At 70.1% G+C, this 42,942-nt stretch carries 30 protein-coding genes and 2 rRNA genes (2 of these 32 cut by a window edge); 17 read left to right on the top strand and 15 right to left on the bottom strand.

Features of this window, described 5'->3' with window-relative positions; translation table 11 throughout:
* Together ACZ7M7_RS07925 and rrf are read left to right on the top strand one after the other, a co-directional pair.
* A 23S ribosomal RNA gene (locus tag ACZ7M7_RS07925) occupies window positions 1-1,176 on the top strand (it extends 1,634 nt beyond the left edge of the window).
* Window positions 1,177-1,261: 85 nt separating this feature from the next.
* Window positions 1,262-1,378, top strand: a 5S ribosomal RNA gene (gene rrf, locus ACZ7M7_RS07920).
* A 123-nt stretch (window positions 1,379-1,501) separates the two neighbouring features.
* Here the strand turns inward: rrf and ACZ7M7_RS07915 are convergent.
* Genes ACZ7M7_RS07915 through ACZ7M7_RS07895 form a run of 5 tightly spaced genes read right to left on the bottom strand, consistent with a single transcriptional unit; the run spans window position 1,502 to window position 7,073 of the window.
* Window positions 1,502-2,812: a DUF58 domain-containing protein gene (locus ACZ7M7_RS07915; protein ID WP_472113834.1), complete on the bottom strand. Its 1,311-nt coding sequence runs from the start codon at window positions 2,810-2,812 to the stop codon at window positions 1,502-1,504.
* The gene (locus ACZ7M7_RS07910; protein WP_383616717.1) at window positions 2,812-3,801 is read right to left on the bottom strand and encodes an AAA family ATPase; all 990 of its coding nucleotides are present in this window, start codon (window positions 3,799-3,801) and stop codon (window positions 2,812-2,814) included. The genes ACZ7M7_RS07915 and ACZ7M7_RS07910 overlap by 1 nt, the downstream gene beginning before the upstream one ends.
* On the bottom strand, window positions 3,801-5,009 hold the full coding sequence (locus ACZ7M7_RS07905) for a DUF4350 domain-containing protein (protein ID WP_472113831.1): 1,209 nt from the start codon (window positions 5,007-5,009) through the stop codon (window positions 3,801-3,803). The genes ACZ7M7_RS07910 and ACZ7M7_RS07905 overlap by 1 nt, the downstream gene beginning before the upstream one ends.
* Window positions 5,006-5,731: a DUF4129 domain-containing protein gene (locus ACZ7M7_RS07900; protein ID WP_472113828.1), complete on the bottom strand. Its 726-nt coding sequence runs from the start codon at window positions 5,729-5,731 to the stop codon at window positions 5,006-5,008. Before ACZ7M7_RS07900 ends, ACZ7M7_RS07905 begins: the two co-directional genes overlap by 4 nt.
* A gap of 4 nt (window positions 5,732-5,735) precedes the next feature.
* On the bottom strand, window positions 5,736-7,073 hold the full coding sequence (locus ACZ7M7_RS07895) for a DUF7847 domain-containing protein (RefSeq protein WP_472113825.1): 1,338 nt from the start codon (window positions 7,071-7,073) through the stop codon (window positions 5,736-5,738).
* Window positions 7,074-7,213: 140 nt separating this feature from the next.
* Here ACZ7M7_RS07895 and mtnA point away from each other — a divergent pair, with 140 nt between their 5' ends.
* The 7 genes from mtnA (at window position 7,214) to ACZ7M7_RS07860 (ending at window position 16,348) form a co-directional block, all read left to right on the top strand.
* Complete coding sequence (mtnA, locus tag ACZ7M7_RS07890; RefSeq protein WP_383616698.1) at window positions 7,214-8,365, top strand: S-methyl-5-thioribose-1-phosphate isomerase; 1,152 nt, start codon at window positions 7,214-7,216, stop codon at window positions 8,363-8,365.
* Window positions 8,366-8,525: 160 nt separating this feature from the next.
* Entirely contained in the window at window positions 8,526-9,215 is a 690-nt protein-coding gene (mtrA, locus tag ACZ7M7_RS07885; protein WP_015659998.1) for a two-component system response regulator MtrA, read from the top strand.
* 1 nt (window position 9,216) lies between these two features.
* Entirely contained in the window at window positions 9,217-11,292 is a 2,076-nt protein-coding gene (gene mtrB, locus ACZ7M7_RS07880; protein ID WP_472113822.1) for an MtrAB system histidine kinase MtrB, read from the top strand.
* On the top strand, window positions 11,282-13,126 hold the full coding sequence (locus ACZ7M7_RS07875; protein WP_472113819.1) for an LpqB family beta-propeller domain-containing protein: 1,845 nt from the start codon (window positions 11,282-11,284) through the stop codon (window positions 13,124-13,126). The genes mtrB and ACZ7M7_RS07875 overlap by 11 nt, the downstream gene beginning before the upstream one ends.
* Before the next feature lie 263 nt (window positions 13,127-13,389).
* Entirely contained in the window at window positions 13,390-14,391 is a 1,002-nt protein-coding gene (locus tag ACZ7M7_RS07870) for a ComF family protein (RefSeq protein WP_472113816.1), read from the top strand.
* A 315-nt stretch (window positions 14,392-14,706) separates the two neighbouring features.
* A complete protein-coding gene (hpf, locus tag ACZ7M7_RS07865; RefSeq protein ID WP_383616714.1) occupies window positions 14,707-15,399 on the top strand; it encodes a ribosome hibernation-promoting factor, HPF/YfiA family in 693 nt (230 codons plus the stop codon).
* 202 nt (window positions 15,400-15,601) lie between these two features.
* Window positions 15,602-16,348: a response regulator gene (locus ACZ7M7_RS07860; protein WP_369271448.1), complete on the top strand. Its 747-nt coding sequence runs from the start codon at window positions 15,602-15,604 to the stop codon at window positions 16,346-16,348.
* Between the two features lie 22 nt (window positions 16,349-16,370).
* Here ACZ7M7_RS07860 and ACZ7M7_RS07855 read toward each other — a convergent pair whose 3' ends face one another.
* Entirely contained in the window at window positions 16,371-17,570 is a 1,200-nt protein-coding gene (locus ACZ7M7_RS07855) for a winged helix-turn-helix domain-containing protein (RefSeq protein ID WP_472113812.1), read from the bottom strand.
* 91 nt (window positions 17,571-17,661) lie between these two features.
* Window positions 17,662-18,243: a GNAT family N-acetyltransferase gene (locus tag ACZ7M7_RS07850; protein ID WP_427844710.1), complete on the bottom strand. Its 582-nt coding sequence runs from the start codon at window positions 18,241-18,243 to the stop codon at window positions 17,662-17,664.
* 270 nt (window positions 18,244-18,513) lie between these two features.
* Here ACZ7M7_RS07850 and secA point away from each other — a divergent pair, with 270 nt between their 5' ends.
* Window positions 18,514-21,363, top strand: a complete 2,850-nt coding sequence (gene secA, locus ACZ7M7_RS07845; protein ID WP_383616677.1) for a preprotein translocase subunit SecA — start codon at window positions 18,514-18,516, stop codon at window positions 21,361-21,363.
* A gap of 109 nt (window positions 21,364-21,472) precedes the next feature.
* Here the strand turns inward: secA and ACZ7M7_RS07840 are convergent, their stop codons facing one another.
* The gene (locus ACZ7M7_RS07840; RefSeq protein WP_472113808.1) at window positions 21,473-22,096 is read right to left on the bottom strand and encodes an Rv3235 family protein; all 624 of its coding nucleotides are present in this window, start codon (window positions 22,094-22,096) and stop codon (window positions 21,473-21,475) included.
* Between the two features lie 351 nt (window positions 22,097-22,447).
* On the opposite strand from ACZ7M7_RS07840, the gene ACZ7M7_RS07835 reads away from it, so the two are divergent.
* Together ACZ7M7_RS07835 and ACZ7M7_RS07830 are read left to right on the top strand one after the other, a co-directional pair.
* Entirely contained in the window at window positions 22,448-22,963 is a 516-nt protein-coding gene (locus ACZ7M7_RS07835; protein WP_472113805.1) for a DUF6912 family protein, read from the top strand.
* Between the two features lie 78 nt (window positions 22,964-23,041).
* Complete coding sequence (locus tag ACZ7M7_RS07830) at window positions 23,042-23,707, top strand: HAD family hydrolase (protein ID WP_383616668.1); 666 nt, start codon at window positions 23,042-23,044, stop codon at window positions 23,705-23,707.
* Between the two features lie 91 nt (window positions 23,708-23,798).
* Here the strand turns inward: ACZ7M7_RS07830 and ACZ7M7_RS07825 are convergent, their stop codons facing one another.
* Window positions 23,799-24,365, bottom strand: a complete 567-nt coding sequence (locus ACZ7M7_RS07825; RefSeq protein ID WP_383616665.1) for a DJ-1/PfpI family protein — start codon at window positions 24,363-24,365, stop codon at window positions 23,799-23,801.
* Window positions 24,366-25,142: 777 nt separating this feature from the next.
* Between ACZ7M7_RS07825 and ACZ7M7_RS07820 the strand changes: the two genes are divergently transcribed.
* Together ACZ7M7_RS07820 and ACZ7M7_RS07815 are read left to right on the top strand one after the other, a co-directional pair.
* The gene (locus ACZ7M7_RS07820) at window positions 25,143-30,080 is read left to right on the top strand and encodes an NAD-glutamate dehydrogenase (RefSeq protein WP_472113800.1); all 4,938 of its coding nucleotides are present in this window, start codon (window positions 25,143-25,145) and stop codon (window positions 30,078-30,080) included.
* Window positions 30,081-30,209: 129 nt separating this feature from the next.
* The gene (locus ACZ7M7_RS07815) at window positions 30,210-31,709 is read left to right on the top strand and encodes a hypothetical protein (RefSeq protein ID WP_472114007.1); all 1,500 of its coding nucleotides are present in this window, start codon (window positions 30,210-30,212) and stop codon (window positions 31,707-31,709) included.
* A gap of 157 nt (window positions 31,710-31,866) precedes the next feature.
* Here the strand turns inward: ACZ7M7_RS07815 and ACZ7M7_RS07810 are convergent, their stop codons facing one another.
* The 4 genes from ACZ7M7_RS07810 to ACZ7M7_RS07795 form a co-directional block, all read right to left on the bottom strand.
* Window positions 31,867-33,543: a glycosyltransferase family 2 protein gene (locus tag ACZ7M7_RS07810; RefSeq protein ID WP_472113797.1), complete on the bottom strand. Its 1,677-nt coding sequence runs from the start codon at window positions 33,541-33,543 to the stop codon at window positions 31,867-31,869.
* On the bottom strand, window positions 33,540-35,768 hold the full coding sequence (locus ACZ7M7_RS07805; protein ID WP_472113794.1) for a CDP-glycerol glycerophosphotransferase family protein: 2,229 nt from the start codon (window positions 35,766-35,768) through the stop codon (window positions 33,540-33,542). Before ACZ7M7_RS07805 ends, ACZ7M7_RS07810 begins: the two co-directional genes overlap by 4 nt.
* Before the next feature lie 148 nt (window positions 35,769-35,916).
* Window positions 35,917-36,792, bottom strand: a complete 876-nt coding sequence (locus tag ACZ7M7_RS07800; protein WP_472114004.1) for an ABC transporter ATP-binding protein — start codon at window positions 36,790-36,792, stop codon at window positions 35,917-35,919.
* 25 nt (window positions 36,793-36,817) lie between these two features.
* Window positions 36,818-37,741 (bottom strand): ABC transporter permease, encoded by a 924-nt coding sequence (locus tag ACZ7M7_RS07795; RefSeq protein WP_472113791.1) that lies wholly within the window; start codon window positions 37,739-37,741, stop codon window positions 36,818-36,820.
* Between the two features lie 315 nt (window positions 37,742-38,056).
* On the opposite strand from ACZ7M7_RS07795, the gene ACZ7M7_RS07790 reads away from it, so the two are divergent.
* Window positions 38,057-38,695 carry a TetR/AcrR family transcriptional regulator gene (locus ACZ7M7_RS07790; protein ID WP_472113788.1) on the top strand — a complete coding sequence of 213 codons (639 nt, stop codon included), beginning with the start codon at window positions 38,057-38,059 and terminating at the stop codon, window positions 38,693-38,695.
* An 80-nt stretch (window positions 38,696-38,775) separates the two neighbouring features.
* On the top strand, window positions 38,776-39,420 hold the full coding sequence (locus tag ACZ7M7_RS07785) for a response regulator (protein WP_472113785.1): 645 nt from the start codon (window positions 38,776-38,778) through the stop codon (window positions 39,418-39,420).
* Window positions 39,421-39,465: 45 nt separating this feature from the next.
* On the opposite strand, the gene galE is transcribed toward ACZ7M7_RS07785, so the two are convergent.
* A complete protein-coding gene (galE, locus tag ACZ7M7_RS07780; protein ID WP_472113781.1) occupies window positions 39,466-40,446 on the bottom strand; it encodes a UDP-glucose 4-epimerase GalE in 981 nt (326 codons plus the stop codon).
* Window positions 40,447-40,522: 76 nt separating this feature from the next.
* Window positions 40,523-42,208, bottom strand: a complete 1,686-nt coding sequence (locus tag ACZ7M7_RS07775) for a glycosyltransferase family 2 protein (protein WP_472113778.1) — start codon at window positions 42,206-42,208, stop codon at window positions 40,523-40,525.
* A gap of 300 nt (window positions 42,209-42,508) precedes the next feature.
* On the opposite strand from ACZ7M7_RS07775, the gene ACZ7M7_RS07770 reads away from it, so the two are divergent.
* Window positions 42,509-42,942, top strand: partial view of a glycosyltransferase family 39 protein gene (locus ACZ7M7_RS07770; RefSeq protein WP_472114001.1) — the 5' end (the start) only. It continues 1,117 nt past the right edge of the window; only the first 434 of its 1,551 coding nucleotides appear in the window; the start codon lies at window positions 42,509-42,511; the stop codon falls past the right edge of the window.

The following is a 42,942-nucleotide window of genomic DNA, read 5'->3' as shown; positions in this document are numbered from 1 at the left end:
TCCTGAGCTGGGGGTGGCCGCAGAGACCAGCGAGAAGCGACTGTTTACTAAAAACACAGGTCCGTGCGAAGCCGTAAGGCGATGTATACGGACTGACGCCTGCCCGGTGCTGGAACGTTAAGGGGACCGGTTAGTCACATTTCGGTGTGGCGAAGCTGAGAACTTAAGCGCCAGTAAACGGCGGTGGTAACTATAACCATCCTAAGGTAGCGAAATTCCTTGTCGGGTAAGTTCCGACCTGCACGAATGGCGTAACGACTTCTCGACTGTCTCAACCATAGGCCCGGTGAAATTGCACTACGAGTAAAGATGCTCGTTTCGCGCAGCAGGACGGAAAGACCCCGGGACCTTTACTACAGTTTGATATTGGTGTTCGGTTCGGCTTGTGTAGGATAGGTGGGAGACTTTGAACTCTGGACGCCAGTTCAGGGGGAGTCGTCGTTGAAATACCACTCTGGTCGTGCTGGATGTCTAACCTGGGTCCGTGATCCGGATCAGGGACAGTGTCTGATGGGTAGTTTAACTGGGGCGGTTGCCTCCTAAAGAGTAACGGAGGCGCCCAAAGGTTCCCTCAGCCTGGTTGGCAATCAGGTGTTGAGTGTAAGTGCACAAGGGAGCTTGACTGTGAGACCGACGGGTCGAGCAGGGACGAAAGTCGGGACTAGTGATCCGGCGGTGGCTTGTGGAAGCGCCGTCGCTCAACGGATAAAAGGTACCCCGGGGATAACAGGCTGATCTTCCCCAAGAGTCCATATCGACGGGATGGTTTGGCACCTCGATGTCGGCTCGTCGCATCCTGGGGCTGGAGTCGGTCCCAAGGGTTGGGCTGTTCGCCCATTAAAGCGGTACGCGAGCTGGGTTTAGAACGTCGTGAGACAGTTCGGTCCCTATCCGCTGCGCGCGTAGGAATATTGAGAAGGGCTGTCCCTAGTACGAGAGGACCGGGACGGACGAACCTCTGGTGTGCCAGTTGTTCTGCCAAGGGCATGGCTGGTTGGCTACGTTCGGGAGGGATAACCGCTGAAAGCATCTAAGCGGGAAGCCTGCTTCGAGATGAGTATTCCCACCCACTTGATGGGGTAAGGCTCCCAGTAGACGACTGGGTTGATAGGCCGGATCTGGAAGCACGGTAACGTGTGGAGGTGACCGGTACTAATAGGCCGAGGGCTTGTCCTCAGATGCTCGCGTCCACTGTGTTGGTTCTGAAACCACGAACAGCCCCGTATGGCCACATGCGGTGCGGCTGACAGTTTCATAGTGTTTCGGTGGTTATAGCGTGAGGGAAACGCCCGGTTACATTCCGAACCCGGAAGCTAAGCCTTACAGCGCCGATGGTACTGCAGGGGGGACCCTGTGGGAGAGTAGGACGCCGCCGAACAAATTGTGAGAAAGGCCCACACCTTATGGTGTGGGCCTTTCTGCGTTTCTGATGGTTTGCGCTATGCGTGGTTTCGGGGCTCTCTGAGGGGAGAGCCCCTTCGAATCTCCGTCGGCCCGCCGGTTAGAGGCGTCCCGCTGTTTTGAGGGCCAGGTATGCGTCTGCCAGTGCTGGCGCGAGTTCTTCTGGCGTCGCGTCGACGACCGTGACGCCGTGACGGCGGAGTTGTTCTGCTGTGCGGTGGCGTTCGCTTTGGGCCTGGGCGGCGGATGCGGCCTCGTATACGGCGTCCGTGTTTCCGCGTGCTGTTGCCATGTGTGCGATTTGGGGGTCCGCTACTGATGCCAGCAGAACTGTGTGGCGCTGGGTGAGTTGGGACAGCACCGGGAGCAGGGCCTCCTCGATGGGGGCCGCGTCGAGGGTCGTGAGCAGCACGATCAGGGAGTGGCGGGGCGCCGTACGGAGAGCCGTGGCCGTCAGGCCTCGGGCGTCCGTTTCGATCAGCTCGGGTTCCAGTGTGGCCATCGCGTTGACCAGGGAGGGGAGGACGTCTCCTGCTGTGCGGCCCTGGACGAGGGCTCGTACTCGGCGGTCGTAGGCGAGGAGGTCCACGCGGTCGCCGGCGCGAGAGGCGAGGGCGGCCAGGAGCAGTGCCGCGTCCATGGAGGCGTCCAGGCGGGGAGCGTCGCCGACGCGGCCTGCTGAGGTTCGGCCGGTGTCCAGGACGAGGAGGATGTGGCGGTCCCGTTCGGGGCGCCAGGTGCGTACGGCGACCGTGGATTGGCGGGCTGTGGCACGCCAGTCGATGGAGCGGGTGTCGTCGCCGGGGACGTATTCGCGAAGGCTGTCGAATTCTGTGCCTTCGCCGCGGGTGAGCACGCTGGTGCGGCCGTCGAGTTCGCGTAGGCGGGCCAGTTTGGAGGGGAGGTGCTTGCGGCTTGTGAACGGGGGGAGGACTCGTACCGTCCAGGGGACGTTGTGGGTGCCCTGGCGGGAGAAGAGGCGTAGGGGGCCGTAGGAGCGGATCGTCACGCGGTCGGTCCGGCGGTCGCCGCGGCGGGTGGGGCGTAGGCGGGTGGTGATGCGGCGGCGTTCGCCTGCGGGGACCGTCACGCGGTGGCGGGAGGCTGCTACCTCTGTGCCCGGCTGCCAGCTGCTGGGGGGCCAGGCGTCGCGGAGGTGGGCGCGGAGGGGGCGGTTGGACGGGTTGGTGATCGTCAGGGTGACGTCGGCCGTTTCACCCAGGCGTACGGAGGTGTCGCCGGAGCGGGTCAGGCCCAGGCGGCGTACGGGTGCGGCCAGCGCGAAGTCGCAGGCGCAGGCCGCCACCAGGGGGGCGTTGACCGCGAGGATACCCGTCCAGCTGGGGTCCCAGATGCCTACGGGGAGGGAGCCCAGGGCCGCGAGGAGCGCGGCTCGTCCGGTGAGTGCCATCAGCGCGGGACGGGGACGTGGGTGAGGATCGCGTTGATCACCGAGTCGGCTGTGACGCCTTCCATCTCGGCCTCAGGGCGGAGCTGTACGCGGTGGCGGAGGGTGGGGAGGGCCAGGGCCTTCACATCGTCGGGGATGACGTAGTCGCGGCCTGTGAGCCATGCCCACGCGCGGGCGGTGGCCAGGAGGGCCGTGGCGCCGCGTGGGGAGACTCCGAGGGTGAGGGAGGGGGATTCGCGGGTGGCTCGGCAGATGTCGACCACGTAGGCCGTGATCTCGGGGGAGACCGTCGTCTTGGCCACGGCCGCGCGTGCAGCTTCCAGGTCTGCGGGGCCCGCTACGGGGCGTACGCCGGCGCCGCGCAGGTCGCGAGGGTTGAAACCCTCGGCGTGGCGGGTGAGGACGTCGATCTCGTCCTGGCGGGAGGGGAGCGGGATCGTGAGCTTGAGGAGGAAACGGTCCAGCTGCGCTTCGGGGAGGGGGTATGTGCCCTCGTACTCCACCGGGTTCTGTGTGGCTGCGACGAGGAACGGGTCGGGGAGCGGGCGGGGGGTGCCGTCGACGGTGACCTGGCGTTCCTCCATGGCCTCCAGCAGGGACGACTGGGTCTTCGGCGGGGTGCGGTTGATCTCGTCGGCGAGGAGCAGGTTGGTGAAGACCGGGCCGGGCTGGAAGGAGAACTCGGCGGAGCGGGTGTCATAGACGAGGGAGCCGGTCACGTCGCTCGGCATGAGGTCGGGGGTGAACTGGACGCGCTTGGTGTCGAGTTCGAGTGCGGAGGCGAGGGTGCGTACGAGGAGGGTCTTGGCGACGCCGGGGACGCCTTCGAGGAGGACGTGGCCGCGGCACAGGAGTGCGACGACGAGGCCGGTCACGGCGGGGTCCTGGCCGACCACGGCTTTGGCGATCTCGGCGCGCAGGGCTTCCAGGGAGGCGCGGGCGGTGCCCGCATCCCCGGTGTTCCCGGCGTTGTCAGTGGTCGGGTCCATCATGGACGGCGTACCTCTCTTTCGAGGGCGTCGAGTTGGTCGGCGAGGGCGATGAGCGCTGCGTCGTCGCTGGGTGGCGGGCCGAAGAGGAGGGTGTGCAGGGTCTGCCCGTCTCCGTAGTGGTGGCGGTGGGCGGACAGGGCGGGGAGCAGGGCCTCGGGCGTGTGCGCCTGAGCGACGGGGACACCTACGAGGGGGGCGAGGCGCGTGCGGGTGGTGGAGCGAAGAGCGGCGGCCGCGCGGTCGCGGGCGTTCGCCTTGCGGTAGAGGCGGGCGCGGCCTTCGACGGTTTCGGAGGCGCGGATCGCCACGGGGAGTTTTTCGGGCACGAGGGGGCCGAGCCGGCGTGCCCGCCAGAGGGCCGCCAGGGCTGCGGCGATGAAGAGCTGCAGTGTGCCCCAGAGCCAGCCCGCGGGGAGCAGGTCGAGGAAGCTGCGTTCGTCGTCCGTTTCGGCGGCCGACGTGTCGGAGAGTGAGGGGAGGTACCAGACCAAATGGGGGCGGGAGCCGAGGAGTTGGAGGGCGAGCGAGGCGTTGCCCTGCTCGTCGAGGCGGTCGTTGTTGAGGATGTCGGGCGCGCCGAGGACGATCGTGTCGCCGGTGCCGTCCCCGGTGGAGTCCGGGACCCGCAGGAGGGTGGCGAGGCGTTCGCTCGGGTAGCACTCGTCGGCGTTGAGGTGGGTGGTGGTGTAGCGGACGCCGCCCAGGTCGGCGGTGCCCGCGCGCTGGGCGGCGGGCAGGGAGCAGTCGGGGGAGAGCTCCGAGTCGAGGCTGGTGGCGGGGTCGGCGGTGACACCGGGGGCCAGGCGTTCGACGGACCAGCTGCCGGGGGCGACGAGTACGGTGCGGCCGCCGGAGCCGGCGGTCGACGAGCGCAGCCAGGTCTGTTGACGGTGCGTCAGCAGGTCGGGGGAGGCGACCAGGAGGGTGGTGTCCGGGGCGGCCGCGGCGCGTGCGTCGTCCAGGGTGGTGACCACGCGCGTGTCCACACCGCGGTCGGCGAGGAGTTCGGCGACGGCGCGGCTGCCTTTGGGGTCGGCGGAGCGTGGGTCGAGGGTGCCGTGCCGGGAGTCCGAGCGGATCGTGGCGATCACGACGGCTGCCACGAGCAGGAGTACGACGGCGAGGGCGATGCCTCGCGCGCGGGTCCACACCTGGCGTGGGGTGGGCGAGGCCGAGGTGGACGGGAGCGTGGCCTCGGTGGTCATTCGGCGGCTCCCTGGCGGGCGTTGGGGGCCGTACTGGGGGCGCTGGCGGCGAGTTGGGGCTTGCTGCTCTCCAGGTCGCGGTCGAGTTCCGCGATGCGCTGGTACGCCTGCTGGGTCGCGGTCCTGCCGCCGTACGTCACGTCGTCGAAGTCCCGTGCGGCGGTGCGCAGCCGGTCCTTGTGGGCGGGCAGTGAGCGGCCTGCTTCGGCGGCGGCCTCGTCCGCGGTGCGGCCGGGGCGTACGTCGAGAAGTGCGCGCTCCTCGAGGGAGCGGACGATGGCGCGCATGCGTTCCTGGACGGCCTGGTTCCAGTGGCCCTGGGCTGCGTGTGCGTCGGCGGTTGCCCGGTGTTCGGCGGCGCTGCGGGGGCGGTCGTCGAACAGGGCTGCGGAGGAGGTGGGTTGGCGGCGCGGGGTGCCCAGGCGCCACCACAGGGCGCCGAGGGCCGCGACGACGACCAGGATGACGACGACCAGGCCGAGCGGTCCCCCGGGCGTCACGGTCGCGGCGCTGTCGAACAGGTCCGCGACCCATTCCCAGAAGGCGTCCAGGGCCCGCTGGAACCAGCTGGGTTCGTTCTCGTGGTACATCTGCTTGGACAGCTCGCGACGGGCCGCCTCCCGCGCGGGGTCGCGCGGGATCGTCAGTGGTGGCTCGTCGTCCGAGCGTGCCGTCAGCGACAGTGCCGACGCAGTTGTGAGAACTCCCCCCGCCAGGCTCACCGATTCAGCTCCCCGGAGTGCCGGTGCCGTGGCCCTGGACGCCGGCTGCTCGGGCCAGTTCGAGGTCGAGGGCCTCGCGGCGGATGCGCTGGTCGATGTAGAGCAGCACGGTGACGCCGGCCGTGATCGGGAAGGTGATCATGGAGCCGATCACCGAGCCGATGCCGCTGATGATGAGGAACGTCCAGCCGAAGTCGCCGGCGCCGTCGAGGAATGCGGTGGCGCCGTCGCCGCTGAAGGCGGCGGCGAGGAAGGTGAAGGGGATGACGACGATCGCCGCGACGATGTTCGCGATGAGTGTGGCCAGCAGCTGGATGCCGAAGACGCGCCACCAGGAGCCGCGGACGAGCTTCGTGGAGCGGCTCAGCGCCTTCATGATGCCCTGCTTCTCCAGCATCAGCGCGGGCGAGGCGAGGGAGAAGCGGAACCACAGCCACATCGCGACGATGCCCGCGCCGAGGATGCCCAGGACCGCGAGCGCCCCACCCGCCGCGCCGGAGCCCGAGGCGACCACGAGGATGCCGGGCAGGGCACCCACGAGCACCAGGCCGAAGGTCATCAGCAGCAGCAGGAGGAGCAGGCCGAACAGCGGCAGCACCTGAGGACGGGCGTCGCGCCAAGCCTCGCCGGTGGTCACGGACTTGCCGAGTACCGCGCGGCTGGTGACCGTCGTCAGCAGGGCGGTCGCGATGATCGCGCCGATCACCGAGATCAGGAAGATCACGCTGGAGCTGAGCAGCGCGTCGCCCGTGGCCCGGGTGACCTCGCTGAGGGTGGCGTCCGGGTCGTTGAGGGCCTCACTGCCGGCGAGGTCGTTCAGGACGAAGCCCTGGAGGAGGATGACGAGGATTTCCGTCACGATCGCGACGGTCAGGGAGATGCCCAGGACCGTGCGCCAGTAGGTGCGCATGGTGGAGACCGCGCCGTCGAGGATCTCGCCGACACCGAGTGGGCGCAGCGGGATCACGCCGGGCTTGGCAGCGGGCGGCGGGCCGCCCCAGCCGCTGCCCCAGGCGCCGTATCCGCCCGGGGCGCCGTAGCCCTGGGGGCCACCGCCGGGTCCGCCGTAGCCGCCGGTGCCGGCGGGAGGGGGAGTGCCCCAGCCCTGGCCGGGCGGTGGGGGTGGCGGGGTCTGGCCGGGGGCCTCGGGTCCCGTCGGGGCGGACCACTGGGCGGCCGGCGGCTGCTCCTTGGACCACTTCGAGCCGGGGCCCTGTGGGTCGGGTGCCGGCTGCTGCGCGGGATCGGGACGGTCTGCGGGCTCGGCAGGGCCGGACGCACCGGGTTCCTGGCCGTCGGACGGGGCGGATCCGGGCGAGGCCCAGCCCGGAGTGTCTTTCATCGTCGCTCCTTCACGGTGCCCGTCCGCGGTCGCGGCGGCAGGTTGGCAGCCATCGTGCCATGGGGTGGCTGCAGAGGTACCGGCCGCGGTATGGGCTGCACACCTTCAATTGTCCGCCGGACAAGGGGCAGACTGACCGCATGGCTGATCAGCACGCGCAATTCGGCGAGGACAGCAAGCAGCACGAGATCCCGGCGATTCGATGGGACGAACCACCCGAAGGTCCCGTACTGGTCCTTCTCGACCAGACAAGGCTGCCGGCCGAGGAGGTCGAGCTGGTCTGTACGGACGCGCCCGCGCTGGTGGAGGCGATCCGTTCGCTCGCGGTGCGCGGGGCGCCGCTGCTCGGGATCGCCGGGGCGTACGGCGTCGCGCTGGCTGCCGTGCGTGGCTTCGACGTGGACGATGCCGCCGAGTCGCTCGCGGGCGCCCGGCCCACCGCCGTGAACCTTGCCCTCGGCGTGCGCAGGGCTCAAGCGGCGTACCGGCACGAGCTCGCCGGGAGCGGGGACGTCGAGCAGGCCGCTGCTGCGGCACTGGGTGCGGCGAGGGCGTTGCACAGGGAGGACGCCGAGGCCAGCGCGCGCATGGCCGAGCGGGGGCTGGCACTGCTGGACGAGCTGCTGCCCGGCGGTGGGCACCGGATCCTCACGCACTGCAACACCGGGGCGCTGGTGTCGGGCGGGGAGGGCACGGCGTTCGCGGTGGCGCTCGCGGCGCACCGGGCCGGGCGGCTCCGGAGGCTGTGGGTGGACGAGACGCGGCCGTTGCTGCAGGGCGCTCGCCTGACGGCGTACGAGGCGGCGCGCAACGGGATGGCGTACACGCTGCTCACGGACAACGCGGCGGGGTCCCTGTTTGCCGCCGGTGAGGTGGACGCGGTGCTGATCGGGGCCGATCGCATCGCGGCCGACGGGTCGGTGGCGAACAAGGTGGGGAGCTACCCGCTCGCCGTGCTCGCGCGCTACCACCATGTGCCGTTCATCGTGGTGGCGCCCTTGACGACAGTGGATCCGGAGACACCGGACGGGGCGTCCATCGAGGTCGAGCAGCGTCCTGGGTTCGAGGTGACCGAGATCGCGGCGCCTCAGGTGCCGGTGGCGGGAGGGGAGCCGGGAGGCGGGATCCCCGTGGCGCCTCTGGGGACCCAGGCGTACAACCCGGCGTTCGATGTGACTCCGCCCGAGCTGGTGACGGCGATCGTCACCGAGGAGGGAGCCGCGTCGCCCGTGACGGCCGAGGCACTGGCCGAGCTGTGCGCCAGGTCACGGCAGGTGACGCCGACTTTGTGAGGAAGAGGTTGGCGTCATCAGTCGGGCAGAGCGGGGCGAACCCCCTTATTTGTCACTCGCTGTGATCTGAGCCAGGGCAGACAGTGGCGACGGCGTACGACTAAGGTCACTGGCCGGTGACCTATCTCACCTGAGCCTTCGCCACTGTTATGAGAATGGGATGATGTCGTTTATGAAGGGACGAGTCCTTGTCGTCGACGACGACACCGCACTGGCCGAGATGCTCGGCATCGTGCTGCGTGGTGAAGGTTTTGAGCCGTCTTTCGTAGCCGACGGCGACAAGGCGCTGGCCGCATTCCGTGAGACCAAACCTGACCTGGTGCTGCTCGACCTGATGCTGCCCGGGCGGGACGGCATCGAGGTGTGCCGTCTGATCAGGGCGGAGTCGGGCGTGCCGATCGTGATGCTGACGGCGAAGAGCGACACCGTCGATGTCGTCGTGGGCCTGGAGTCCGGCGCCGACGACTACATCGTGAAGCCGTTCAAGCCGAAGGAGCTCGTCGCCCGGATCCGGGCGAGGCTGCGGAGGTCCGAGGAGCCGGCGCCCGAGCAGCTCGCCATCGGTGACCTGGTCATCGACGTGGCCGGGCACTCCGTGAAGCGGGACGGGCAGTCGATCGCGCTGACGCCGCTGGAGTTCGACCTGCTGGTCGCGCTGGCCCGCAAGCCGTGGCAGGTGTTCACGCGTGAGGTGCTCCTCGAGCAGGTATGGGGCTACCGGCACGCCGCCGACACGCGTCTGGTCAATGTGCATGTGCAGCGGCTGCGTTCCAAGGTCGAGAAGGACCCGGAGCGGCCGGAAATCGTCGTGACCGTACGTGGCGTCGGCTACAAGGCAGGGCCGAGCTGACATGTCCGGGGACAGTGCCGCTTCGGCCCCCGGTCGGACCGGGGCCCGCCCGGAGCGGCCTGTCGGCCGGAAGAAGGCGGGCTCCCGCTGGGGACGGTTTCTCGAAGGCGGGCTGCTGCAAGGCGGAGTACAGGGCAGTCCGGTCCTCCGGCTCCTGCTGCGCTGGGTGCGTCGGCCGCTGCTGCCCGTCATGCGGCTGTGGCGGCGCAACATCCAGCTCAAGGTCGTCGCCACGACCCTGCTGATGTCGCTCGGCGTCGTCCTGCTGCTGGGCTTCGTCGTCATCGGGCAGGTGCGCAACGGCCTGCTGGACGCCAAGGTGAAGGCCTCCCAGAGCCAGGCCACCGGCGGGTTCGCCGCGGCCAAGAAGAGCGCCGACGAAGCCGCGGCCGGTGCCGCCGACGAGGGCGCGACGGTCGACGGGCGTTCCGAGCAGAACGTCATCCAGTGGATGAGCGACCTCGTCTCCTCGCTCTCCAGCGGCGGCCAGGGCGCCTTCGACGTGGTGACCCTTCCGGCCTCCGCGGCAGGGGACAGCGGTGGACGCGGGCCGCGAGCCTCCGGCGGCGTGGACCCGACGGCCAGCGTGCCCGAGGACCTGCGCGAGCGGATCGACAGCAACATGGGGGCGTTCCAGAGCTACACCCGCATCGTCTACAACCGCACCGCCGACAAGGAGCCCCAGCCGGCCCTGGTCATCGGCAAGCAGGTCAACGACCCCAACAGCGACCCGTACCAGCTCTACTACTTCTTCCCGCTCACCCAGGAGGAGAAGTCGCTGAGCCTGGTCAAGGGGACGCTGGCCACCGCCGGGCTCTTCGTCGTCGTACTCCTCGGAGCCATCGCCTGGCTCGTCGTGCGCCAGGTCGTCACGCCGGTGCGGATGGCGGCCGGTATCGCCGAACGGCTGTCCGCCGGGCGGCTGCAGGAGCGGATGAAGGTCACCGGCGAGGACGACATCGCGCGGCTCGGCGAGGCCTTCAACAAGATGGCGCAAAACCTTCAGCTGAAGATCCAGCAGCTGGAGGACCTCTCGCGGATGCAGCGGCGGTTCGTGTCCGACGTCTCCCATGAGCTGCGGACGCCGCTGACGACCGTACGGATGGCCGCCGATGTCATCCACGAGGCTCGGGAGGACTTCGACCCGGTGACCGCGCGGTCGGCGGAGCTGCTGGCCGACCAGCTGGACCGGTTCGAGTCGCTGCTCGCCGACCTGCTGGAGATCAGCCGTTTCGACGCGGGCGCTGCGGCACTGGAGGCCGAGCCGATCGACCTCAGGGAGGTCGTGCGGCGTGTCGTCAGCGGGGCCGAGCCGCTCGCCGAGCGCAAAGGCACACAGATACGCATCGTCGGCGACCAGCAGCCCATCGTCGCCGAGGCCGACGCCCGCCGCGTCGAACGAGTGCTGCGCAACCTCGTCGTCAACGCCGTCGAACACGGCGAGGGCAGGGACGTCGTCGTCAAGCTCGCCTCGGCGGGCGGGGCGGTCGCGGTCGCGGTGCGCGACTACGGCGTCGGGCTCAAGCCCGGCGAGGCGACCCGCGTCTTCAGCCGCTTCTGGCGGGCCGACCCGGCACGCGCGCGTACGACGGGCGGTACGGGGCTGGGGCTGTCGATCGCGCTGGAGGACGCGCGGCTGCACGGCGGCTGGCTCCAGGCGTGGGGCGAGCCCGGCGGAGGTTCGCAGTTCCGGCTGACCCTGCCGCGGACCGCGGACGAGCCGCTGCGAGGCTCGCCGATACCCCTGGAACCCAAGGACTCGCGGCGTAATCGCGGCCTCGATGACGCAGGACTGCCCAGCGGCGACGGTGAGAAGGCGGCTACGGTGCCGGTCCAGCCCAACGGGGACCAGGCGCCCCCGATGCCGTCCAGGGACCCCATCGTCACGCGGATGGGCGGGGCGGCCCCCAAAGCCGACCCGACGGCGCTGCCCGGCAACGGCGCACGCGTGGTGCCCCGGCCCGCTTCGGGCGCACGGCGGCAGGAGGAGACGCCCGGTGCGCAAGAGCCGGCGAGCGAGGAAGCCGGACAGGACGGGGAGTCGAGCAAGCATGGGGAGGCATCTCGTGGCCGCTGACCGCGAGAGGGGCGCCACCCGGCGCGGGGCGGGGCGCGCGGTGGCGTACGCCGCCTGTGGCGCCGTACTGCTGTCGGGGTGCGCCTCGATGCCCGACAGCGGCGATCTGCGGGGCGTCGAGTCCACGCCGCGACAGGAAACGCAGGTGCGGGTCTTCGCCATGCCACCGCACGAGGACGCCTCGTCCTCGGAGATCGTGTCGGGCTTCCTGGAGGCACTGACCAGCGACGATCCGGACTACGAGATCGCGCGCAAGTACCTGACCGAGGAAGCGTCGGAGAAGTGGCAGCCCCAGCTGTCCACGACGGTGCTCGCCGACGGACCGGGCGCCGATGCCGAGCGCGTGGGGGGCCGGGAGGAGACCGACAGCCTCTCCTACACGCTGACCGGCACCAAGGTCGCCCTGGTCGACGCGCAGCAGTCGTACGCGCCCGCCGACGGGGACTACAGCGAGCCGATGCACCTCACCCGGGACAAGAAGACCAAGCAGTGGCGCATCGACATCCCGCCGCGCGGCGTCGTCATGGGCAAGTCGGACTTCCAGCGCAACTACATGTCCGTCGACAAGTACTACTTCGCCTCGAACACCACCCTCGGGACCTCACCGCACACGGCGGCCGTCGCCGATCCCGTCTACGTCCGCAGGAACGTGGACCCCATGACGCAGATGGTCCGCTCCCTGCTCACAGGGCCCACCAGCTGGCTCAACCCGGTGGTCAGGTCGAGCTTCCCCACCGGCACGGCACTGAGGAAGGGCGTCACCGCGCTGACGCCCGACGATCAGAACAGGCTGACCGTGCAGCTGAACGACAAGGCGGCCCGGGTCGGGCTGACCCAGTGCAAGGAGATGGCGGCCCAGCTCCTGTTCACCCTGCAGAACCTCACCCCGACCGTGGACGAGGTCGACCTGCGGTCCGCCGGCAGGCAGCTGTGCTCGCTCACCGAGCAGGATGCGGAGGCCGTCGCCGCGCGCGGGTCGGTGGAGCGCGCCGACTACCTGTACTTCCTCAACGCCGAACACCGGCTCGTACGGCTGCCCGCCGCCACCAGCGACACGGAGCCCGACCCTGTGCCGGGCGCCCTGGGCGACGGCGATGTGCAGCTGAAGTCCGTGGCGGTGTCGCGCGACGAGGATATGGCGGCCGGGGTCGGCCTCGACGGCAAGAACCTGTACGTCGGCGCGCTGGTGTCGGGTGGTCCGCTCGGGGAGCCGGAGCTGAGCAGCGCGGGCCCCTCGGCGGAGGAGCGGCTCTCGGCGCCCAGCTGGGACGCCCAGGGCGACCTGTGGGTGGCCGACCGCGATCCGGACAACCCCCGGCTGCTCCTGCTGGAGGAAGGCGTCGGCAAGCCCCTGGTGGTGAAGACGCCGCCGGGCCTCGAGGGGCGCATCGAATCGGTCAAGGTGGCCGCCGACGGTGTGCGCATCGCGCTCGTGGTGAAGCAGGGCGAGAAGTCGTCGCTGCTCATCGGGCGGATCGAACGGAGCCAGGACGACAAGGCGGACGAGTCCTCGACCGTCTCGGTGCACGAACTGCGCTCCGCGACGCCCGAGTTGGAGGAAGTCTCGGCCATGTCGTGGGCCGGTGACAGCCGGCTCGTCGTGGTCGGGCGCGAGAAGGGCGGTGTGCAGACCATGCGCTACGTGCAGGTCGACGGCTCCACACCGGAGGGGCCGGCGCCCGCGGCCCTCAGCGGCGTGAAGGAGATCACCGCGTCCGAGGACGCACGGCTGCCGCTGGTCGGTTACTCGGAGGACGGGATCGTGCGGCTGCCGTCGGGGGCGCAGTGGCAGAAGGTCGTGACGGACGGGGCGGCTCCGGTCTATCCGGGGTGAGGCTTTGCCCGGACCGTCGTGGGATGCGGGACGGGGAGTGTGGTGGCCGCTTCCGGCCGGGGTGAGTCTCCGGCTGGGGGCGGCCGCTTCGTTTTTTGGTGTGTGGGTGGCGCCGCGGTGAGCAGGTGGTGCCGTGGTGCGTGGGTGGGAGCGCGACTCGGTTCCAGGGCGGCAGAGGGGCAGGCCGCAACGGGCGCAGGTTATCCACAGGCAGTTATCCACAGGGGTGGTCGGCCGGGGCGGGCGTTGGCACAGTGGTGGCCATGCGGGGGTGGTGGCAGGACTTGACCGACCTGGTGCTCCCGGCCGAGTGCGGAGGCTGTGGACGGCCTCGCACGGTGCTCTGCCCGGAGTGCCGTGCCGTCCTGAACGGGGCCGTACCGAGCCGGGTGCGACCGGTGCCGGAGCCGCCCGGGCTGCCGGTCGTGCACGCGGCGGCCCGGTACGCGGACGAGACGCGGGCAGCGCTGCTCGCCCACAAGGAACGCGGCGCGCTGGCGCTCACGGCACCGCTCGGGGCGGCGCTGGCGGGGGCTGTGCGGGCTGGGCTTCGGGAGGCCTGTGCGTCTCGGGACAGCGGGGCGTCGGGGCGGGATGTGCGGCTCCGGGGCTCGCAGGTGCGCGGCGACGGGGTGCGGCGGTTGGAGGGCGCCGAGGCGGCTGTGCTGCTCGTCCCAGTTCCGTCCGCGCGTGGGTCGGTGCGGGCGCGAGGACATGATCCGGCGCGGCGGATCGCGCTCGCGGCGGCGGGTGAGCTGCGGCGGGCCGGGACGCCGGCACGCGTACTTGCTGTGCTGCGGCAAGCGCGCGGGGTGGCCGATCAGTCGGGGCTCAACTCGCGGCAGCGGGCGGACAATCTCGCCGGCGCGCTGGTGGTGGCGTCGGGGTGTGGTCGGCTGCTTGCCGGGGGTGGTCCCGTCGTGCTCGTCGACGACCTGATGACGACGGGTGCGTCGCTGGCGGAGGCGGCGAGGGCTGTGCGGGTGGTGTTGGCGGCGGCGGAGGGGGTGGGCTCCGGTGGTCGGGGGAGGGTGGGCCCCAGCCGTCGTACAGCGGAGCCCGGCGCCCGCGTTGGCCGGACAACAGCCGTGTACCGGCCGGGAACTCGGGAAAGCACATGGGAACGGAGAGCCGGATCGACTGAGGGCAGTGTGCGGCAGTTGCGTGAGAGGCCGGGAATCATGGGCCCAGGACTGACCTCTGACCTGATCTGCGCGGCTGTGGTCGCGGCGTCGCCGGATTCCTTCGAAATAAACCGGAACTGACTGAGAACTTGCATCGTTGCAGGTAACGAGAGAGTCAATTCACCTGAACGGAGGTACGCCGCAGTAGAGGGTGACGACATCCGTCCGGGCGAGATATGTTCGGTTGTGAGGGAAAGGCGCAGGCCATCCCCGTCATATCCGAATGCCGTGCCGTGGGTTTTGCGCAATCACCCGCGGCCATGGGGTGGAGATCTTGCCCATGGGGGAGGAGGAGGTGGAAGTCACCAAGTCCGAGGTTCCGGGGTTCCCCGGAGCCTGGTGCAAAAGGGAGATGCTCCGCCGATGGAGCGGGGCGATCCGGGAACGGAGTTCTGCGTGGACATCGTCGTCAAGGGCCGCAAGACCGAGGTGCCCGAGCGGTTCCGCAAGCACGTGGCCGAGAAGCTGAAGCTGGAGAAGATCCAGAGGCTCGATGCCAAGGTGATCAGCCTCGACGTCGAGGTGTCCAAGGAGCCCAACCCGCGACAGGCCGACCGCTGTGACCGAGTGGAGATCACGCTCCGCTCCCGCGGTCCGGTGATCCGGGCGGAGGCAGCGGCCAGCGATCCGTACGCGGCGCTCGACCTCGCGGCGGAAAAGCTGGATGCCCGGCTGCGCAAGCAGCACGACAAGCGTTTCTCGCGCCGAGGCGCACGCCGACTCACGGCGGCCGAGGTCCCCGACCACGTACCGGGCGCGGCGACGCTCAACGGCAATGGCCGCACGTTCCAGGAAGAAGAGCCGGACGGAATTCCCACCAAGAAGATCGGCTCGCTGGAAGTAAAGGGCGAAGGCCCCCTCGTTGTACGCGAGAAGACGCACGTCGCCTCCCCGATGACCCTCGACCAGGCCCTCTACGAGATGGAGCTGGTCGGGCACGACTTCTACCTGTTCGTCGACTCGGAGACGAAGGAACCAAGCGTCGTCTACCGGCGTCACGCCTACGACTACGGCGTCATTCACCTCAGCACGGACCCGATGGTCACCCAGGCGCAGGCCCCCGCGGCAGGCGGCACGCTGGGCGGCTGACCCACCCGGCTGACAGCTGAGCCGGTGCCCCTGGAGCGCGGCGTGCGCCCCCAGGGGCATCGGTGTGCGACCTCTTCGCGCCCCGCTCGTCACCGTAGTGTCGGCCAAGCATGGAATCATGGCCGCACCGGCCCAACCGTTGGGCCGCTGCCTTGGGTTGGCGATGGCAGACGACCAGCCACAGCCTTCAGGGGGAGGAACGATGGCGGACAGCTTCGGACCGATGCGGGATGAGGATGCCGACAGCGATGTCGTCGGCATGGGCCCGGACGCGGGCTCTCCACGCAAGGAGCCGATCAGAGTCCTCGTCGTCGACGACCACGCCCTGTTCCGCCGTGGACTGGAGATCGTGCTCGCGGCCGAGGAGGACATCCAGGTCGTCGGGGAGGCGGGCGACGGCGCGGAAGCCGTGGACAAGGCCGCTGACCTGCTGCCGGACATTGTCCTGATGGACGTGCGGATGCCCAAGCGGGGCGGGATCGAGGCCTGCACCTCCATCAAGGAGGTCGCCCCCAGCGCGAAGATCATCATGCTGACGATCAGCGACGAGGAGGCCGACCTCTACGACGCGATCAAGGCGGGCGCGACCGGTTATCTCCTGAAGGAGATCTCCACCGACGAGGTGGCCACGGCCATTCGCGCCGTGGCCGACGGGCAGTCGCAGATCAGCCCGTCCATGGCGTCGAAGCTGCTCACCGAGTTCAAGTCGATGATCCAGCGCACGGACGAGCGCCGGCTCGTGCCCGCGCCGCGGCTGACGGACCGTGAGCTGGAGGTCCTCAAGCTCGTGGCCACGGGGATGAACAACCGCGACATCGCCAAGGAGTTGTTCATCTCCGAGAACACCGTGAAGAACCACGTGCGCAACATCCTGGAGAAGCTGCAGCTGCACTCCAGGATGGAGGCCGTGGTGTACGCGATGCGGGAAAAGATCCTCGAGATCCGCTGAGGCCCGATGACCGGCCTCAGGGTCACGCCAGCAAGCGAGTGAGCTCCGTGGCGAGCGGCTCGCGCAGGTCGGGTGCGTCGACCCGTTCCACGCGTACGTCCGTGCAGTCCACCCAGCTCGCTGCCTCCACCAGCGCCTGGGCCACCGCCGGGACCGCCTTCGGGCCGTCCAGGGTGACCTGCTTGGCGACCAGGGTGCTGCCCTCGCGGGCCGGGTCCACGCGGCCGACCAGACGGCCACCGGCCAGGACCGGCATCGCGAAGTAGCCGTAGACCCGCTTCTGCTTGGGGACGTACGCCTCCAGGCGGTGGGTGAAGCCGAAGATCCGCTCCGTGCGTGCCCGCTCCCAGATCAGGGAGTCGAACGGGGACAGCAGCGTCGTACGGTGGCGGCCGCGCGGAGGGGTTTCCAGGGCCACCGGGTCGGCCCAGGCCGGCTTGCCCCAGCCCTCGACGGTGACCGGCACCAGGCCCGAATCGGCGATCACCGCGTCGACCTGTTCGCCCTTGAGCCGGTGGTAGTCGGCGATGTCCGCGCGTGTGCCGACGCCGAGGGACTGGCCCGCCAGGCGGACCAGGCGGCGCAGGCACTCGGCGTCGTCCAGATCGTCGTGCAGCAGTGCCTCGGGGATGGCGCGTTCCGCCAGGTCGTAGACGCGCTTCCAGCCGCGCCGCTCGACGCAGACCACCTCGCCGTACATCAGGGCGCGTTCGACGGCGACTTTGGCGCCCGACCAGTCCCACCACTCGCTGGTCCGCTTCGCGCCGCCCAGCTCGGTCGCGGTCACGGGGCCCTCGGCGCGGAGCTGCTTGATCACCTGGTCGTAGGCGCCGTCGGGGAGGTCGTGGTTCCAGTGGGGCCGGTTGCGGTAGGCGCGGCGGCGGAAGGCGAAGTGCGGCCACTCCTCCACGGGGAGGATGCAGGCGGCGTGGGACCAGTACTCGAAGGCGTGGGGCTGCGCCGACGGCTCGCCCGCGGCCGCAGTGGTCCAGTAGGCCTGCTCGACCGTCTTGCGGCCCACTGCGCCCAGGCGGGCGTACGGGATGAGCTCGTGGGAGCGTGCCAGGACCGAGATGGTGTCGAGCTGAACCGCGCCGAGGTGACGCAGTATGCCGCGGACGCCTGACCTGCGGTCGGGGGTGCCGAGGAAACCCTGCGCGCGGAGGGCGATCCGGCGGGCCTCGTCGGCCGAGAGGTCGGTGGTGGGGCGCAGGGTCGTCATGGTCGGCACGATAGGCGGTGGCACTGACAGTGCGGGGTGAGCTGGGGATTTGTCCGTGGTGGGCCTGCTCGCGGGTGCCGGGGGGGCGCAGTTATGCGGGCTGGTTCCTCGCCGGCAGGTACGGGGCCGTGGACGGCAGGCTCAGGTCCGACGGGAGCAGGGAACCCACCCAGCAGTCCCGGCGTACGCCCTGGTTGACCATGGCGGAGCGGAGGGTGCCCTCGACGGTGAAGCCGGCGCGTTCCGCCACCGCGCGGGAGGGCCTGTTGCCGACCTCCGCGCGCCATTCGACCCGGTCGAGCGACAGGTCGACGAAGGCCCAACGGGACGCGGCGAGTACCGCTTCGGTGACGTAGCCGTTGCCGCGGTGCTCCTTCGTGCCCCAGAAACCGATTTCGGCCTCGCTCATGGACCGCATAGTGAGGCCGAGCATGCCCACCAGGTCCTCCCCTTCGGGGAGGAAGAGCCCCCAGGTGAGCATCGAACCGTTCGCCCAGCCTTCGGGGACCAGTTGTTCCGCGAAGCTCTGGGCGTGCTCGTAGAGGTAGGGCGAGGGGATCGTGGTCCAGCGCTGGATGTCGGGGTCCTGTACGGCCTCGTACACCGTGTCCGTGTCCTTCGGGCCGACCGTGCGCATGAGGAGACGGCTGGTGGCGAGCGTGACGGGTTCCATCGGCCGATTCTGCTCGGGGGCCGTCGCCGGCGCCATCCTTATATGCGGTGTGTGAGCGAGCGAACGCATTTCGCGCAATTCGTCGGCGGAACGCGGCACCATCCGCAGCCCCCGGCCGTTGTCCCTTTGACGGAGATTTGAAGCAGCGGACGTTCGACGTCCACGGCAGGCTCCCGGCGTGGCGGGGTCCTCGCATACGATGGCCGTTGCTCAGTCAAGTCAAATGGAAACCGACCGTCCCAGGCCCGACCGGCAAGGAGACCAACCCCCGTGTCCGTCCTCTCGAAGATCATGCGTGCAGGCGAAGGCAAGATCCTGCGCAAGCTGCACCGCATCGCGGACCAGGTCAACTCCATCGAAGAGGACTTCGTCGACCTCTCCGACGCCGAGCTGCGGGCCCTCACCGATGAGTACAAGCAGCGCTACGCAGACGGTGAGAGCCTGGACGACCTGATGCCCGAGGCCTTCGCGACCGTTCGCGAGGCCGCCAAGCGCGCTCTCGGCCAGCGTCACTACGACGTCCAGATCATGGGCGGCGCGGCCCTCCACCTGGGCTACGTGGCCGAGATGAAGACCGGTGAGGGCAAGACGCTCGTCGGCACGCTGCCCGCTTATCTGAACGCGCTGTCCGGCCAGGGCGTCCACCTGATCACGGTGAACGACTATCTGGCCGAGCGCGACTCGGAGATGATGGGCCGCGTCCACAAGTTCCTGGGTCTGAATGTCGGCTGCATCCTCGCCAACATGACGCCGGCCCAGCGCCGCGAGCAGTACGCGTGCGACATCACGTACGGCACGAACAACGAGTTCGGCTTCGACTACCTGCGCGACAACATGGCGTGGTCCAAGGACGAACTCGTCCAGCGCGGCCACAACTTCGCCATCGTCGACGAGGTCGACTCCATCCTCGTCGACGAGGCCCGTACGCCGCTGATCATCTCCGGCCCGGCCGACCAGGCCACCAAGTGGTACGGCGACTTCGCCAAGCTGGTCACGCGCCTGAAGAAGGGCGAGGCGGGCAACCCGCTCAAGGGCCTGGAGGAGACCGGCGACTACGACGTCGACGAGAAGAAGCGCACGGTCGCCATTCACGAGGCCGGTGTCTCCAAGGTCGAGGACTGGCTGGGCATCGACAACCTCTACGAGTCGGTGAACACGCCGCTGGTGGGCTACCTGAACAACGCCATCAAGGCCAAGGAGCTCTTCAAGAAGGACAAGGACTACGTCGTCATCGACGGCGAGGTCATGATCGTCGACGAGCACACCGGCCGTATCCTCGCCGGCCGCCGCTACAACGAGGGCATGCACCAGGCGATCGAGGCGAAGGAAGGGGTGGACATCAAGGACGAGAACCAGACGCTCGCCACGATCACCCTGCAGAACTTCTTCCGCCTCTACAAGCGCCACGACCACGACGAAAAGGAACAGCCCGGTCTGTGCGGCATGACCGGTACGGCGATGACCGAGGCCGCCGAGTTCCACCAGATCTACAAGCTCGGCGTCGTCCCGATCCCGACCAACCGGCCGATGGTCCGCCAGGACCAGTCGGACCTGATCTACCGCACCGAGGTCGCCAAGTTCGAGGCGGTCGTCGACGACATCGTCGAGAAGCACGAGAAGGGCCAGCCGATCCTCGTCGGTACGACGTCGGTCGAGAAGTCCGAGTACCTGTCGCAGCAGCTGTCCAAGCGCGGCGTCCAGCACGAGGTGCTGAACGCCAAGCAGCACGACCGTGAGGCGATCATCGTCGCCCAGGCCGGCCGCAAGGGCGCCGTCACCGTCGCCACCAACATGGCCGGCCGTGGTACGGATATCAAGCTCGGCGGCAACCCCGAGGACCTCGCCGAGGCGGAGCTGCGTCAGCGCGGCCTCGACCCCGAGGAGCACATCGAGGAGTGGGCCGCGGCCCTGCCCGCCGCCCTGGAGAAGGCCGAGCAGGCGGTCAAGGCGGAGTTCGAGGAGGTCAAGGACCTCGGCGGTCTCTACGTCCTGGGCACCGAGCGGCACGAGTCGCGCCGTATCGACAACCAGCTGCGCGGTCGTTCCGGCCGTCAGGGCGACCCGGGCGAGTCCCGCTTCTACCTCTCCCTCGGTGACGACCTGATGCGCCTGTTCAAGGCCCAGATGGTCGAGCGCGTGATGTCGATGGCGAATGTCCCGGACGACGTGCCGATCGAGAACAAGATGGTCACGCGCGCGATCGCGTCCGCCCAGTCGCAGGTCGAGCAGCAGAACTTCGAGACCCGTAAGAACGTCCTGAAGTACGACGAGGTCCTCAACCGCCAGCGTGAGGTCATCTACGGCGAGCGCCGCCGTGTCCTGGAGGGCGAGGACCTGCACGAGCAGGTGCAGCACTTCATGGACGACACGATCGACGCGTACGTCGGCGCGGAGACCGCCGAGGGCTTCGCCGAGGAGTGGGACCTGGACCGGCTGTGGGGCGCCTTCAAGCAGCTCTACCCGGTGAAGGTGACCGTCGACGAACTGGAGGAGGCGGCCGGTGACCGTGCCGGGCTGACCGCCGAGTTCATCTCCGAGTCCATCAAGGACGACGTCCACGAGCAGTACGCGGCGCGTGAGGCGCAGCTCGGCTCCGAGATCATGCGTGAGCTGGAGCGCCGGGTCGTGCTGTCGGTCCTGGACCGCAAGTGGCGCGAGCACCTCTACGAGATGGATTACCTCCAGGAGGGCATCGGCCTGCGCGCGATGGCGCAGAAGGACCCGCTGGTCGAGTACCAGCGTGAGGGCTTCGACATGTTCACCGCGATGATGGAGGGCATCAAGGAGGAGTCCGTCGGCTACCTGTTCAACCTGGAGGTCCAGGTCGAGCAGCAGGTCGAGGAGGTCCCGGTCGAGGACGCCAAGCCGGTGGCCGACCTGGAGAAGAAGGACGCGGTGCCGGCGCAGGCGGGCTCGCGTCCCGAGATCCGCGCCAAGGGCCTCGAGGCTCCGCGCCGCCCGGACCGGCTGCACTACACCGCCCCCAAGGTGGACGGCGAGGGCGACATCGTCGAGGGCGACTTCGACAACGGCGACGAGCCGGTGCGCTCGGAGGCCGACGGCCTCACCCGCGCGGAGCGGCGCAAGCAGGCACGTGGTGGGCGGCGCCGCAAGAAGTGACGTGACGGTGGCTGTGACGCCGTAGCAGCCAGGAAGGGCCGGGTTCCTCGGGGAATCCGGCCCTTCGGCTTGCCCGGCCCGCCGGCGGCCGTTGCGGGGGCGGTGGCGGTCAGTCGTCGTCCGGGCGCGGCCTGCGTGGGCCGCCCAGTTCCACTGCCGTGCAGCGCCAGCGGAGGTCGCCGCCTTGTTCCAGGCGGAATGCCATGGCGCGCAGCTGGTCTCCGGCGCCGATGCGGGCGAAGGCCTCGATGGCGCCCGGACGGGGTTCGAAGTAGCCGATGTCGCGGACGACGGGGCGGGTGCCGCGGGTGCGCAGGAGGCCGCGTTCCGCGAGCCAGGCGAGTTCGTCGTAGGCGCGGCCGGCGGTGTGGCGGAGCATCCAGTGGACGGGGCGCTGGCCGCTCAGCACGAGGAGCAGTCGGTCGGCGAAGACGTCGGTGGGGCGGGGTTGCGGGACGGCGGGCCGGTCGAGGGGGCTGGTTTCGGCCGCCGGGAGGTGCCAGGCGCGCGGCGTAAGGGCGGGGACAGTCGCTGGGCGGGTGTCCGTGGGCCTGGTGCGCGGGAGGTTTGCCGTGGAGCCTGAGGAGCCCGGTGGGCGGCCTCCTGGGGATGCCGTACGGGCCGTGCCGCCGCTCGGCGTGCGGGGCGGGCTGCCGGCGGGGCGGCGGGTGTCGCGGCGGGTCGGCGGGCGGGTGCCGGGGCGGTGCTGCGCCCTGGTCATGACCTTGTTCATGGAGTCCCCGTTCGGTGAACCCGGTTTGATACCGGTCGGTAACTTCGTGGTTGGTGATCTTGTACGGGGCCGCGGGTGTCGGCGGCAAGGAAGCGGGGACTCGGGCCGGGCGGCCGGAAGCTTCACTTATCCGGGTGATCGAGGGCGGCGGAAGCCCGCATCGGCAAGGGCGCACCGGGTGAGTTCGTGGACCGGGGTGGACGCCGGGCGGGGTGGTGGGCGGGGCTCGAAAGGGGACGCCGCAGGTATCGCCCGCACGTATCCTGAAGGCCCTCCGGAGGTGCGGGGATCGCCCCTCTCCGGGCCCTTGCAGAGCCATACGAGCTCCGAGTACGAAGAAAGCGGTCAGCCATGCGCGTCTACGTCCCCTTGACCCTCCCCGGTCTCGCCGAGGCGCACAAGGCGGGCGAGCTGGAGGCCGAGTCGCTCGTCGCGTACGCCGTCACGCCCGCGCTGCGCGAGTGGTACCTCTCCGACGACATCGAGGAGCTGGAGTACGCCGCGCTCAACCGGTCCGCGCTGGCCTCGCTGAGGCTGCTGGCCACGGACGCCGGAGCGGCGCGGCGCCGGGTCGTGGTCGCCGTCGACGTGCCCGACGGGGCGGCCGTCGCCGACCCGGACCGGGGGCTGGACCCGGCGGCGCTGGGCGAGGTGCGGATCGCCGGGGGCGTGGCGCTGGCCAGGGCGGCAGCCGTGCACGTCGACTCGGACGACGCGGAGACGGACGTGGCGGCGGCAGCGCAGGCGCTGGCGGCGGCGGACGGCGGGGACGACGACGCGCAGTTCGTCGTGGACGGGGCCGAGGACCATGAGCTGCTGTGGTTCGCCACCCAGGAGATCCCGAACCTGGTGGGCCTGGTCGACTGACCCGGCGCTGCCCTCGTTGACCTGCTGTTTGACCCGCCGTTCTCTTGATTGTCAGTGAGGGCGGGTACGGTTTTTGGCATGGGGAAGCTAGTAGGGGCGCACATCGTCTGGGACTGGAACGGGACCCTGTTCCACGACAATGACGCGATCATCGGGGCGACGAACGCGGCGTTCGGCGAGCTGGGGCTCGACCCGATCACGATGGAGCAGTACCGGGCGCTGTACTGCGTGCCGGTGCCGAAGTTCTACGAGCGGCTGCTCGGCCGGCTGCCGACCGACGCCGAGTGGGAGGTCATGGACGAGACCTTCCACCGGTACTACGCCGAGCACCGGGTGACCTGCGGGCTCACCACGGGTGTGGCGGAGCTGCTCGTGGAGTGGGGGTCGGCGGGGCGCAGCCAGTCGATCCTGAGCATGTACGTGCATGACGAACTCATCCCTTTGGTGCGGGGGTTCGGGATCGAGGAGCACTTCATACGCGTCGACGGGCGGACCGGGCCGTCCGGGGGCAGCAAGGCCGAGCACATGGTGCGGCACATCAAGGCGCTCGCGAGCGTGGATCCCGCTCGCACGGTCGTGATCGGCGACGCGGCGGACGACGCGGTGGCGGCACTCCATGTGGGGGCTCAGGCGGTGCTCTACACCGGGGGGTCGCACAGCCGGGCGAGCCTCGAAGGGGTCGGGGTGCCGGTCGTGGACACGCTGGTCGAGGCGGTCGCGGAGGCGGAGCGGCTGGCCGCGTGAGCGTCGGCGCCCCTCAGGGGCGCGGCGCCCCGGTGGAACGCCGCGCCGGTGCTCGCCGGGGCCTGCATGCGGACCCGGGCGTGGGCGTGGGTCAGGTCACCGGTGCCTTCGCTCGCAGCACCGTCAGGAACTCGCGCATCCAGCTGGAGTGGTCCGGCCAGGCGCGGGAGGAGACCAGGGTGCCGTCGACCACCGCCTCCGCGTCCTGGAAGGTGGCGCCGGCCGCCTGCATGTCCAGTTCCAGGGCGGGGTAAGCCGTGACGCGGCGGCCGCGAAGGCTGTCGATCGCGGCGGTGAGCAGCGGGCCGTGGCAGATCTGGGCGACCGGCTTGTCGGCGTCGAAGAACGACTTCAGGATCTTGCGGAGCTCGGGGTCGTTGCGGAGGTACTCGGGGGCCCGGCCGCCGGGGATGACGACGGCGGCGTAGTCGCCGGGGTCGACCTCGGAGAAGGCGAGGTCGGCGGGCCAGGTGTAGCCGGGTTTCTCGGTGTAGGTGTCGAAGCCGGGTTCGAAGTCGTGGACGACGAACTGGAGCTTCTTGCGGGTGGGGGCGGCGATGTGGACGTCGTAGCCCTCTTCGCGGAGGCGCTGGTAGGGGTAGAGGACTTCCAGTGACTCTGCGGCGTCGCCGGTGACGATGAGGATTTTCGCTGTCATGTCGGGTGCGCTCCTCTTTTTGGCCGGGGGCTGCGTCTTTGCCGGGCCTTGGGGCAACGTGCCTCGGGGCGGGGCGCTTGCCAAGGGGGCGTGCGCGGCCCGGCGGCGCGAGGTGCCGCCGGGCCGTGACGGGCCGCCCCGGTGGCGCGAATGCCTGCGCGCCCGGTGGGTCGCGGACAGGCACGGCGCAGTAGGCGCCATGGTCAGCGGCTGTTTTCGGACACCGGTCGTCTCCGGATGGCCTGCTTCCGTTCGTGGAACCCGGCCCCGGTCGTCGTCACAGTCCCTCACCCCAGGCTCCCCCTGTGCACCCGACCCCGCCAGTTACGCCCTCGCCGCCCCGTTTGCCCCTGTGCAGAACGTCAAAGTTCCACCCCTGGTTTTGTACACATACGGCTCATGACGGCCCCCCTGTAAGGAGCGATAGCCTTAGTGGCGTGATCAGCGCGATAGCTCGCGGGGGCAGTGTTGCCCCTGCCCTGCGCCCGGCGAGCACGGACTACATCCGTGACCGGGCGGCGGTCGCTGGTCTTCGCGGGCGGGAGGGGGGCGTAAGGGCTCCCGGGACGTCATGCACACCCCGGGCCCGGACGTCGCAGAGAGCAGCGTCACACCCCTTGGGCAGCTCAAGATTGGCTCATATAACCCCGCTCATCTCACCTCGCGGCATAGCGTCGAAGCAGACCGGACACCCCGCGTCGCGGCGTTACACCGGAGGGGAAGAGACCGTACTTCCTTCTACGTCACGCAACGGCGCGCGACAGGAGCCAGAGGACAATGCAGACCAAGCTGGACGAAGCCAAGGCCGAGCTGCTCGAGAGGGCCGCTCGGGTAGCTGAGAACAGCCCGGTCGGGGGGCACCTACCGACTGGGACGACGGACGAGAGCAGCCCCGGCACCCCGGACCACGACACCGTGCTCACGTTCCTCCAGCGCTACTACCTGCACACCGCCCCGGAGGACCTCACCGACCGCGACCCGGTCGACATCTTCGGAGCCGCCTACTCGCACTACCGGCTGGCCGAGAACCGCCCCCAGGGCACGGCCAACGTCCGGGTCCACACGCCCACCGTGGAAGAGAACGGGTGGACCTGCAGCCACTCCGTCGTCGAAGTCGTCACCGACGACATGCCCTTCCTGGTCGATTCGGTGACCAACGAGCTCACTCGGCAGGGCCGCGGGATCCACGTGGTCATCCACCCCCAGGTCTTCGTCCGCCGCGACCTCACCGGCAAGCTCATCGAGGTGCTCACCGCGCCGCCCACCGGCGAGGTGCCGCACGACACGCACACCGAGTCCTGGATCCACGTCGAGATCGACCGCGAGACCGACCGCGGCGACCTGAAGCAGATCACCGCCGATCTGCTGCGCGTCCTGTCCGACGTCCGTGAGGCAGTCGAGGACTGGAGCAAGATGCGGGATCTGGCCATGCGCATGGCCGACGAGCTGCCGCAGGAGCCCCACTCCGATCTGCGTGAGCAGGAATTCGAGGAGGCCCGCGAGCTGCTGCGCTGGCTGGCCGACGACCACTTCACCTTCCTCGGCTACCGCGAGTACGAGCTGCGCGAGGACGACTCGCTGGCCGCCGTGCCGGGCACCGGCCTGGGCATCCTGCGCGCCGACCCGCACCACTCCGAGACCGACAGCCACCCCGTCAGCCCCTCCTTCGAGCGGCTGCCCGCCGACGCCCGCGCCAAGGCCCGCGAGCACAAGCTCCTCATCCTCACGAAGGCCAACAGCCGGGCGACCGTGCACCGGCCGTCGTACCTCGATTACGTCGGCGTGAAGAAGTTCGACGAGAACGGCGAGGTCGTCGGTGAGCGCCGCTTCCTGGGCCTGTTCTCCTCCGCCGCCTACACCGAGTCCGTCCGCCGCGTGCCCGTCGTCCGGCGCAAGGTCGACGACGTGCTGCGGGTCGCCGGGTTCTCGCCCAACAGCCACGACGGGCGCGACCTGCTGCAGATCCTGGAGACGTACCCGCGCGACGAGCTCTTCCAGACCCCGGTCCCCGAGCTCCAGCGCATCGCCACCTCCGTCCTGTACCTGCAGGAACGCCGCCGGCTGCGGCTGTACCTGCGGCAGGACGAGTACGGCCGCTACTACTCGGCCCTCGTCTACCTCCCGCGCGACCGCTACACCACCGGCGTACGCCTGCGGATCATCGACATCCTGAAGGAGGAGCTCGGCGGCACCAGCGTCGACTTCACCGCCTGGAACACCGAGTCGATCCTCTCCCGGCTGCACTTCGTCGTGCGGGTTCCGCAGGGCACCGAGCTGCCGGAGCTCAGCGACAGCGACAAGGAGCGCATCGAGGCGCGCCTCGTCGAGGCCGCCCGCTCCTGGGCCGACGGCTTCGCCGACGCGCTCAACGCCGAACTCGGCGAGGAGCACGCCGCCGAGCTGCTGCGCCGCTACTCCAATGCCTTCCCCGAGGGTTACAAGGCCGACCACAGCCCGCGCTCCGCGGTCTCGGACCTCGTCCACATCGAACAGCTCACCGAGGAGAACAACTTCTCGCTGAGCCTGTACGAGCCGGTCGGCGCGTCCCCCGAGGAGCGCCGGTTCAAGATCTACCGCAAGGGCCCGGCCGTCTCCCTGTCCGCCGTCCTGCCCGTCCTCAGCCGGCTCGGCGTCGAGGTCGTGGACGAGCGGCCGTACGAACTGCGCTGCTCCGACCGCAGCGTCGCCTGGATCTACGACTTCGGTCTGCGGCTTCCCAAGTCGGGCGGCAATGCCGGTGACTACCTCGGCGACGACGCGCGTGAGCGGTTCTCGGAGGCCTTCGCCGCCACCTGGACCGGCAAGGCGGAGAACGACGGCTTCAACGCCCTCGTCCTGAGCGCCGGGCTGACCTGGCGGCAGGCGATGGTGCTGCGGGCGTACGCCAAGTACCTGCGGCAGGCGGGCTCCACCTTCTCGCAGGACTACATGGAGGACACCCTCCGCAACAACGTCCACACCACCCGGCTGCTCGTCTCCCTGTTCGAGGCGCGGATGTCGCCGGACCGCCAGCGCGCGGGCCGCGAGATCGTGGACGCGCTGCTCGAAGAGGTCGACGCGGCTCTCGACCAGGTGGCGAGCCTCGACGAGGACCGGATCCTGCGGTCCTTCCTCACCGTCATCAAGGCGACGCTGCGGACGAACTTCTTCCAGGAGGCGGCGGCCGGCAAGCTGCACGACTACGTCTCCATGAAGTTCGACCCGCAGGCCATCCCCGACCTGCCGGCGCCGCGACCGGCGTACGAGATCTGGGTCTACTCGCCGCGCGTCGAGGGCGTGCACCTGCGCTTCGGCAAGGTCGCGCGCGGTGGCCTGCGCTGGTCCGACCGGCGTGAGGACTTCCGCACCGAGATCCTCGGCCTGGTCAAGGCGCAGATGGTGAAGAACACCGTCATCGTGCCGGTCGGCGCCAAGGGCGGCTTCGTCGCCAAGCAGCTGCCCGACCCGAGCGTGGACCGGGACGCGTGGCTGGCGGAGGGGGTCGCGAGCTACAAGACCTTCATCTCGGCGCTGCTCGACATCACCGACAACATGGTCGCCGGCGACGTCGTGCCCCCGGCGGACGTCGTCCGCCACGACGAGGACGACACCTACCTCGTCGTCGCCGCCGACAAGGGCACCGCGACCTTCTCCGACATCGCCAACGGGGTCGCCGAGCAGTACAACTTCTGGCTGGGCGACGCCTTCGCCTCCGGCGGCTCGGCCGGCTACGACCACAAGGGCATGGGCATCACCGCCCGCGGTGCCTGGGAGTCCGTCAAGCGGCACTTCCGTGAGCTGGGCGTGGACACGCAGACCGAGGACTTCACGGTCGTCGGCATCGGCGACATGTCCGGTGACGTGTTCGGCAACGGCATGCTGCTCAGCGAGCACATCCGCCTGGTCGCCGCCTTCGACCACCGGCACATCTTCATCGACCCGAACCCGGACGCGGCCACCTCCTACGCCGAGCGCCGCCGCGTCTTCGAGCTGCCCCGCTCCAGCTGGGAGGACTACAACACCGAGCTGATCTCGGCCGGTGGCGGTGTCTTCCCCCGCAGCGCCAAGGCCATCCCGGTCAACGCGCACATCCGCGAGGCCCTGGGCATCGAGGGCAAGGTCGCCAAGATGACCCCGGCCGACCTGATGAAGGCCATCCTCCAGTCGCCGGTGGACCTGCTGTGGAACGGCGGCATCGGTACGTACGTCAAGGCGTCCACCGAGACGCACGCCGACGTCGGCGACAAGGCCAACGACGCCATCCGCGTCGACGGCGCCGACCTGCGGGTCAAGGTCGTCGGCGAGGGCGGCAACCTCGGGCTGACCCAGCTCGGCCGGATCGAGTTCGCGCGGCACGGCGGCCGGATCAACACCGACGCCATCGACAACAGCGCGGGCGTGGACACCTCCGACCACGAGGTGAACATCAAGATCCTGCTCAACAGCCTGGTCAGCGACGGCGACATGACCGTCAAGCAGCGCAACAAGCTGCTCGCCGAGATGACCGACGAGGTCGGCCGCCTGGTCCTGCGCAACAACTACGCGCAGAACACGGCGATCGCCAACGCCCTCGAGCAGTCCAGCGCCATGCTTCACGCCCAGCAGCGCTTCATGAAGCACCTGGTCAGGGAGGGTCACCTGGACCGGGCGCTGGAGTTCCTGCCCACCGACCGCCAGATCCGCGAACGCCTCGGCACCGGCCACGGCCTCACCGGCCCGGAGACGGCCGTCCTGATGGCGTACACGAAGATCACGGTCGCCGAGGAACTGCTGCACACCACGCTGCCGGACGACCCGTACCTGAGCACGCTGCTGCACGCGTACTTCCCGACCGCACTGCGCGAGCAGTTCCCGGCCAACCTCGTCAGCCACCCGCTGCGCCGCGAGATCACCACGACCGTGCTGGTCAACGACACGGTCAACACGGGCGGTACGACGTATCTGCACCGGCTGCGCGAGGAGACCGGGGCCTCCCTGGAAGAGATCGTCCGGGCGCAGACCGTGGCCCGCGCGATCTTCCGCTCGTCGACGGTGTGGGACGCGGTCGAGGCGCTCGACAACAAGGTCGAGGCCGCCGTCCAGACCCGGATCCGGCTGCACTCGCGCCGCCTGGTCGAGCGCGGTACGCGCTGGCTGCTCAACAACCGGCCGCAGCCGCTGGAGCTCGCCGACACCATCGACTTCTTCAGTGACCGGGTCGAGCAGGTGTGGTCGCAGCTGCCGAAGCTGCTCAAGGGCGCGGACCTGGAGTGGTACCAGCAGATCTACGACGAGCTGACCGGTGTCGGCGTCCCGGCCGAACTGGCCACGCGGGTGTCCGGGTTCTCCTCGGCCTTCCCGACGCTGGACATCGTCTCGGTGGCCGACCGCCTCGGCAAGGACCCGATGGACGTCGCCGAGGTGTACTACGACCTCGCCGACCGGCTCCGTATCACCCAGCTCATGGACCGCATCATCGACCTGCCCCGCGCGGACCGCTGGCAGTCCATGGCCCGCGCCTCCATCCGTGAGGACCTCTACGCCGCCCACGCGGCCCTGACCTCGGACATCCTGGCGGCCGGCAACGGCGCCGCGACGCCCGAGCAGCGCTTCAAGTCGTGGGAGCAGAAGAACACGGCGATTCTGGGACGGGCGCGTACGACGCTGGAGGAGATCCAGGGGTCGGAGGCGTTCGATCTGGCCAACCTGTCGGTGGCCATGCGGACGATGCGGACGTTGCTGCGGCAGCACTCGTAGCCGTGCGGATTCGTTGAGTACGTAGGTCGTACGTAGCTCGTACGTGGGCCAGGGCGCCCCGGACTGTGACAGTCCGGGGCGCTCGCGCATTTGGGGCATAACGGGAATTACAGTGCTGGCGTGAGCACGATGCGGGGTGCGCTGCGGAGACCTTCGGTCGTTGCGCAGGTCGGCGCCGTGCTGGTTGTCGTGCTGCTCGTGCTGGTCGTCGTCCGGCTTCCGTGGGCCGGGGACCTCGGGATGCACGCGGCGACCCTGCAACGTCTGCGGCACGATCTGATCGACCCCGGCAATCCGCTCGTCGACGCGGACACACCGAGTCCGTACTACTCGCCCTGGATGCTGGTGCTCGGGTGTGTCGCCCGGGTGACGGGGTTCTCCGTCTTCGTCGTGCTGCGGATCGGTGCGGTGGTCGGGCTCGGTTTGTTCGTCAGCGGGGTGTGGCGGTACGTGCGGACGCTGAGCGCGCATCCGGCTGCGCCGGCGCTGTCGTTGCTGTGTCTGGTGTTCCTGTGGGGGACGTCGCTGTTCACCTGGAGCGGGTTTCTCGGGCTGAACTCGCTGGCGTTGACGGTGTCGTATCCGAGTGTGTTCGCGTTGGGGCTGGCGTTTCACTTCTGGGCCTTGCTGGCGGGGGCGGTGCGGGGCGGGTCGGTGCCGGCGGGCTGGGCGCGGGGGTGGGGGGTGTGGGTCGGGCTCGGTGTGCTGTGGGCGGTGATTCTGCTGTGCCATCAGTTCTCGGGGGTGGTGGCTTCGCTGGGGGCGTTGGCCACGGTGGTCGCCGCACGGGTGGGGGGTGGGGTGTGGGTGCGGCTGGGGGTGGGCGTGCTGATGGGGGTGGGGGTTCTGTGGGTGTGGCCGTACTACGACTTCTTCGCCCTGTTCGGGGCGGGGGGCGATCTGGAGGCGGTGCATCGGGGGTTGTACCGGGATCTGGTGGGGCGGTACTGGCTGGTGTCGGTGGGGGTGGTGGCGCTCGGGGTGCGGTGGTGGCGGGATCGGTGGGATCCGCTGGTGCTGTTCTTCGTGCTGGGGGTGGTGGTCGTGGGGGTGGGTGGGGCGAGTGGGCATTACTCGTGGGGGCGGGCTGTGCCGGCGGTGGTGATTCCTGCGCAGATCGCTGCGGCGGTGGGGGTGGTGGAGGTGTGGGGGCGGTGGCGGCCGTGGTGGCGGGGGGTGGGGGTCGGGGTGCTTGGTGCGGCGTTGGTGGTGGGTGCCTGGACTCAGGTCGGGACGGTGGGGTACGTCGTTCCGCGGGGGGTGTTGCCGGGGGTGGTTGCGGCGAAGTACCGGGTGCCTTGGGCGGGGTATCACTGGGTCACGCCGTGGGTTGCGTACGGGGACGTGGTGATGGCGCGGACCATTCCTGCTCGGCAGATTCCGGCGTATGGGGCGTACACCGTGGCGCCCGGGTATCCCGACTTCTTTCTGCCGGATGAGGGGCGGCGGGGGGAGGCTGTGCGGCGGTACTTCGCGGTGGGGGCGTCGGAGGGGCTTCGGCGGGGGATCGTGCGGGCGTATGGGGTGCGGTGGGTTGTGGATCAGGGGGGTGGGGGTGGGGTGGGCTCCGGGGTGCGGGCGGTGGCTCGGGGGCCGGGTGGGCAGGTGTTGTATGAGGTGGTGCGGTGAGGGGTCTGCGGGTTTCCTCGCCCCCGCCGCCCCTACCCGTCCTGTCCCTGGGGGGCTGCCGCCCCCAGACCCCCGCTTCGGCCTGAACGGCCTCGTCCTCAAACGCCGGACGGGCTGACATGGCTGGACCGGCGCCGGAAAGTGACCCAAGGTCGCCCTACCGCAACGCGCTCCTCAGCAAGCGTGCCGCCCTTCTCACCCTCGGTCGGGCCGCTCGGCGGGCCAGGGAGTGGAGGAGTTTTGCTGTTACGCCCACCGGCTGCCAGCGGATTTGGAGTCGGCCGGTGCCTCGGCCCTCCGGCTCGATGGTTACTTGGTGGGGTGCCGTGCCTGTGCGGTACGGGATGCGGGTGGTCAGGGTGGGGAAGTCCAGCGGGGCCAGGAGTACCGCGGAGTGGGCTTGGCCCTGGTGTTCGATGCGGAGCAAAGGGTGGCGGACGCCGGTGAAGCCGTGATGGGGGACCAGGGCGGTGGCGAGGTCGAGATGGACGTGGCCCTCGTAGATGCCCGGGCGGGTCGGGGTGAGGCGGAAGGGGGCCTGGAGGCGGTGTCGGCCGGGGGTGAGGAGGAGGGCGGCGCGGTGGGGGCCGACCGGCAGGCGTAGGCCGGGGTCGTAGGTGCGGACGGTGAGGTCGATCGAGGCGCCGGGGCCACGTGTGAGCTCGGTGATCTCGTGGCGGAACTGGGCGCTTCGGAAGGGGCGCGTGTCCAGTTCGAGGTCGGTGACGTCCAGTTCGCGGCGGGACCAGTCGGTTGTGGGGACGGTCCCGCCCCAGTACGTGTGGCCCTTCGTGTCCGGTGTCACCTGCCTCGGCGCCACCGCGTGGCCCAGGCCGCGTGCCGCCGACCCGGCCTCCTGGAAGCGGCGTTCGCGGACCAGTTGCAGGACCACGCGTTCCGTACGGGGCAGACGGGCGTAGGCCGTGGGGGACAGGGTCTCCAGGTAGGGGATCATGATGTCCGCGAAGGACGTCAGCCACTGTTCGTCGCGGTACGGCAGGTCCCCGGCGTACATCCGGAAGTCGTGCTTGAGGAACTTGTAGTCCTTGTCGTCGCGCAGCCTCGTGTGCCCGCTCTCGGTGAGGAAGTCGTCGATGAGGCGCTGGACGCGGACGCGGTCGCGGACGTTGTCGAGCCGGTCGCGCTGGTTGGAGATCGATGCCGCGCCGGTGGCGGCGAAGGGTGCGATGTGCCAGCGGTACACCGGCTCCGGGACGATCGTGAACTCCTTGGCCAGGCAGTACGCCTGCGCCGAGAAAAGCTGGTCCTCGTAGTGGACGCCCTCGGGGAAGCGGAGGTCGTGGCGGTCCAGGAAGGCACGGGCGTACATCTTGCTCGTCGACAGGTGCTCGAAGAGCAGCCGGGGTTCGGACTCGATGCCGATGACCGTGCGGCGCTCGGCGACCAGATGCGGCATCCACTTCGTACGGCGGCCGTTGTCCTCGCGGATCCGCACCACCGCGCCCATCGCGAAGTCGATCTCCCGCTCGCGGTGCGCCGACAGGAGCAACTCCACGGCGTCGTCGGTCAGTTCGTCGTCGCTGTCCAGGAACATCACGTACGGCGCTCGCGCGATCTGAAGGGCGCGGTTGCGCGGGACGCTGCAGCCGCCGCTGTTCGCGGGCAGGCGGAGGTGGCGGACGCGGGGGTCCTGGGCCGCCAAGCGCTGCGCCACCCGCGGGGTTTCGTCCGTCGAGTGGTCGTCGCTGATGATGATCTCGATGTTGGCGTGGGTCTGGCGGCGTACCGACGCCACGGCTCGGGGGAGGCGGTCGGCGTCGTTGTAGACGATGACCGTGACGGTGACGTCGGGGGGCGTGACGTCCGGCGTCATAGCGACTCCCTCGGGCTCGGTGCCGGTGTGCGTTCCTCCAGTGGGATCACCGGCGGCAGGGCGTCCTCGCTCTCGCCCAGGAACACCCGGCGTACGACGCGTTCGGCGGCGCGTCCGTCGTCGTACTCGCAGAAGCGATGGCGGAAGGCGGTCCGCGCCTTCGTCGCGCCCTCGTCGTGCCAGGCCGAGGTGGTGAGGATCTCGGTCAGTTCCTGCTGGGTACGGGCCACTTGGCCGGGCGGCTCGGCCATCAGGTCGAAGTAGACGCCGCGGGTGGAGCGGTAGGTCTCCCAGTCGTCGGCGTAGACGACGATCGGACGGTCGAGGTTGGCGTAGTCGAACATGATGGACGAGTAGTCCGTGACCAGCGCGTCCGCGGCCAGGGCCAGGTCCTCGACCGGGTCGTAGGCGGAGACGTCGATGACCCGGCCCGTGCGGCGCAGGGCGGTCAGCGGGGACGGGGCGTGATCGTAGAAGTAGTGGCCGCGGACCAGCAGGACCGTGTCCTTGCCGAGTTGCTCGGCGAGGGTGGCGAGGTCCAGGCGGGGCGTCCAGCCGGCTTCGTAGTCGCGGTGGGTGGGGGCGTAGAGGATCGCGCGGTGGGCCGGCGGGATGCCCAGGCGGTCGCGGATCGTGCGGATGTCGGCCGCGGTGGCGGTGTAGTAGACGTCGTTGCGCGGATAGCCGTGGTCGAGGGAGACGAAGCGGGAGGGGTACGCGCGCTCCCACATGCGGGTGGAGTGGCTGTTCGCGGAGACGCTGAAGTCCCACCTGTCGATACGGGACAGCAGCGCTGGGAAGTCCAGGCCCTTGGCCGCCGCCGGGAACTCCATCTGGTCCACGCCCATGCGCTTGAGCGGGGTGCCGTGATGGGTCTGGAGGTGGATCGCGTCCGGGCGTTTCACGACCGCGTTGGCGAAGTTGACGTTGTTGACCAGGTACTTCGCCGTGGCCAGCACTTCGCGGTAGCGGCGGGTGCCGGGGAGCACGTGGTCGGTGTGGGGTGGGAGGAGGGGCGCGTTGTCGGGTGTGACCACCCACACCGGGTGGATCTGCGGGGCCAGTTCGGTGAGCTTGGCCGCGATCGCCGCCGGATTGCAGGCCACTCCGCGGTTCCAGTACGCCGCGAAGACGGCCAGGTTGGGGTTGACCGGGCGGGACAGGGACCTGCGGTAGTGGTGGTCGCCGAGGGCGGCGGAGACCTGGCGTGCGCGGGCTCCGACGGCCGACTTCGCGGCTCGGCGGGCGCGGTTGGTGGCCTGGAAGGCGCGGTACCTGGTGTACGCGTTCTCCTCCAGGAGGGCTCGGCGGATGCCCTCGGGGCCGGCGGGGCGGCGGTATCCGGGCGGGCGTTGCCGGACGGCGGCTTCGGCGGCGCGGCGGAAGAACTGCCTCGCCACGGCGTCCGGCATGGGGATGCGGGCGAAGGCGCGCAGACAGTCCCGGATCATCACGTCGTACAGGACGGCGTGCGTGGTGCAACTTGCGTGGCCTGCGGGGACCGCGCGGCCTGCGGGGCCGGTGGCGAGAGTGAGGAGGGCCTCGTAGCGGTCGACGAGGGCGTCGCGCTGCTCGGGGGCGACCGGGGGGAGGCTCTCGGGGCGCAGCTCGTGGTGCTCGTACGCCACCTGGTTCAGGGCGGCGACGTGGTCGGCGAGGAGGAGGGCGGCATAGGCGGCGTACGGCTCGTCGGGGGTGGTGAGTCGGGGCTCGTGCGCCTGCCAGAAGGAGGTGCGCAGGGCGCGGTTGCCCAGCAGTGGGGTGATGCGGAGCGCGCTGCGGGCGATGTCGTCGAGGGGGAGGGCGGCGCGGCCCGCGCGGGCCAGGCGCGGGCCGTCCGAGGAGGGCAGGCCGGCGGTCTCCCAGGTGGAGCGGACGTGGTCGAAGAGGAGGACGTCCACCTCGTCCGGCAACTGCGCGACACGCTCGGCGACCGTGCGCGGGGCGCCGGCGGGCAGGCCGTCCTTCGCGTGGACGAAGTGCAGCCAGCGGCCGGAGGCCCGGGCCGCCCCGGCCGAGCGGGCCGCGGCGTCGTCCGTCCCGTCCGGCAGCGGCAGTACCAGCATCTCGGGGGCGTACGCCCGGGCCGTCTCCTGGGCCCACGGTCCGACCGCGGCCACGATCACCTCGACATCGGGGTGCGGGTGCGCGGCCAGGGAGACGAGGAGTCCGGTCAGACGGTCCTGGGTGTTCGGCCCGTGGACGATGACGCTGAGCTCGGGCATCGCGGGGACTCCTTCACTCCCAGGACCTACCGACCTAGGTCATAGTGACACTAATGGGATGAAAGGGTGACCTCTGCTTGGGCCTCACGAGGGACGGCTCAGAGGACGGCTCTGAGGACGGCTCAGGAGGACGCTCACGAGGGACGCCTCACGAAGGAAGCGCGGCCGCAGCAGGGGCCGCCGCGGGTGCCGGCTTCGGCTTGGGCTTCGGGCTCGGCTTCGCCGTCTTGTCCCCCGTGAAGGCCTCGTACTCCTTCAGTACGTCGTCCGTCGGCCCGTCCATCCGCAGCTCGCCGCGCTCCAGCCACAGCACGCGGTCACACGTGTCCCGGATCGACTTGTTGTTGTGGCTGACCAGGAACACGGTGCCCGCGTGCTTGCGCAGCTCGCGGATCCTGGCCTCGGAACGCTTCTGGAAGGAGCGGTCGCCGGTGGCGAGGGCCTCGTCGATCAGCAGCACGTCGTGGTCCTTGGCGGCGGCGATGGAGAAGCGCAGGCGGGCCGCCATGCCGGAGGAGTACGTGCGCATGGGGAGGGTGATGAAGTCGCCCTTCTCGTTGATGCCGGAGAAGTCGACGATCTCCTGGTAGCGCTGCTTGACCTGCTCGCGGGACATGCCCATCGCGAGGCTGCCGAGGTGGACGTTGCGCTCGCCGGTGAGATCGTTCATCAGGGCCGCGTTCACGCCGAGGAGGGAGGGCTGGCCGTCGGTGTAGATACGGCCGTTCTCGACCGGGAGGAGGCCGGCGACCGCCTTGAGCAGGGTCGACTTGCCGGAGCCGTTGGTGCCGATGAGCCCGATCGCCTCGCCCCTGTACGCCACGAAGGAGACCTTCTTGACGGCGTGCACCTTGCGCACGCCCGACGCCTTCTCGGTCTGCTTGCGGCGCAGGATGCGGTTGAGCGCGGCGGTGGCGGAGCCGCGGCCCGCGCCGGTGCCGTTGACGCGGTAGACGATGTCGACGCCGTCCGCGATGACGGTGGGGACCTGCTGTGCCTGCCGGCCCTGTGGGGCCGGCTGGATCTGCTCTTGTGCGAGCTGTGCGTTGTCAGCCACGGCCGTACGTCTCCTCAGCCTTCCAGAAGTAGATGAAGCCGCCGACGCCGGCGAGCAGCGCCCAGCCCGTCGCGATCGCCCACACGTGCTGCGGGAGCTGGCTCGCGTGGAAGCTGTCGATCAGCGCGAAGCGCATCAGGTCGATGTAGACGGCCGCGGGGTTGGCCTGCAGGGCCGCGGTCAGCCAGGACGGCCAGTCGGTGTGCTTGGCCATCATGTGGCTGATGCTGAACATCACGCCCGACGCGTACATCCAGGTGCGCAGCACGAACGGCATCAGCTGGGCGATGTCCGGTGTGCTCGCACCCATGCGGGCCATGACCATCGCGATGCCGGTGTTGAAGACGGACTGCAGCACCAGCGCCGGCACCACCAGGACCCAGGAGACGGCGACCGGGATGCCGAAGAGGAGCAGGATCACGACCAGGGCCGCCATCGAGAACAGCAGCTGCTGGAGCTGCTGCAGCGCGAAGGAGATCGGCAGCGCGGCCCGCGGGAAGTGCAGGGCCCGGACGAGGCCCAGGTTGCCGGAGATCGCGCGGGTGCCCGCCATGATCGAGCTCTGCGTGAACGTCCACACGAACACCCCCGTCACCAGGAACGGGATGTAGTCCGGCACCCCCCGGCTCGTGCCCAGCAGCTTGCCGAAGATGAGGTAGTACACCGCCGCGTTCAGCAGCGGCGTCATCACCTGCCAGAGCTGGCCGAGCTTCGCCTGGCTGTACTGCGCCGTGAGCTTGGCGGTGGAGAAGGCGCCGATGAAGTGCCGGCGCGCCCACAGCCGGCCGACGTACTCGCGCAGGGAGGGGCGGGCCCCGCTGACCGTGAGGCCGTGCCGGGCGGCGAGGGCCGCGAGGTCGGCTTCGTGGGGCGGGGCGGGGGCCGTGGGGGGCGGTGTGTGGAGGGCCTGGGTCACATCCGCTGCTTTCGCTCGGGGGGAGGAGGGTGCGGGGTGGGTGCGGGGCGGTTCTTACGCTTTTCTTCACGAATTCTTACGTCGGGACGGGACCGTATCGTCGCAACGTGAGCGTAGATCTCGGGGGCGTCGGGACGCAACCGTTTCGTCGTGACGTGAGCGATGTAACGGCGGGGTTGTTTCACCGCAAGGTCGGCGTCGCCCGGATGCAACCGTGGCGTTACGGCGTGGCCGCCGAGCCCGTCGTGGCTGACCCCGTCCGACCCCCTCTGCGACCTGTTTCGTGGGGACGGCACCGTATCGTCGCAACGCCCTATGCTGGTCCGCATGACGACGAACGCCGACCGGCCCCAGACGAGTCCGCGCCGCCGGACCCCCGCCGGGGCGGCCGTGCTCCGCGAGGACGTGACGGAGGCCATTCGGGCGGCCGTCTTCGAGGAACTGGCGGCGGTCGGCTACGCGAGGATGTCGATCGAGGGCATCGCGCGTCGCGCCGGCGTCGGCAAGACCGCGGTGTACCGGCGCTGGCGTTCCAAGCTGCACCTGGTGCTCGACGTGGTGTCGGCGGTGGCGGTCATGGGGCTGCCGACACCGAACACGGGCTCCCTGGAGGGGGACCTGCGGATGCTGTACGAGGTGACCTCGCGCGCGTTGCGTCACCCCGTCGTGTCGCAGATCATCCCCGACCTCCAGGCCGAGGCGGCCCGCAACCCCGAGATCGCCGAGGCGCTGCAGAAGGCGCTGGAGCAGGGGCAGGAGGGCGTCGCCAGCAAGATCCTGACCGAGGCGGAACAGCGTGGCGAGGTGCGTGCGGGCATCGACAACGAGCTCGCGCTCGACCTGATCTCGGGCCCGTTGTACTGGCGGATGGTCGTGGCCCGCAGCCCGAAGCTGCCCAAGGGTCACCTGGACGCGCTGGCCCGGGCCACCACCGAGGCGCTCAAGGCGCTGTGAGTAGGCTGCGCGCAGCGACCGCCGGTTGAACGAGGCGGTGTCACCGCGGGCGCGGTGACCGGAGTAGAGGCGGAACTGCCGTGAGAGTCGTGATCGCCGAGGACAACGCCCTGCTGCGCGAGGGCCTCGTCCTCCTCCTGACGTCGGCCGGGCACGAGGTCGTGGCCGCCGCCACCACAGGCCCCGAGATCCTGCCCGCACTGCGGCAGCACCGCCCCGACGCGGCCGTGCTCGACGTGCGGATGCCTCCGGACTTCCGCGACGAGGGTCTGCGCGCCGCGCTCACCGCCCGCAAGGAGTTGCCCGGGCTGCCGGTCCTGGTGCTCTCCCAGTACGTCGAGGAGTCGTACGCCGCCGAACTGCTCGCCGGCGGCGCGAGCGGCCTCGGCTATCTGCTGAAGGACCGGGTCGGCCGGGTGGACGAGTTCCTCGACGCGCTGGAGCGGGTCGCGGCCGGCGGCACCGCCCTTGACCCCGAGGTCGTCACGGAACTCCTGACCAGGCGCCGCGACTCCCCGCTGGACTCCCTCACCCCGCGCGAGCGCCAGGTCCTGTCCCTCATGGCGGAGGGCCAGGACAACGCGACCATCGCCGAGGCCCTGGTCGTCACGGAACGCGCCGTCCACAAGCACATCGGCAACGTCTTCCTCAAGCTGGGCCTGCCGCAGAGCGACAGCGGCCATCGCAGGGTGCTTGCGGTCCTGACGTACCTGAACAACTCGTAGGCGGCCGGTGCGCAGCGGGGCGCCCAAGCATCCCCGCGCCCCGAATCAGCTCCGCGCCGCCCCCGGATGCAGCCGGATCCACCCTTCCCAAGCCGACGCGATCATGTCCTGGACGTCGTGCTTGGACTTCCAGTCCAGTTCGGTGGCGATGCGGTCGGCGGAGGCGACGACGCGGGCCGGATCGCCGGGGCGGCGGGGCGTGACGTTCGGGGGGCGGTCGTAGCCGGTGATGGCGTTGACCAGGTCGATCATCTCGCGGACCGAAACGCCCTCTCCGCGGCCGATGTTGAGGGTGAGGGCGTGGCCGGGGGAGGACTGCAGGGCCCGTGCCGCGGCGACGTGGGCCTCGGCCAGGTCGACGACGTGGATGTAGTCACGGATGCACGTGCCGTCGGGGGTCGGGTAGTCGTCGCCGAAGATGCGCGGGGGCGCGTTCTCCGTGAGCTTCTCGAAGACCATGGGGATGAGGTTGAAGACGCCGGTGTCGGCGAGTTCGGGGGTGGCCGCGCCCGCCACGTTGAAGTAGCGCAGCGACGCCGTGGACAGGCCTGTCGCGCGGCCCGTGGCCCGGACCAGCCACTCGCCGGCCAGCTTGGTCTCGCCGTACGGCGACATCGGCGCGCAGGGCGTCTCCTCCGTCACCAGGTCCACGTCCGGCATGCCGTACACGGCCGCGGAGGAGGAGAAGACGAAGGACCGCACGTTCGCCGCCGTCACGGCTTCCAGCAGGACGCGCAGGCCCTCGACGTTCTCCCGGTAGTAGTGCAGCGGCAGGTCGACGGACTCGCCGACCTGCTTCTTCGCCGCGAGGTGGACGACACCGGTGATGCGGTGGGCCGCGATGGCGCGGGCGACGCGCTCGCCGTCCAGGGTCGAGCCGACGACCAGCGGGACGCCGTCGGGCACACGGTCGGCCATGCCGGTGGACAGGTCGTCGTAGACCACGGCGCGTTCGCCCGCCTCGGTCATCGCCCGTACGACGTGCGCTCCGATGTAACCGGCGCCGCCGGTGATCAGCCAGGTCATGTGCGGCCGTTCCCCTCGTCAGTGGGCCCTGTGGTCATCCGTGGTCTGCACTGCTCGTCTGCGCTGCTGGTCCGTCTCAAGTGTGCGTCTGCCAGTGAAGCAGGCGGCGGAGTCTGCTGCCGACCACGGACAGAACTCCTCGTGAACCGGGAGCCACGCGCAGTGCCAGCGCTCCGGAGTGTGTGACGTACGGCTGTACGAGTATTACGGCCTGCCCAGCGCCGACCACCGCGCGTCGGCGCAGCGGACCGGCGTTCGTGAGGGCGTGCGCCGTGACCTCGCGGTACGCGCCGCCCTGGAAGCGCACGCGCAGGCGGAGGTCCCAGGTGCGGGACGCGCCGGCCGGCCCGTACGGCCCGGACGTCCCGGGTACGCCGGAGAACGCGGCCCAGTGGACCGTCGTCTCGGCCGACCAGACGCCGTCGGGCGAGGACGAGGGCGTGAGCGCCACCCTCGTACGCGGCCCCGCCGCCCGCCCCGTCTCCCGGCACCGCCACTCCACCTCCAGCGCCTCGGGCCCCGCCTGCGCCACCCTGCCGTACAGCTCGTGCAGGCGAAGCCGGAGGAGGGCGCTGCGCGCGCGGGGGTGCAGTTCCGCGTCGACGGCGAGGGGGAGGAGGCGGACGGCGCGGGTGAGCAGGGCGTCCAGGGTGGGTTCGGGGAGGTCGGCCGACCAGACGGGGGTGCCGTCGGAGGCGTGGGCGTAGGGAGGGAGGAGGCGGGCGGGGCGGGAGGCCAGGTCCCTGAGGCGGGGCAGGTCGCGGGGCTCGGGTGAGGCCAGGACGACGCGGCCGATGAGGCGGCCGGGTGCGGTGGGGTTGTGGGCCCAGTCGGACGCGTCGTACTCCGCGAGGTACGCCCGCGTGTGCGCCCACCACGCGCGCTGGTAGCGGGCGTCGTGCAACCCCAACTCGCGCGCGTATATCCGTACCTCGTGGTCCAGGAACTTGGCGCGTGCCGCCCGCGCCAGCTCCTTCTGCCCGGCGCCCAGCAGGATGTCGTAGGCTAGTCGGCTCGCCTCCGTGCGCGCCCGCCAGTTGGCGATGTCGGCGCGGTCCAGGGAGATGGACAGCCGGTCGGCCGAGCGGCGCACGTGCCAGACGTACACCCGGTCGGGGACCAGGGCGATGCGTGGCCGGGCGGCGAGCACGCGCGCGGTGAAGACGAAGTCCTCGTAGGGGAAGCGGCCTTCGGGGAAGCGGATGCCGTGCTCGCGCAGGAAGTCCGTGCGGTACAGCTTGTTGACGCAGAGCGTGTCGTGGACCAGGCGCGGGCGCTGTGCGGGGCGCTCGACCACGGCGTGTGAGGTGTAGAGGGGCGCCTGCCATGGCATCTCGCGCCGTCCGGGCAGCTCCCGCCGCACACACAGGCCGCTCGCCACCTCCGCGCACGCCCCCGTCGCCGCCGCGAGCAGCGCGTCCACCGCCCCCGGCGCAAGTACGTCGTCGCTGTCGAGGAACATCACATAGGGCGAGGTCACCCGGTCAAGCCCGGTGTTGCGCGGACTGCCGCAGCCACCGCTGTTGACCCGGCGCCGGACCACCCTCACACGCGGCTCGGTCTCGGCGAGACGGGTGAGCACCTCGGCGCTGCGGTCCGTCGAGCAGTCGTCGACGGCGACGACCTCACGGACGACGGGACCCTGCGCCAGCGCCGAGCGGACGGCGGTCGTCACATGTGCGGCGTCGTTGTAGCCGATGACGACGACGCCGACCTGCGGGTCGCGCGCGGTGCGGGCAGCTGGGGCGGCGTGAGGCTGCATCAGGGGCACGGTCCGGAATCGCGGGACTGATGGGTGGTCACCCGTTGAGCGGGACGTGGGGACCGCCCCGGAAGACGGCCGGAGCAGGGGCCCGGTTCACTGTGATTCATTACCGCGGGATCGTATGCCGGGTGAGCGGCATATCGGTGGTGATACGCGGTGATACGCCGTCAATGACCAATAAGTATCAGTTAATAGTACAAACTCATTCCCGTGGTGATCGGGGACCGGGAGCCGAGAAAGGGCGAGCGCGAGGGCGGGGCCGCCGCGGTCCTCGCCGTGTGCGTCCCCGTGGCCGTCATGCTCGGGCTCGGGCTGTGGGGCCTCGACCGCGACGGCATGTGGCGGGACGAGGGGGTGACCTTCCAGGTCGCGCGGCGGTCGGTGCCGGAGATCCTGCGGCTGGTGCAGGGCGTGGACGCCGTGCACGCCCTGTACTACCTGCTCATGCACGCCGTCCTCGCCGTACATCCCGGCGAGATCGCCCTCCGGCTGCCGTCGGTGCTCGGGGCGGCCGCGGCGGCGGGGCTGATCGCGGCGCTCGGGGTGCGGCTGGCGCGGCCGCGGGTGGGGCTGTGGGCCGGCCTGCTGTACGCGGTGACGCCGCTGGTCGGGCACTACGCCCAGGAGGGCCGGTCGTACGCGCTGGTGACCGCGGGGGCGGCCGGGGCCACGCTGCTGCTGGTGCGGAGGGTGTGGTGGGCGTACGGCGTGGTCCTCACGGTCACCTGTCT

Source organism: Streptomyces sp. NPDC111606, from assembly GCF_055656945.1.
Note: the sequence above shows the minus strand (reverse complement) of the source record. Positions and strands in the feature narration are given on the sequence as shown.

What these genes read in the sequence shown, in the direction of transcription:
- ACZ7M7_RS07915 (WP_472113834.1), bottom strand. Translation starts at nt 2,812, where the DNA reads ATGGCACTCACCGGACGAGCCGCGCTCCTCGCGGCCCTGGGCTCCCTC.
- ACZ7M7_RS07910 (WP_383616717.1), bottom strand. Translation starts at nt 3,801, where the DNA reads ATGGACCCGACCACTGACAACGCCGGGAACACCGGGGATGCGGGCACC.
- ACZ7M7_RS07905 (WP_472113831.1), bottom strand. Translation starts at nt 5,009, where the DNA reads ATGACCACCGAGGCCACGCTCCCGTCCACCTCGGCCTCGCCCACCCCA.
- ACZ7M7_RS07895 (WP_472113825.1), bottom strand. Translation starts at nt 7,073, where the DNA reads ATGAAAGACACTCCGGGCTGGGCCTCGCCCGGATCCGCCCCGTCCGAC.
- mtnA (WP_383616698.1), top strand. Translation starts at nt 7,214, where the DNA reads ATGGCTGATCAGCACGCGCAATTCGGCGAGGACAGCAAGCAGCACGAG.
- mtrA (WP_015659998.1), top strand. Translation starts at nt 8,526, where the DNA reads ATGATGTCGTTTATGAAGGGACGAGTCCTTGTCGTCGACGACGACACC.
- mtrB (WP_472113822.1), top strand. Translation starts at nt 9,217, where the DNA reads ATGTCCGGGGACAGTGCCGCTTCGGCCCCCGGTCGGACCGGGGCCCGC.
- ACZ7M7_RS07870 (WP_472113816.1), top strand. Translation starts at nt 13,390, where the DNA reads ATGCGGGGGTGGTGGCAGGACTTGACCGACCTGGTGCTCCCGGCCGAG.
- ACZ7M7_RS07860 (WP_369271448.1), top strand. Translation starts at nt 15,602, where the DNA reads ATGGCGGACAGCTTCGGACCGATGCGGGATGAGGATGCCGACAGCGAT.
- ACZ7M7_RS07855 (WP_472113812.1), bottom strand. Translation starts at nt 17,570, where the DNA reads ATGACGACCCTGCGCCCCACCACCGACCTCTCGGCCGACGAGGCCCGC.
- ACZ7M7_RS07850 (WP_427844710.1), bottom strand. Translation starts at nt 18,243, where the DNA reads ATGGAACCCGTCACGCTCGCCACCAGCCGTCTCCTCATGCGCACGGTC.
- ACZ7M7_RS07840 (WP_472113808.1), bottom strand. Translation starts at nt 22,096, where the DNA reads ATGAACAAGGTCATGACCAGGGCGCAGCACCGCCCCGGCACCCGCCCG.
- ACZ7M7_RS07835 (WP_472113805.1), top strand. Translation starts at nt 22,448, where the DNA reads ATGCGCGTCTACGTCCCCTTGACCCTCCCCGGTCTCGCCGAGGCGCAC.
- ACZ7M7_RS07830 (WP_383616668.1), top strand. Translation starts at nt 23,042, where the DNA reads ATGGGGAAGCTAGTAGGGGCGCACATCGTCTGGGACTGGAACGGGACC.
- ACZ7M7_RS07825 (WP_383616665.1), bottom strand. Translation starts at nt 24,365, where the DNA reads ATGACAGCGAAAATCCTCATCGTCACCGGCGACGCCGCAGAGTCACTG.
- ACZ7M7_RS07820 (WP_472113800.1), top strand. Translation starts at nt 25,143, where the DNA reads ATGCAGACCAAGCTGGACGAAGCCAAGGCCGAGCTGCTCGAGAGGGCC.
- ACZ7M7_RS07815 (WP_472114007.1), top strand. Translation starts at nt 30,210, where the DNA reads ATGCGGGGTGCGCTGCGGAGACCTTCGGTCGTTGCGCAGGTCGGCGCC.
- ACZ7M7_RS07810 (WP_472113797.1), bottom strand. Translation starts at nt 33,543, where the DNA reads ATGACGCCGGACGTCACGCCCCCCGACGTCACCGTCACGGTCATCGTC.
- ACZ7M7_RS07805 (WP_472113794.1), bottom strand. Translation starts at nt 35,768, where the DNA reads ATGCCCGAGCTCAGCGTCATCGTCCACGGGCCGAACACCCAGGACCGT.
- ACZ7M7_RS07790 (WP_472113788.1), top strand. Translation starts at nt 38,057, where the DNA reads ATGCTGGTCCGCATGACGACGAACGCCGACCGGCCCCAGACGAGTCCG.
- galE (WP_472113781.1), bottom strand. Translation starts at nt 40,446, where the DNA reads ATGACCTGGCTGATCACCGGCGGCGCCGGTTACATCGGAGCGCACGTC.
- ACZ7M7_RS07775 (WP_472113778.1), bottom strand. Translation starts at nt 42,208, where the DNA reads ATGCAGCCTCACGCCGCCCCAGCTGCCCGCACCGCGCGCGACCCGCAG.